The organism is Acinetobacter rudis (assembly GCF_000829675.1).
Taxonomy (GTDB): Bacteria; Pseudomonadota; Gammaproteobacteria; order Pseudomonadales; family Moraxellaceae; genus Acinetobacter; species Acinetobacter rudis.
This window is the reverse complement of record NZ_BBRX01000011.1, coordinates 1-41,924: the sequence shown is the minus strand read 5'-3', so window position 1 is coordinate 41,924 and position 41,924 is coordinate 1. Positions and strand designations below refer to the sequence as shown.

Sequence of the window (41,924 nt, the reverse complement as noted above, 5' to 3'; positions counted from 1 at the left end):
TTTGATGAGTGGTTTACAAAAGGCTGCGGACGAAGTTGGTTTGGCTGTAAAAACTGAACAAGCGGGTGGTTTATTCGGTTTGTACTTTACCGATCAAACTGAGATCAGTAGTTTTGACCATATCTTGAAATGTAATGTTGATCAATTCCGTCAGTTCTTCCATGGTATGTTACAACGCGGAATAAACTTTGCACCTTCCGCTTTTGAGGCTGGTTTTATCTCAATTGCACACAGTGATGAAGATATTGATTTTACGATTCAAGCTGCTCAGGAAGTTTTTGCTGAAATCAAGGCTCAAGCTTAAATTCTATATTTGAATTAAATAGCTTGCCTCTAGTATAGAAAGATGAAAACCGACTTTAACTAAGGTCGGTTTTTTTTATATGACAAGATCGGAAATTATTACTAAAAATAACTAAAAAAATATTAAGCAATACAGAGAGTTTTATGCATAATAAATTTATCTTTAGTTGAATGGTGTTATTCATTAAATGGACCCCTCGTCTGTTAAAAAATTAAAATATTGTATTTTTTTTACTCGCACATCTAGGAGTAAAAAATAATGGAGTTTCTACTAGATCCAAGCATTTGGATTGCTTTACTTACCCTAATCGTACTAGAAATAGTTTTAGGTATAGATAATCTAGTTTTTATTGCCATCTTGGCAGATAAATTACCACCAGAGCAGCGTGATAAAGCGCGTGTGATTGGTCTTTCCCTCGCATTAATTATGCGCTTGGGCTTATTATTTGCTATTTCTTGGTTAGTCACATTGACTAAGCCTTTGATTACTCTTTTTGATTGGACATTCTCTGGGCGTGATTTAATTTTGCTCTTGGGTGGTTTATTCCTCTTATATAAATCCGTCAGTGAGTTGCACGAACGAATAGAAGGTGTACCTGAAGTAAAGGTCACCAGTAATGCAGCATATGCTGGTTTTAGTGCCGTTGTTTTACAGATTGTCATATTGGATGCAGTTTTCTCTTTAGATTCCGTGATCACTGCAATTGGTATGGTAGACAATATCTATGTAATGATGGTGGCTATGGTTGTGGCTATGGCAATGATGTTATTGGCTTCAAAACCATTAACTGAGTTCGTTAATCGTCATCCGACAGTGGTTATTTTGTGTTTAAGTTTCCTATTATTAATCGGAGTAAGCTTAATCGCAGAAGGTTTTGGTTTCCATATTCCTAAGGGGTATATCTACTCAGGTATTGGTGTTGCGATCTTGATTGAAGCATTTAACCAATTTACACACCGCAATGCGACGAAACATGCTGCAAAAATTCCAATTCGTCACCGTACGGCTGCATCTATATTTAAACTTATGGGTGGCAATGTAGAAACAGTGAGCGACTTTGCGCAACATCAGGAGGCACAACAAACCTTTGCTGATGAAGAACGTTATATGATTGGTGGGGTATTAACTTTAGCTGAGCGATCTGTTGCGACAATTATGACGCCACGTAATCAGATCTCATGGGTAGATATTCAAGATAGTCCAGCTGAAATTCGTGAACAGATTTTATCTGTGCCGCATAGCTTATTCCCAGTATGTCGCGGGAGTTTAGATAAGGTATTAGCGGTAGTTCGTGCTAAAGAATTGTTGGCAGTATTAGACAACGAACAACAGTTACACGATTTAATTAAACAGCAGCGTCCAATTTATATATTCGAAAAAATGAAAGTTATCGATGCGATTAATACCTTGCGTAATTCTAAAGGTTCATTGGTATTGGTGACTGATGAATTTAGTATGATTCAAGGTTTGATTACGCCGCTTGATGTATTTGAAGCAATTGCTGGTGAATTCCCAGATGCAGATGAACAACTTGATTTAGAAAAAATTGACGAAAAAACTTGGAAAGCATCAGGCATGCTTGATCTGTATCAACTCGAATTAGCTCTTGGGTTAGATGTTGTGACTGAGGATACTGACTATACAAGTGTATCAGGGTTGATTTTGGATAAATGTCAGGGGATAGTCAGTGTTGGATCACGTTTAAGCTATCAAGGAATTGACTTTGAGGTGACTGAACTTGAAGGCACTCGAATTACCACGGTGATGATCCATGTACTTTAAGACCGATGATTTGATCAGTTCATGGGTTGAATTTATTTAAACTGATCTTAAGTTCATTGTGTTGGCCCTGCAAAGTTTAGAGATGATCTAGAATTTTGCGGGGCTTTTTACTTCAGCTGACTAAGATTTTTAATTTGCTGAGGTAGGATTTTTTGATTCTACACCAGTAGCTTGGCTACTCTTATAAATACAGAGCAAAGCCAAAATTAAACACATGCTGGCCACAGCATGACGCCATGAAAATTCGATGACGGTATTGTTAAGCCAACCCTGTTGATCAATCATTAAACTCATCACTAATTGTCCAAAAATAACAGCAACTGTAGCTGTTGCCACACCGACACGTTGTACAGCAAAGGCCATAATCAGGATATAAGGTACACCAAGAAAGGCACCTATTAATTGCCATTTGGGCACAGTCATTAAATTTTCAGTATGAATCGGTTCTAAAAAGATAACCAATAATGTGGTTATTAATGCACCTAATGCAAAAGTTAGAAATGCGGTGCGCAATACGCCTACCGACTGACTTAAGCGAGCATTGATCGCTGCTTGTATACTCAGTAATGCACCAGCACACACAGCTAAGAACAACATTAATATCACCATGCTGATACTCCTAAATTAAACTCATTGCACAGACAATCAGGATTAAAGCCATCATACGAAAACGATCTATAGGGCGTTTTTGTACTGCAAACCAAGCAAAGTGATCAATCAATATACTTTGTGCAATCTGACCAGCCAGTACACCAAGCATGGTTAAGGCGACCCCAATGACAGGCGTAGCTAGCGTAAGTACAACTACATAGATAGGTCCAAGTACGCCACCAAGTAACTCCCATGCAGGGCGAGTACTGTAAGAAACCACTTGACGAGGTGCGAAAAACAACATGAGTAAGCAAGTTAATATTGCGCCAATACCAAAGATGCTGAGTGTCGCCCAAAGATCACCAACACGTTGACCGAGTGGGCCTAAAATTCCTGCTTCGACAGACAGCCCCATGCCTGCAAGCACAATTAGACTGATAATAATAATTTGCATGATCAGATTTCATTGGAAATAATTGCGCAGTATAGCGTTGTGCCTGATCAAGAAAACCGACTAATATGCAAATAGACTTTTGCGGATATTGCACAAATGGAACAGTTAAAGAACATCAATGGTTATGCTTTAATGATTTTTAGCTTAGTCTATGAGCATAAAAGTTTTTCTATTGTTGCAAGGCTGCAGCATGTTGCACCTTCAACCATTTCTAGGGTGATTTCACAGTTAGAACAGAGTCTTAACTGTCAATTGTTTCATCGCAATACACGTGCTGTGATTGCTACTGAACATGCTGAGATGTTGATAGATTACGCTCGTAATATTAGCCAAAATTTAACAGATATTTTTGATCAAATCGGTGAGCAGCGCTGTGAAATTCAAGGTCGAGTACGGCTTAATGCACCTGTATTATTTGGTCAATTACATATTGTACCTTGGCTTGCTGAGCTCAATGCACGTTTTCCTAAATTGGTATTTGAGCTGATCCTTACAGATGAGTTTATTGACCCTTTTAAATCTTCAACAGATATTATCTTTGGGATGAATCATCTACCTGATTCAAATTTCCATGCAAGAGTATTTCATCAAGTTCAATATTATTTATTGGCTAGCCCTCAATATTTAAAACAACACGCTACGATAAACAGTCCTGTCGATTTAATTGATCATCAATGTTTGGTCTATCAAGGTGTGTATGGCCCAAATAAATGGTATTTCAAGACCAATGAACAATTAACAGCTACGGCCATATCAGCAACGTTGACTTCAAATAATGCTGCAGCTCTAACAACTGCTGCAAAGCAGGGCATGGGTTTGGTTTTGTTTCCAGATTGGTTGGTTTATGAAGAGATCCAAGCAGGGACATTGATCCCATTGTTAAGTGAATATCAAGGCACTATTTATACAGAACCTCAATTTATTTCGGTGATTTATCCACATACGAAAAAAATGCCCACTAAAGTTCGCACAGTCATCGATTTTTTTATTGAGAAATTTGGTTGTCCTGCTTACTGGCAGTGCGATTGATTCAGAGCACTACGAATCAGGTAGTTACTGCATTGTTAAATGACTTCAGCAAATAGTGCCATTATCTGATGCTTTAAATAATGGATTCTCGGATTGTCATTGAGATCTTTTAACCAAAATAAATCAAGATTCATGGTTGGAAAATCAAAGGGTGCAGGAAAGACATTCACAGTATCTGCGACTTGCAAGTGCATGAGTACATGTCTTGGGATGGTTAATACGGCGTTGGATTGCTGAGCAAGTATTTGTAGTGCTGTTGAGTAATGTTGGCATCTTAAAAAAATCTGTCTTGGGAGTTGCTCGCGTTTTAAATAGATATCTTCGATTAATACACCACTACGTCGTGATGAAACCCCAATATGTTGCAGTTTTAAATAAAGATCTTTATCCATTGTTGTTTGTTGGCTACACACAACAAATTGGTCTTGAACCAGCGTTTGCGTCATGATTTTATCACCGAGGTTTTGTTCAACATCAATAAAAAAATCAATCTGTTGAGCACTGAGATCTGCAAGTACATTTTTACGATTGAGTTTAATACTCACGAACTGTACTTGGCTATTCAGTTGCTTAAAGTGTTGAACAATTTTAGGGAAGACGATGGGTTCAACTTCATCATGTACGGCGATTTTAAGGTTATGTAACATATCCGCAGCAAATTGCATTTGAGGACGGCTAATGGCTTGAATTTGTAATAGTGCATGTTGAATGCTGGGGTAGACCTGTTCTGAAAATGCTGTAGGCCGCATTTTATGACCACTACGAACAAACAGTTCATCTTTTAAATGGTTCCTCAATCGTTGTAGAGCATGACTTGCAGCTGATTGACTAATACACAGTATATGCGCCGCTTTAGAGATACTTTGTTGTTCAAAAATCGCGATAAAGAGCGGATATAAATTAATATCGATACCATGAAATTGGCTTAAATCTAGGATGTCTAAGGCAGTATTTTGATTATGAATGTTGTGCATAGTTGTGTATGGGATTAAATCATTTAATTCATAATATATTTTAGGTTATGTTGATGTACAGCACTTCATCTGACTTTAGGGATATTGCAGTATGTTTGAATTATCTGCACGCGCACAAGACTTCATTCAGCGTAGCCAAGCCTTTATAGAACAAGAAATAGAACCGATTGAGGCCGAATTTTGGCAGCAAGTTCGAGAGCTTAATGTAGGTGGTGATTGGACCACTTGGCAGTGGCCTGCGCAATTAGAAGTTTTAAAAACCAAAGCTAAGACCGCCGGACTTTGGAATATGTTTTTACCTGATTCCGAATTGGGAGCGGGTTTAACTGTACAAGAGTATGCACATATTGCTGAAATCTCAGGGCGTAGTTTAATTGCACCCACGGTCTTTAACTGTAACGCACCTGATAGTGGCAATATGGAAGTCCTGTGGCGCTATGGTTCAGAGCAACAAAAACAACAATGGTTACAGCCTTTACTGGATGGAAAAATTCGCTCCGTATTTTGTATGACTGAACCCGCAGTTGCATCAAGTGATGCCACCAATATGCAAGCAACAGCGATAGTCGAAGGCAATGAAATTATACTCAATGGTCGTAAATGGTGGTCATCGGGTTTAGGTGATCCAAATGCGAAAATCGCGATTTTTATGGCTCATACACCCGATGCAAGTAAAGATCGCCATCATCAACATTCTATGGTTTTGGTTGCTTTAGATAGTCCAGGAGTGACGATTGAAAGAATGTTACCAGTATTTGGTGACTATGATGCTCCTCACGGTCATGGTGAAGTGAACTTTGAAAATGTGCGTGTACCACTAGAAAATTTTATTGGTGGTGCAGGGCAAGGGTTTGAAATTGCTCAAGGTCGTTTAGGACCAGGACGAATTCACCACTGTATGCGATGTATTGGTGCTGCTGAAAAAGCATTAGAGCTAATGATCGATCGGGGTATGCAGCGCCGTGCTTTTGGTACTGAAATTTTAAAACTCGGTGGTAACTTAGAACGTGTGGCAGAAGCCCGTGTTGCTATAGATCAAGCACGACTGTTGACCTTATATGCGGCCAATAAAATGGACCGTTTGGGCAATATGGCTGCTTTAACTGAGATTTCTGCAATCAAAGTCGTTGCACCGAGTGTGTTGCAAAAAGTGGTAGATATGGCAATTCAGATCTTTGGTGGAGCTGGTGTTTCTCATGACAGCATGCTGACTGGATTTTTTGCTCAAGCACGTTCATTGCGTTTAGCAGATGGTCCTGATGAAGTACATAAGGCGATGATTGCTAAACTTGAATTAAAAAAACGTGGCTATAGTAGCCGAACAAAATAAAACAGGTGCAGTTTCGTGGTGTTGAAGTATTTATTTTATTCATGATGCATCACGTGATAGATCAATAGCTTTAAGGATAATAAAGATGTCAGTGATTGATGTGGGCGGGCAAGTTAAAGCAGGTGAAGCACTCGATATTCAAGCAGTGGAACACTGGTTAAAGTCCCAAGGTGTAACCTTAATTGGTGATGTGGAGCTGACCCAATATTCTGGTGGTGCGTCGAATTGGACATATCGTTTGAAATATCAGAATCAGGATTTGATTTTGCGTCGTCCACCACAAGGGACTAAAGCTAAATCAGCACACGATATGCAGCGTGAATATGAAGTGCAAAATAATCTTGCGGCATATTATCCAGTATTACCAAAGATGGTGGCGCTGTGTCAGGATCAAAGTGTGATTGGTTGCGACTTCTATGTGATGCAGCGCATAGAAGGGGTGATTCCACGGGCTAATTTACCAGCAGAATTGACCTTAACTGAGGACGATATCCAGCATTTGTGCATCAATGTTATTGATAAACTCATTGAATTACATCAAGTGCCTTATCAGTCAACAGCATTGGCTCAGTTGGGTAAAGGAGAAGGGTATTGTCGTCGTCAAGTCGAAGGCTGGGACCAACGTTATGCTAAGGCATATACTGAAAATGTGCCTTCATTTAAGTATATACGTGAGTGGTTACTACAAAACATTCCAGAAGATTCAACCAGCTGCGTGATTCATAATGACTGGCGTTTTGACAATGTTATTTTAGATCCCAATGAGCCGACAAAGGTTATTGGTGTACTAGACTGGGAAATGGCAACCATAGGTGATCCATTAATGGATTTGGGTGCTGCTTTAGCGTATTGGGTTGAAGCAACGGATAGTCCATTATTTAAGGCAACACGTCGTCAACCCACTCATTTAAAAGGCATGCTGACCCGAAAACAAGTTGTTGATTATTATTTAGAGAAGACGGGTTTAAAACCTGAAAACTGGGTGTTTTATGAAGTGTTTGGGGTATTTCGTCTAGCTGTTATTGCACAGCAGATTTACTATCGCTATTACCACAAACAAACTCAAAATCCAGCATTTAAAGATTTCTGGATTGTGATTCATGCTTTGCATATTCGGGCATTGCAGTTGTTGGCGACTCAGCAGCCAATAGCACAGCAGTTGATCGAACAGTATCAGCCTCAACTTGAGGAAATCTTAGCAAAATGACCACGATCTATTTGATTCGTCATGCTCAGGCAAGTTTCGGGCAGGCCAATTATGATCAGCTCTCTACAACTGGGCAATTACAAGCCAAAGTACTTGGGCATTATTTGGGCCATATACTTAAACAGCAGCCTTATGTTGTTACAGGGACAATGCAGCGTCACCGTGATACAGCTCACTTGGCATTGCAACAATGTTTTACTGAAACAAGTGTGCAAAGTCATAGCGGTTGGAATGAGTTTGATCATACTGAAATTTTGAAACAGTATGCGGCTGCATGTGGACAAACTCAGCAACTTAAGCTTGCTGTTGCACAGGCCCAAACCGATAAAAAACAATTCATGCAATTGTTTAAATCGGCTGTCTTACACTGGATGTCTGCAACAAATGATCTTCATTACACTGAATCATGGTCTGCTTTTCAGCAGCGAGTCCAATGTGCTCTAGATGATTTGTTGATCAGTATTCAACAGCATCAAGCCAAGGAAGTTATCGTTTTTAGCTCAGGTGGTGTGATTGCTACCTTACTTGGGCAGATATTAGCGTTAAATCAATCGAAAATTTTTCAGCTCAACAGCACTTTGGCCAATGTCAGTATTAGTAGCGTACATTTGCCATCTCATTCACTTGCATTGAGCAATGCCAATCTATTGAGTGTAAACGAGCATCATTATTTAAAGGCAGCGAATTGCTTTAGTTTAGCGTTGCCACCTGAACTGAACACCGCAGCAAATACGTTATTGACTTGGGTATAGCTGATCGAGTTGATTGCATAGATCAACCGAAGTCAGGATTGAAATAATCTGCAAGGTGATGAGTAGATCATCCTTGTGATTTAAAGCAAAGCATTTTGAAGGAAAGCATGATGACAAAAACAATTTTAATTACAGGTGCAAGTTCTGGACTCGGTGCAGGCATGGCACGAGAGTTTGCTCGTCTAGGGTATAATTTGGCAATTTGTGCACGACGTCTAGAGCGCCTAGATCAACTCAAGCAACAGTTAGAAAGCGAGTTTTCGGTCAAAGTTACCACTCAGGTATTAGACGTGACAGACTATGATCAAGTATTCGCAGTATTCAAAGCTTTTCAACAACAGTGCGGTACTATCGATCGTATTATTGTCAATGCTGGAATTGGAGAAGGTCGCCGTATTGGTAAAGGACATTTTGAGATTAACCGAGCAACTGCTGAAACCAATTTTATTTCAGCATTGGCACAATGTGAGGCTGCTGTTGAGATTTTTCGTGCGCAAAATCATGGCCATTTAGTTATGATTTCCTCAATGAGTGCAATGCGTGGTTTACCAAAGCATCTGTCCACTTATGCTGCGAGTAAAGCTGCTGTTGCCCACTTGGCTGAAGGTATTCGCGCAGATCTATTGAATACACCGATTAAAGTTTCAACCATCTTCCCAGGTTATATTCGGACTGAACTTAATGAGGGCGCGAAAAAGCTGCCCTTTGAGATAGATGAAAAAACTGGAGCACGTTTACTGGTTAAAGCGATAGAAAAAGAGCCTGTTAAAGCTTATGTACCACAATGGCCATGGCAACCTTTGGGACTTGCAATGAAGATTTTACCGCTCAGTATTGTCAACAAATTAGGTTAGACATCAAATCAACAGTCCTTAAGGGCTGTTGATTTTATTTAAAGATTGAGTGAAGTGCCTAGCCTATGGTGCTTTCACTAATTACAAGTATAAAGTTAAAAATTTTCCATTGTATTTTAGTCTCAAGCTTTTTATTATTGCTCGCCCAAAGTCTACGTTACTTGGAATCGAGTTTTGAATAATTTTCTAACAGATCACCTCATTCATCGTGATGATGCATTTATGCTGATTCATAAACCTGCTGGTCTGTTGACTGTGCCTGGAAAAACCCCAGATTTACAAGATTGTTTGATCAATCGATTACTTGAACTAGAACCACGCACATTATTGATTCATCGTTTGGATCGAGATACGTCAGGTCTTTTGGTTTTTGCTTTAAATAAAGACGCGCAAAAAAATATTTCTCGTCAATTTCAAGAGCGTCAAACCGATAAGACTTATCAAGCATTAGTCGCAGGTCGACTAGAGGGTGAGGGGACTGTAGATATACCTGTGGTATATGATCCAACTCGCCCACCGTTACATCAGGTTGATCCCAATGAGAAAAAGCCTGCACTAACACATTGGAAAGTACAACAGCATGAACAGATCGATGGTCATGACGTGACACGAGTCATATTGACACCGATTACTGGTCGTTCACACCAACTGCGTGTGCATATGCAATATCTAGGGCATCCTATTGTTGGGGATACTTTATATGCAACAACTGAGCAACAACAACTCATGCCAAGATTGTGTTTACATGCACAACAATTGAGTTTTTATCATCCTATTACAGGACAAAGGCTTCAATACTTATGTGAAGTCCCATTTTAAGTTAAAAAAGTCTAAACACTCATCGAATATACTGACTATTGTATGTGCTTTATGTCAAAATACATCGTTGCAAGACACTTAGATTGCTCATTTTTGGCTGGATCAATAGATTTCGCAAGTTGGGTTGTTTGATTGTCCTTATTTAAAGAATTAAAGGTGGAAAAATTGCATCAATTTGCTATTGGTCAACGTTGGTTATCAGACACGGAAACAGAGCTCGGCTTGGGTGTACTTATTGATGTTGACGAGCGGTCGATCAGTATCTTATTTCCTAAAAGTGATGAGACACGAGTCTATGCGCGAAACACAGCGCCATTGTCACGTATTGTGTTCAATATCAATGATGAAGTACACGATCAAGAAGGTAATGCTTGGTTAGTCGAATCTCTAGACGATGTTAGAGGTGTGATTCGCTATAACGTTGTTCGCACCAATGAAAACGGTGAAAAAATCCAAAAAGCGTTAAATGAAACGCGTATTGGTGCACAGATTCAATTGTCAAAGCCTTTAGAGCGTATTTTGGCAAGCCAAATTGATTATAAAGAATGGTATGACTTACGTATTGAAGCGTTGCAAATGCAAGCCAATATGCAAAGCAGCCCTTTACGTGGTTTGATTGGTTCACGTGTTGGACTCATTCCACACCAACTATATATCGCACATGAAGTGGGTAAGCGGTTTGCGCCACGTGTCTTACTTGCCGATGAGGTGGGATTAGGTAAAACCATTGAAGCGGGTTTGATTATCCATCAACAGCTTAAAACAGGTCGTGCTGAACGTATTTTGGTATTAGTACCAGATTCATTACAGTATCAATGGATGATTGAAATGCGTCGTCGTTTCAATTTGAAGTTTTCTATCTTTGATTTGACCCGTACGGCTTCGATCAAAGAACATGATCCTGAGCTAAATCCTTTCTTAACTGAACAATGCATTATTGCTAGTGTCGATTTGATGATCGATCATGATGACTTACGTGAACAAGCTGTTGAAGCTGGATTCGATGTCCTCGTGGTAGATGAAGCACACCATTTGATGTGGAGTGAAGAAGAAGGCGCAAATGATCGTTATGATTTAGTTGAAGAATTAGCTGAAAGCATTCCGGGTGTACTGTTATTGACTGCAACCCCAGAACAACTTGGTGTTGAAAGTCATTTTGCACGTTTACGTTTACTTGACCCACAACGTTTTAGTAGCCTAGAAGTCTTCTTGGATGAAGAACAACAGTATCAACATACAGCCAAAATTGCTGAAGTGTTGATGTCTGATGCAGCATTACAAGACGAGCATTTAGCAACGATTGAGCAACTCTTAGGTCATGCGATTCAAGATGAGCCAGAACAACGTTATCGCGCTATTCATGAGCTACTCGATCGTCATGGTACTGGACGTATTTTATTCCGTAATACTCGTGAAGCGATTCAGGGTTTCCCTGGGCGTGATTGCCAGCCAGTTGCGTTAGTTGCACCAGAACAATGGTCAATGGACGGTAAATTACGTGAACAAATGTGGCCTGAGGAAGCACAACTTGACGGTACATGGATGGAATACGATCCACGTGTTACATGGTTGATGGAAGCTTTACGTAAGGATCTGAAACATAAAAAAGTATTGTTGATTGCACGTAGTGGTCCAGTGGTTGAAGCATTGGAAAATGCGCTGCGTCTACATGCGGGTATACGTACAGCGATGTTCCATGAGGGCATGAGCTTATTGGAGCGTGACCAAGCAGCGGCTTACTTTGCAGAAGATTCTTATGGTGCACAGATCTTACTTTGTTCTGAAATTGGTTCAGAAGGACGTAATTTCCAATTTGCTTCAGATCTAATTTTATTTGACTTACCTGCTAACCCTGATGTGCTTGAACAACGTATTGGTCGTTTAGACCGTATTGGTCAAGAAAATCGTATTCAGATTCATGTGCCTTATTTGATCGGTACTGCGCAGGAGCGTATGTTCCGTTGGTATAACGAAGCACTGAATATTTTTGGGAATATTTCACCTACAGCACAAACTCTACAAGAAAACTTTATTGTTGAACTTAAAGACTGCTTATTGGCAGATTTAGGTCAACAGTTTGAAGATTTGTTAGAAGCAGTAAGTGTTCAACGTGAAGCCTTAGAAACTGAGTTACAAGAAGGCCGAGATCGTTTGCTTGAGTACAACTCTTGTCGACCTGTCGTGGCTGACAAGATTGTGACAGCGCTCGAAGACTACGATGACAATAGTCATTTACCTATGTTTATGAAGCGTTTTATGGCTTCAACCAATATTGATTTTGATGAGCAAAGTAACGGTACGGTGATTATTAAACCGACCGATCAGATGCAAGTTCAAGGTTTGGATATTGATGAAGAAGGCATGACGGTTACTTTCTATCGTGATCAAGCTTTAATTCGTGAAGATGCACAGTATTTAACCTTGGAACATCCGTTTACTGAAAGTGTGGTTGAGATGATCCAAACTCAATCATTTGGTAGTACTAACGTTGCTTTGTTAAAAACCAATGCGTTGAAACCAGGAACGATCTTACTTGAAGTGTGGTTTAAGGTTGATGTCGTTGCTCCAAAGGCATTGAACTTACCTGAAAGCCTACCTAAGCAGTTGATTCGTGTATTGCTTAGCGAAAATGGCCAAGATCTTTCTTTGAAAATTGATCCTGAAATCATTAAACCTTATTTACATCATCTAGATGGCAATAGCGGTCGTCAAGTGGTGAAAGCGCGCCGTGAAGTGATTGAACAACGTTATGCACAATCACTTGAAATTGCTCGTGGTTCTTTACCAGAAATGAAGCAGCAAGCGAAAACGTTCTTTGCGAAGAAATGGCAATATGAGATTGATCGTTTAACTTATTTAAAACAGTTCAATCCAAGTATTCGTCAAGATGAGATTCAAGGTCTTGAGAAGTTGCAAAAAGAAGGTCTTGAGTTACTTGATGGTTTGGCAGTTACACCAGAAGCCATTCGTGTGATCGTGGTCGTTAAGCCTTAAGCTGCTTAACTCATCACGGATATAAAAATGCCTGACTTGTTATATACAATGTCAGGCATTTTTTGGGCTTTTACTGACGTCAATAACAAGTTTAGATCAGCTTCGCCTCTTTCAGTTCTAATTTGATATATGCATAAAACACAGGCGCTGCAATTAAACCGGTGAAGCCAAAGATAGATTCACAAATTAGCATTGCAAGCAGGACTTCCCATGATTTTGCATGAATTTTACCACCAATAATTTTGGCATTAATAAAGTATTCAAGCTTGTGAATAAAAATCAGGTAACCCAAAGACATCGCAGCAACTGCCATAGAAATGGTCAATCCTGAAAGGGTGATTAAGGTATTGGTAATCAAGTTACCGATAATAGGAATCAGACCAAAGATAAACGTTAAAATGGTCAAGGTCTTAGCAAAGGGTAGGTGGACATCAAAGATCGGTAAGAACGCGTGAACATACAGCATAAATAACAAGGTATTAATTGCTGAGATCTTAACTTGAGCAAAGACTACGTTCTTAAAAGATGTTGATAGGTTACGTATACGTTGGATTAGGGCATGCTTAAATACTGGTTGATCATGCGCGTGATGTAAGCGATTAAGAGAGACTAAAATACCGACCACCATACCAATAATCATGGTAGCAAAACTATGCATTAGCTCTGTACCTGTATGTTTTAGTGTGGTGATATTCTCTTTCATCAGATTGAAAAAAGTATCTTTAATTTCAGTTAAGGTATAAGGAATAAAACTTGGAATATACTGCACAATTTCTTGTTGTAGACCTTGTAATGCAATATCCATTTTTTGCCCAATAACTTCACGATTAGGACCTTGTAAATCATGAATCACAAAACTCATCAAGCTACTGATGGCTAAACCCAGAAAAGTCACCACCACTATACTTAAAATAATGCTAATACTCAGTCGCGCACGTTGCCCATCAATATATTTTTCTAAGTATGTACCTAAACTATCGATTATTTCATAGATCACAAAACCTGCAAAAAAGCAGGCCAGTAAATGCATGGGTATAAGTAAGATCAAAAATATAGCCATGAGGAGGTAACTGGCAAAGATACTGTATTGATCGATACGAGAAATAGACATTTTGATCCCAATGGGCTGAGGTTAAAGCGTGAGCAAAAAATTGTTATGGTGCCTACTATACATGTTTATGTACGAGATTCGCCATATGTGTTTGAAATCAAAAAAAGCCAATTTGTAAATTTACACATTGGCTTTTAAAGTGGTGCAAATAAATATCTTATTTTTACTGAATTTTCGATTGATCGATATGGCGAGCGCCTTCTAAGATCATACGAATCATAATCATGGTCTGCTCAGCAACTTCTTTACGTGTTTGTTTTGGCATATCAATCACTTTGGCACCCATATTGAAGACCAATTGTGTGATGGCCTTAGCCACAATATCAGGATGAGAAAGATGACTGTTATTGAGCTTTTCTAAGCGAATAAGGTCTTCATTGAGTTCTTGTTCAAAGTAGATGAGTTGTCGTTCAACAGCTTGTTTATATGATGTTGAGCCTGTATAGCCCTCACGGAGCAATAAGCTAAGATTACCTTCATCTTTATCTAGTTGTTGGATAAAGACTTCAACTGAACTTCGAATAATACTGTTTTGTTTACTCGCCTGAATACGTGCTTGCTGTAAAATACGACGTAATACGATACCTGAACGATCAATCAGTTCAATAGCAAGTTCATCAATATCACGAAAGTGACGATAAAAGCTATTTGGTGCAATACCTGCTTCGCGTGCCACTTCTCTTAAACTCAGTGAGGAGATACTTTTTTGTGGACCAATCAGATTGAGCGCAGCTTGGAATAACTCATCTTTGGTGATCGTCGCTTTACGCCCCACAGGACGAGTAACAGCCTTCTCTTGAAGCATTTCAGCATCAAGTTTCGTTACAGGAACAGTGAGTTGCGCGGATTTAGGGTTCATAAAAGAATGCAATTTAAACGACTTCGCTATTATAGCCATGGAAGTAGGGCTTGTGAAACGAATAGATACAAAACACTTGTATATACGAATATATATACAAGTGTATAGTAAACTAAATTTTGCTTCGGACCCTCGGTTATGCAAACCTCGATAAGTCAAATAAAATCTAAAATGCCAGTACTAAACAGTGTGTTAGATACGGATATGGCAAACTTTTGGTTGCAGCGTTTTAATGCAATCTGGTCTGTAGACCAAGCGCTAGGTCGTGTTGTGGCAATTGATCAAAGCGTTGCTTCAATGAGTAGTTTAAAAATTAAAGTCAATCGTCACTTTCAATTTGGTCAAGCTGGACAACACCATCCTGTTATTGTTGAGATCGCAGGATCTCGCTATGAGCGAAGCTACAGTTTGACCCAGATAGATGCGCAGCACGTATTACTCAGTGTCAAAAAAGTGACTGAAGGTATTGTCAGTAGCTATTTAAATGAAAAAATTGAAGTTGGTGATGTGCTTGAGTTTGGTCAGCCATACGGTGATATGTGCTTAACCAATCAGTGTAAAGAATTGCTTTTATTTGCAGCAGGTAGTGGTATTACACCGATGTACAGTCTGATTACCCAGTGGCTTATTGATGGGGCATCATATCCAGTACAGTTGTTTTATTGGGTAAAAAAACATGAAGACGCTGCGTTTAAGAGTTATCTAGAACAATTACAACAGCAGCATGCCAACTTTAAAGTTCATCTTTTTTATACCCAAGAACCGCAGGCTGATTCTCGTTTAAATGAATCACACCTACAAGGGTTAAGTTCACTTGAACAAAGTCATGTTTATGCTTGTGGCCCAGCTGCTTTTGTTGCTCAAGCAGAGCAATTACTTGCATCTGCTGAAGTATTTAAGAGCGAGGCATTTAGTTTAAATCTTGAACCTTCTGAAACAACAGGTACGGTTCAGGTGACTTTAAGCAAGTCTAATACGACTGTGACCATTCCCAAAGGGCAATCGATCTTAGTCGGTTTAGAACAACAAAATTTAAAACCCACACATGGGTGCCGCATGGGCATTTGTAATAAATGCGTATGTCAAAAAGTTCAAGGATCGAGTCGAAATTTGGTCAATGGAAGTACCAATCATGAACCACGTAATGCACTGAAAATTTGCGTGAATACTGCTGAAACTGACCTTGTAATCGATCTATAAGCGAGCCAATTTATGAATATGCCAGTGAAATTGCAATACTTTAAGAACCCGAAAAACCGTGAGTTAACCCAGTCTGAACTTGACCAATTGGCAGCAGAGTTAGATGCGATTCGCCAAGAGGTATTAGATGATATTGGTGAAAAAGATGCTAAATATATCAAACGTGTCTATGCATCGATTCGTTATAGCAGTATTTTAGGTCGTGCTTGCCTCTTTGCAGGTTGGTTCCCTCCTGCATGGTTGTTGGGTACAGGATTACTCGGTTTTGCCAAGATCATGGAAAACATGGAACTTGGACATAACGTAATGCACGGTCAATATGACTGGATGAATGATCCTCGTTTTAATGGCAGTGATTACGAATGGGATACCGTGGGGACTTCGGATAACTGGCGCCAGACGCATAATTTCAAACATCACACCTATACCAACATTAAGGGTATGGATGATGATATTGGCTATGGTTTACTTCGTTTATTTCCAGAACAACGCTGGAAACCTGGTTATCTCTTACAACCAATTTATAGTATTCCGTTTTGCTTGTTATTTCAGTGGGGCGTAGCGATACAAAACCTAGAAATTGGTAAGTTACTGATTGGTAAAAAAACTAAAAAACAACTTTATCAAGATTGGAAGCCAGTTCAGAAAAAAGCAGCAACGCAAATGTTTAGGGATTATGTGTTTTTTCCACTCATTGCAGGCCCTGCGGCAGCACCCGTATTTTTGGGCAATTTAGCGGCAAATGGTATTCGTAATGTTTGGACATTTAGTATCATTTTCTGTGGTCACTTTACCAAGGATGTTGAAGTCTTTCCAAAATCAGTGATGCAGGAAGAGAGTCGTGGTCATTGGTATATGCGTCAGATTCGCGGTTCTTCGAATTTAACAGGCTCTGAAGCATTCCATATTTTGACAGGTCACTTAAGCCACCAAATTGAGCATCATTTATTTCCTGATATTCCTGCACGTCGCTATCGTCAAATGGCACCGAAGGTCGAAGCAGTATGTAAGAAATTTGGTTTAAACTACAACAATGCCAGCTTGTTTAAACAATATGGACAAGTATTAGGTCGTATTGCGAAATACGCTTTTCCATTTAAAAAGTAAGAACGATTTTTCTTTATTGATAAAAAAACCAAGCATATTGAGCTTGGTTTTTTTCTATTTTAAAAATGAAGCTTATTTAAATTGGATACTACCATTCGCACTGACAGTGATTTTACTTTCACCTGCTTCAACATTTTGCTGTGCAATACTGTCAGATTCGCTAAATTTTCCAGCTGCTGCGCGCATCATCATTGGTTGAGGGTAGTTACTATTACGTGTATTGATATTGAGATTAACTAAGTTATATCCTGCTTTATTCCATGCTTGGCTTAAAGTTTGTGCACGTTGTTGGAAATTCTTAGAAGCTTCAACCATTAACTCGCTTTCAACTTTATTACGCTGTACATCTGAAACAGTAAAGTTAATTGATTCTGTTTGGAAGTTCTGTTGTAGCTCACTAATAAGTTGGCTGGTTGCTTTAAAATCGGTACTTTCTAGACGAATATTGGCACGAGAACGCCATTCTTTGAGTTTACGGTTGTCATTATCATAAATTGGATAGGTGTTTTGACTATCTGTTTTGATTTTAACTTGAGGATACTTTTTCGCAAGCTGAGTTGCTTGGTTCATGAGTTGATTAATTTCATTCGCTAATACAGCAGGTTGTTTATTACTTTTCTCTATAAATAATACTGCGAGCATTTCGTCATTGACCACGTCACGTGTCGCTTCGGCTTGAACCGAAACAATATTGTAGTTGATGTCATTGGTGCTGTTGGCATGACTGATACTACTGAATGTACCAGCAACAAGTAAACTAGATAAGATGAGCTGACGCATACAATTCCCCAAGAAATGAGTGAGTGGTTTGATGGATTTAATGTTAATTACATGGTTTAACGGATATTAAGCGCTGAAAAATGATATGCTGTGAAAGTATTGTGGTAAGTTTGTAGACAAATGATATAAATTTGAAAACTTCCCTCAATATTTAATAAGTATATCAACTGCTTATCTTATACATTTGTGATGTAGGCAGAGTAAAGAAAAAACTTATTGAGTTACGAAAGTTACTGTGTTTTTCTTTGCCTTGTCACATAGTATGATGATAATTCAAAATTAACTGAAGTTAGTGTTTTTTCCAATCGTCTAATGCGTGATATCAACAGTCTAGCTGTTTCTTTTTTGGGAAAAAGCTGTATTATCGCGCTCCTAGTTTGGATTATCTAAAAACATCACTAAACTAGTTAAAAAAGCACCGAGTCAAAGGACCACAAGTCACCCGACTTATTTCTATCAACCCATATCAGAGATGGTAATTCGATATGAGCGTTACTTCTGTAAATCCTGCCACCAATAACACTAACGAATATTATTTGACTCGCCAAAGTCAAATGGAATCAAATGTTCGTAGTTATCCACGTAAATTACCGTTAGCGATAGCGAAAGCACATGGTTGCTGGGTTACCGATGTTGAGGGTACAACGTACCTCGATTGTTTAGCTGGGGCGGGAACATTGGCATTAGGCCATAATCATCCCGCGGTCATTCAAAGTATTCAAGACACAATCGCAAGCGGTTTGCCTTTGCATACTCTGGATTTAACAACACCTTTGAAAGATGCCTTTACTGAGGCGTTATTATCTTATTTACCGGGCGGTCAAGCAGAATACTGCTTACAGTTCTGTGGTCCATCTGGCGCTGATGCGACAGAGGCTGCAATTAAACTTGCTAAAACCTATACAGGTCGTGGTACCGTAATCAGTTTCTCTGGTGGTTATCACGGCATGACGCATGGCTCTTTAGCAATGACAGGTAATTTGAGTGCTAAAAATGCTGTCAATAACCTGATGCCAGGTGTGCAATTTATGCCTTATCCTCACGAATACCGTTGCCCATTGGGCCTTGGTGGTGAAGCAGGTGTTGATGCATTAACTTATTATTTCGAACAATTTATTGAAGACGTTGAAAGCGGTGTAACCAAACCTGCTGCCGTGATTCTTGAAGCTATTCAAGGTGAAGGTGGTGTAGTTACTGCACCGACGAAGTGGTTGAAAAAAATTCGTGAAGTGACTGAAAAACATAATATTATGTTGATCTTGGACGAAGTCCAAGCAGGCTTTGCACGTTCAGGCAAAATGTTTGCTTTTGAACACGCAGGAATTGAACCTGATGTTGTGGTGATGTCTAAAGCAGTAGGGGGGAGTTTACCACTTGCTGTTCTAGGTATTAAACGTAAATTTGATGCATGGCAACCTGCTGGCCACACGGGAACTTTCCGTGGTAACCAATTGGCTATGGGAACTGGACTTGCGACTTTGCAAACCATCAAAGCCGAAGGTTTAGCGCAAAATGCTCAGGAACGTGGTGATTTTCTACAAGCGGAGTTGAAGAAACTTGCAGTTGAATTCCCATGTATTGGTCATGTTCGTGGTCGAGGTTTGATGATCGGCGTTGAAATCGTTGATGAGCGTCAAGCTGCAAACCATATTGGCGCTTATCCTGCTGATTCTCAACTTGCTGCTGCAATTCAAACAGCTTGTTTTGATAACAAACTACTCTTAGAAAAAGGTGGTCGTAACGGTACTGTAATTCGTTTACTTTGCCCATTGATTATCAATCAAGAAGAGTGTGTTGAAGTAATTGCTCGTTTTAAACAAGCATTAGCACAAGCACTTGTTGCAGTTCGAGGCGCGTAATATGGTGGATTTTGCTCAACATCGTCAGGCTTTATTATGCAACGATGCTCAATCTATTGCAGATTATGAGCAAGCGATGACTGCAGCGGTTAAATCCGTTGCAGACTGGTTGCAAAATGACAAAATGTATACTGGCGGTAGTATTAAGCAATTACGTGAAGTTATTGCATTTCAACCGAGTAAACAGGGGATCGGGATTCAACAGTCGCTTGAGCGTATGGTTGAACTCTTTCTCAATAAAAGCCTAAAAGTACATCATCCTCATTCTTTAGCGCATTTGCACTGCCCAACAATGGTTGCCAGTCAAATTGCTGAGGTTTTGATTAATGCTACGAACCAATCTATGGACTCTTGGGATCAAAGCCCAGCGGGTTCATTGATGGAAGTACAATTGATTGACTGGCTTCGTCAAAAAGTTGGCTATGGTTCGGGACAAGCTGGAGTATTCACTTCTGGTGGTACACAGTCTAACTTGATGGGTGTCTTGTTGGCACGTGACGCTTGTATCGCTAAGCATTGGCAAGATGAAGATGGTCAAGCTTGGTCAGCACAGCGTTTAGGTATTCCTGCTGAAGCTTTGCAAAAAGTTAAAGTGATTTGTTCTGAAAATGCACATTTTTCAGTACAAAAGAATATGGCCATGATGGGGATGGGTTTCCAATCTGTTGTGACTGTACCCACAAATGAATTTGCACAAATGGATGTGGACGCCTTGGAAAAAACCATGGCGCATCTACAGGCTGAAGGCAAAATCGTGGCATGTGTCGTCGCAACAGCGGGTACGACCGATGCTGGTGCAATCGATCCATTACAGCGTATTCGTAAAATCACGGATCAGTATGGTGCTTGGATGCATATTGATGCTGCTTGGGGCGGTGCGTTGATTTTATCAAACAATTACCGTTCGATGCTGGCTGGACTTGAGTTGTCTGACTCTGTCACTTTAGATTTCCATAAACACTATTTCCAAAGCATTTCTTGTGGTGCATTCTTGTTAAAAGATGAAGCAAATTACCGCTTTATGCACTATGAGGCGGAGTATTTAAACTCTGCTTATGATGAAGAACATGGTGTACCAAACTTGGTCTCTAAGTCTTTACAAACAACGCGTCGTTTTGATGCATTGAAATTGTGGATGACAGTGGAAGCCCTCGGTGAAGAGCTTTATGGTTCAATGATTGACCATGGTGTAGATTTAACACGTGATGTTGCAGATTACATCAAGGCGAGCAATGGTTTAGAGTTGTTGGTTGAACCTCAATTTGCCTCAGTACTGTTCCGTGTTGTGCCTGAAGGTTATCCTGTTGAGTTACTCGATACACTGAACCAAAACGTTGCAGATGAGTTATTTGCGCGTGGTGAAGCCAATATTGGTGTAACTAAGGTTGGACAAGTGCAGTCATTGAAAATGACGACCTTAAGTCCAGTTGCAACATTAGATAACGTGAAAGCTTTGCTTGATTTAGTTCTTACAGAAGCTGAACGTATTAAAGGTCCAATTGAACAAGGTAACTATACGCCTGCAATTGCTTGATAAATGTATGTTCCGTACTGAAGTAAACTAAAAGTTTATTTCATTGAAAACTGGGCTAAAGATTTAGCCCAGTTTTTTTATTGCTTAAATAATTTATCCAATGGAGCGTAAAACCTTACCGTTCAGGGTGAGGATATAAGCGACTGGCGCAAGCCATACGATATATTTTGTCGCTCAGTGTAGCATATACCATAAGTCATAAGGCTTTTAGCCTATTAAACTGCTATAGTTTAGACATGAAAACACTCAAGTTACGTATTAAAGACAAACATTGCAAGATGCTAGATCAACTCGCATCAGAGGTTAATTTTGTCTGGAACTATGTGAATGATTTGTGCTTCAAACATCTTAAACGTACAGGGCATTTTTTTAGCGCCTACGATGTTAATGAATATACTTCGGGTACATCAAAATTCTGTAATTTGCATAGCCAAACTATTCAAGCAATTACAGAAGAATTGGTTACACGTAGAAAGCAATTTAAAAAAGCCAAACTTAAATGGCGTGTGAGTAACAAGAAATCGGCTAGACGTTCACTTGGTTGGATACCATTTAAAAAAGTTGCTGTGAAATATGCCGATGGCTATGTTCAATATGGCAAGTGTCAATTCAAAGTATGGGATAGCTATGGGCTATCAAAATATACTGTAAAGACTGGCTCATTCGTTGAGGATAGCCGTGGTCGTTGGTATGTTTGCCTTGTTGTGGACTCGCCAGAGCAAGAACAGTCCAAGGCAAAGCAATCTATAGGTATTGATCTCGGCTTAAAAGATGTGGCGACTTGTTCCGATGGTACGGTCATTTCTAATCCTAAATTCTATCGAAAATATGAACAGCAACTAGGAATTGCTCAACGAGCAAGGAATAAAAAGCGTGTACGTGCATTACACGCCAAGATTGCAAACTGTCGAAAAGATTACTTGCATAAAGCAAGCACGATGCTTGTTAAGAATAATGCACTGATTGTCGTTGGTAATTTAAGTGCTGCCCAACTGGTAAAAACAAAAATGGCCAAGTCTGTTTTGGATACTGGTTTTTCGGCACTCAAAACAATGCTCAAGTATAAATGCGAGAACGCAGGAGTATTGTTTGAAGAAGTCAATGAATCCTATACCACCCAAACTTGTTCGTACTGTAAGATCATATCAAGCAGTAGTCCGAAAGGTAGATTAGGTCTTGGAATAAGAGCATGGCAGTGCATCTTGCGCAGCAGTGCTGCTCAGGTACATTCCATGATCGGGATATAAATTCCGCACTAAACATACTTGCGCTCGGACATGAGCGTCTCGTAGGAGGAATCACCCCCGTTTAGGGGGGGGTGAGGATGTCAACGTTCATAGCGCGATATTGATTTTAACTTCTTAAATTCAATATCTTGAAATACATAATGTTAAATGATTGTTGTGTGATGGTGATGGTTTTTGAGCTTAGCCACAAAGTAGTTCTGTTCTTTAATCTTTTTAAGCACAATATAAGACTTTACATGGCCTATAAAATGATAAGAAAGCAGTTGTTCGGTCACAAACTGCGAGAGTTGTTCAAGATTTTCTGCCACAACTTTTAAAATAAAGTCTGCATCACCGCTAATTGAAAAAGCATCTTGAATATGATCTTCAGTTTCAATGAGATCTTGAAACGCTTGCTGTGACTTGGCTTCATGTGTGCGTAAATTAATATGGATCATGGCAGTCACCTCCAAACCAAGGGCTTGTTGGTGAATGCGTGCAGCATATCCTAAGATCACACCTTTTTGTTCTAACACCTGTCGTCTTCTCGAACACTGTGAGGCAGATAGACCAATTAAATCTCCAACTTCTTGATTGGTCAGTCGTCCATTCTTTTGTAATGCCTGAATGATTTGCCAGTCGAACTTATCCATTGCATCAAATCCTTTTATGATACACAAATCTTGTAATTTTATTGAAATGCGTTTCCATTATGCACGAAATTGAGTTCGCAGATGAAATATTATTTTTCTATACACACTAAATGGCTTTAAAGGAAATAGAGCGATGTTTATAGAAATTGGTGATTTTTTAAATCTTCGTTTAAAACAAATGGGTATTCAACATCTCTTTGGGGTCCCAGGTGATTTTAATCTTTCTTATTTAGAACAAGTTGAAGCTGATCCACAGCTTGAATTTATTGGTAATTGTAATGAGCTCAATGCTGCCTATGCAGCAGATGGTTATGCGCGTATCAATGGTTTTTCTGCACTAGCAACCACTTATGGTGTTGGTGATTTGAGTGCAATCAATGGCATAGCTGGTGCTTATGCAGAAAATGTTGCTTTAGTTCATATTTCAGGTATTCCTCCACTGCATGCAGTGCAAAAAGGAACTCTACTTCATCATACCTTGGTGGATGGTAACTATGACAACATCATGAATTGCATGAAAGAGTTTACTGTTGCACAAACACGTTTAACCCCTGCAAATGCCGCATTTGAAATTGATCGTGTACTGCGTCAATGCTTCCTTGATCGTCGTCCTGTACATATTCAACTCGCATCTGACATCACACACATCAAAATTGAAGTTTCAGATCGTCCACTTGACTTAAGTTACCCAACAGTTGAACCTGAGCTGTTGCAAGAAGCTGTGTCTAAATTATGTGACGTTATAAGTCGTGCACAGAGCCCAGCCTTGTTGGTTGATCAAGAGGCATCTGTATTTGGTGTAACGTCTTTGCTTGAGGACTTATCACAAAAGTGTTCTATGGCTTATGCCAACATGTCAACTGCGAAAAATGTGATGGATGAAGGTGCGCCACTTTATCTGGGCACCTATGCAGGTGGAGCAAGCCAAGCGCATGTACTTAGTCGAATTGAACAATCGGATTGTTTAATCGGAGTGGGGGTTCGTTTTAGTGATGTCGGAACAGCAGTATTTAGCCATCAAATTAAACCACAGCACTATATTGAAATTAGACCTTATTCATTGAATATTTTTGGACAAGACTTCCCAGGGATTGAGATTGGTCAATTGTTGCTTGAACTCAACAAAAAAATAACACCTCGTAAGCTTTCAACTCCTATTCTACAAAATCAACCTAAAACAGTTGAAGTCCTAGCGCAGCAAAAACTGAGTCAGGAGATTCTTTGGCGTCATATACAAGGTTTCTTTAAGGACGATGATGTCATTATTGGTGAGGTCGGTACTTCTAACTCAGCACTTTCTGGTTTGAAGTTACCTGCAACAGCGCAATATATTGCACAACCTCTATGGGGTTCGATTGGTTATACCTTACCTGCGTTATTGGGAAGTTTGTTGGCAGCACCAGATCGTCGTCAGATTCTCTTTATTGGTGATGGTTCATTTCAGCTGACTGTACAAGAGCTTTCTACCATTATCCGTCATGAGCTTAAACCAATTATTTTCCTACTTAACAATGGCGGCTATACCATCGAACGATTGATCATGGGAGAGAATGCAGTCTATAACGATATTCAGAATTGGAAATATACTGAAATTGCCAATGTCTTTAATGGCAATAAAAACTACAACAGTCATATTGTTGAAACAGCAGAGCACTTGCAACAGGTGTTGGCAAGTCTGGATCAAAACGATGGTATGTGTTTTATCGAGTTAAAACTTCCAGCGATGGATGCACCAAGCAGTTTGAAAAAATTTGCCTCAGTGATTGCGCGTTTTGATTATGGCGATCGTGGCTTTAGCATTTTAAAACAACGAGCCAAAGCGGTGTTATGTGAAAAAGCCCTGAGCAACTAGCAAGAATAACAAAGATCTGGATTTTGATTGATAAATTGATCAGCGTACAAATGACAATTTAAAATTTATTTTGATCTTCGAATCGGATACAAAAAAAGTGTACAGGAAATGACACATGTTGGAGATTAAAAAATGGATATAAATACACATGAGCTAAAACAAGGATTATCCAATCGGCATATACAGTTGATTGCATTAGGTGGTGCGATCGGGACGGGTTTATTTCTAGGTCTTTCACATACCATTAAGTTGGCAGGGCCTTCTGTATTATTGGGTTATGCAATCGCCGGTTTCATTGCTTTTTTAATTATGCGCCATTTAGGTGAAATGGTGGTTGAAGAACCTGTGAGCGGTTCTTTTAGTTATTTTGCCAATAAATACTGGGGCAAAATGGCAGGCTTTATGTCAGGTTGGAACTATTGGGTGCTTTATGTTTTGGTCAGTATGGCAGAGCTCAGTGCTATTGGAACTTTTGTACAATTTTGGTGGCCAGAGATTCCAACTTGGATCACCGTATTATTTTTCTTTATTGTGATTAATGGCATCAATTTGATCAATGTCAGATTTTTTGGAGAATCTGAGTTCATATTTTCCTGCATTAAAATTGTGGCAATTTTAAGTATGATTGGTTTTGGTGCTTACTTGCTTCTTACAGGTTCCGCAGGACCGCAAGCGGGTATTGCAAATTTATGGCAACACGGTGGCTTTTTCCCAAATGGTATGCATGGCTTTATTATGGCGCTGGCTGTCATTATGTTTGCTTTTGGTGGACTAGAGCTGATCGGCATAACAGCAGCAGAAACGAAAAAACCAGAAACTACGATTCCCAAAGCAGTGAATCAAATTGTGTATCGGATTTTGATTTTTTATATTGGTGCGATTGGGATTTTACTTTGTCTTTACCCATGGAACATGGTTGCAGAGGGGGGAAGTCCTTTTGTTCTGATTTTCCAGTCACTTGATAACAATGGTGTTGCCAATGTACTGAACTTTGTTGTATTGATTGCTGCGATTTCAGTTTATAACAGCTGTATTTATTGCAACAGTCGAATGTTACATGGGCTGGCTGAACAGGGCAATGCGCCCGCCGTATTGAAAAAAATTAATGCTCGTGGGATCCCTGTAGCTGCTGCGGTCGTTTCAGCTTCGATCTCAGGGCTTTGTGTGGTGGTCAATTACTTTATGCCAGAAGAAGCCTTTGGGTTTTTTATGATGTTGGTGATTACCGCATTAGTGATTAACTGGCTGATGATTTCGATTACGCATTTGAAGTTTACTAAAGCAATGCGTTTGAAAATGCAGAAAACCAAATTTAAAAGTATTTTGAGTCCGTGGAGTAACTATTTAACGATTAGCTTTGTTTGTTTTATCTTAATCATCATGGCAATGACCCCTGATATGCGCGTAGCTGTCATGCTTGGGCCAGTGTGGTTGGGTATTTTAGCCGTGATCTATCTTTTAAAATATCGTAAAAAAGTTTTGGTTTTATCTGATGTGAAGTCTCATCTTTAAATAAGAGCATCTCACGATGTTTAATTAAACTTTATTTAGCTATTCACTCAGCTTTCGGGCTGAGTTTTTTGTTGTCAATAAAATGTAATATATAGGATGGATTTGTATAAAAATAACTTTTTAGTCTGTTAAATTATTGTACTCATAATTTGTAGATCATATTTAATGTGTTTGACGGTACACAGATTTTTTCAATCTAGTGTCTAAAATGAATTTTTAACAATTATGCATTACTATGAAATGTTAAAAATATATTGATTTTAAGATTTTGAAATACAACAATTAAATAATAATTTTTCTCTAAATTTTGGATATGAAAAGTTATATATACAAAAAATTAAATGTAAGCTTTGTACAAATCATTAAAGCGTCATGTAACTGTCACCTAATTGTCATAATTTAAAATCAAAATGCAGTTAATTCAAGTACACCGCTGCATAGTTAAATCGGTGCTACGACAAGATGAGCAGCTAACCTATTTATTAAGAGAGAAAAAATGCGCTTAAATCATATCGCACTTGCTATTGCTGTTACTGGTGCAACTTTAGCTACAGCAGCTAATGCAGCTCGTGAAACGATTCAAATTGCAGGTTCTTCAACTGTACTTCCATATGCCAGTATTGTTGCTGAGGAATTTGGCAATACTTTCCCACAATTTAAAGCGCCTGTAGTAGGTTCTGGCGGTAGTTCTGCTGGTCTTAAGCAGTTCTGTGCTGGTGTGGGTGACAATACAATTGATATTGCTAACGCATCTCGTAAAATTAAAGATACTGAAATCGCTGCATGTAAAAAAGCAGGCGTAAACACAATTTTAGAAGTTAAAGCAGGTTACGATGGTATCGTATTTGCTTCTAATGCAAGTAAAGCAGCTTACAAACTTCGTCCACAACACGTGTTTGCAGCAATGGCAGCTGAATTGCCATCAAATGGTAAATTAGTTCCAAACCCATATACACGTTGGAATCAAATCGACAGTTCACTACCGAATGAACCAATCACTTTAGTTGTACCTGCTTCTAACCACGGTACACGTGAAGTATTCCAAGAAAAAATGATTGAATCTGGTTGTGAATCTTATGCCTACTTCAAGGCACTTGATAAAGATGCTCAAAAGAAAGCATGTTCTAACTTCCGTAAAGACGGTCGTGTCATTGAAATTGCTGGCGACTACACTGAAACATTGGCACGCTTAAAAACTTCTCCAAGTGCAGTGGGTGTATTTGGTCTAGGTTTCTATGAGCAAAACCGTGACAAACTACGCGTAGCAGCAGTAAATAACGTGATTCCTTCAGAACAAACAATCTTAAACGGTTCTTATCCTGTTTCACGTCCTTTATACTTCTATGTTAAAGGTGAGCACTTGAAATCAATCAAAGGCTTACAAGAATATACTGAATTCTTCCTCAGCAAAAAAGTTTCAGGAAAAGGTTCTAAGTTAGACAGAGCAGGTTTAATCTCTATGTCTGACGCAGAGCGTGCTAAGGTGCTTGCTGCATTTAAAGCAGGTCAAGGCGTTAAGTAATTCAAAACATATAGGGCTGATGATTGGGAACGATCATCAGCCTTTTGTGCTAAGTCAGGTTTTTTCAGCAAAAGAAAGAACACTGTGGAGAATACATGAATCTGCTACTTATTGGTGTGTTATTAGCTCTTGTGGCAATTGCATATCAAATTGGACTCAGAAAGAGCCGAAACATTGCTGGTAAAGAGAGTAATTCGGCAACACTGCATTCACGTCCAGGATATTATGGTGCTTTGGTCGCGCTTTGGTGTGGTATTCCAGCCTTCTTAATTTTGATTGTTTGGAATATTGTAGAGCCAAATATTTTAAAACACTTGGTTCTGAATCACGTGCCTGCATCAATAGTGAATGCAACAGATCCAGCTGGCATTCAAGTGATGGTGGAGCGAATCAAAGCGATTGCTTCAGGTTTTGGCGTGAGCGATCAAGCAGCAGCCTATGAAATTGCCGCTGCAGCAGAACTCAAAAAATTCCAGTCTGTAGGTGCTTTTGCGAAAATCGCAGTTGTGGTGTGTAGTGCGTTACTGGGTTTACTTTGGGCAAGAAAGAAAATTGCTCAGCAGTATCGTGCACGTAATCATGTTGAACGTATTATTAATATCTCCTTAGCACTGTGTTCTGGTGTTGCAATTTTAACGACTGTGGGCATTGTCATGTCCATGTTCAGTGAAGCTTTACGTTTCTTTCACTTCGTCAGCCCATTAGAGTTCTTCTTGGGTACACAGTGGAACCCTGGCTTTAGTACTTCAGGAAGTGCTGAGGGTAGTTATGGTTTATTACCATTACTTTGGGGGACGTTAATGGTTAGTATCATTGCCTTACTGGTTGCTGTACCTGTAGGTTTGATGATCGCAATTTATTTAGCAGAGTATGCGTCTCCACGTTTACGTGCATGGGCAAAACCAGCCATTGAAATTTTGGCAGGTATTCCAACCATCGTATATGGTGTATTTGCCCTCATGTTTATTGGGCCTGTATTTAAAGCAGCAGGCGATCTAGTTGGCATTAATATCAATGCAACCAGTGCACTGACAGCAGGCTTTGTGATGGGAATTATGATTATTCCTTTTGTATCCTCACTTTCAGATGACATCATTACTCAAGTACCTCGTTCGCTACGGGATGGTTCTTTAGGACTTGGTGCAACCAAATCAGAAACAATTCGCCGTGTGGTGATGCCAGCTGCATTACCAGGGGTAATCGGTGCATTCTTGTTAGCAGCTTCGCGAGCTATTGGTGAAACCATGATCGTGGTATTGGCAGCAGGTAATAGTCCATTGCTACATATCAATCCACTTGAAGCAGTGTCGACAGTTACAGTAACGATCGTCAATCAATTGACGGGTGATACAGACTTTGCAAGTCCGCAAGCATTAGTGGCATTTGCTTTAGGTTTAACACTGTTTGTCATTACCTTGGGCCTTAATATTGTTGCGCTTTATATCGTGCGTAAATACCGTGAGCAATACGAATGAGTACATCAAATACATCTCCTGCGGATCAAAATGTATTTGATCCTCGCGTTGCTGCCGAGTTACGCGAAAAACGTAAAGCAAAAATTGAAAAATCGTTGGCCAAACGTCATCGTAAAGAAAAGACCTTCCGTATCTTTGGTTTCTCAGCAGTGGTGCTTGGTCTAGCATTTGTCGCTATATTATTTAGTAGTATTTTATACAAAGGCTTACCAGCATTTTGGCAAGCCAGTATGACGGTTCCAGTTTATTTTGATCCAAAAATTATTGATGCAGGTGCAGCACCTGTACAAAATAAAAATGAAACTCCAGCACAGTTTAATGAGCGTTATATCGCTTGGCAGACCGAAATGGGTATGGTTGATTGGGATGCAATCATTGTGAATGCAATGATTGCCAAAGATCCTGCATTAACCAAAGATCGCGATGAACTGAACACGATTTATACCAGCTCTGAAGCCTACCGTGTTCGAGACATGGTATTTAAAGATCCTGCATTAATTGGTAAAACAGTAGATATTAAGTTACTGGCTGATGCGAATATTGATGTATGGTTAGCTGGCAATATCGATAGAAGTTTGCCTGATGAACAACAGCAATTGAGTCCAGAAGTACGTAAAGTCGCAGATCAGATGTATGCTGATGGTGTACTGGAACGTACTTTTAATACACAGCTATTTACCAATCCAGACTCACGCAGTTCACCTGCAACTGCAGGTTTAGCGGGTGCATTCATGGGCTCATTGTTCATGATGTTGATCGTGATATTTATCTCTATCCCGATTGGTGTTGCGAGTGCGGTTTACCTTGAAGAGTTTGCGAAGAAAAATTGGCTGACAGATGTTATCGAAGTAAACATTAACAACTTAGCTGCTGTACCTTCGATTGTGTTTGGTTTGCTGGGCGCTGCAATCTTTATTGGTTGGATGCACTTGCCAATTTCAGCACCATTGGTAGGTGGTTTGGTCTTAAGCTTAATGACTTTACCGACAGTGATTATTACAACTCGCGCATCTTTAAAAGCTGTACCTCCTTCAATACGCCAAGCAGCATTAGGTTTAGGTGCTTCACGAGTACAAACCATTTTCCATCATGTTCTACCATTGGCTTTACCAGGTATTTTAACAGGTGCGATTATTGGTGTTGCACAAGCGCTCGGTGAAACTGCACCTTTACTGTTAATTGGCATGAGCGCATTCGTTGCGAATGTACCTGTCTCACCAGTAGATCAAGCGACAGCATTGCCAGTTCAGGTTTTCTTATGGCAAGGCAATGAACTACGTAACTTCTTTGAAGGTCGTACCGCAGCAGCTATTATTGTATTGTTAGGTTTAATGATTGTTTTAAACAGCTTTGCAATTTGGCTACGTAAAAAGTTTGAAGTGCGTTGGTAATAAGGGCACAAGCATATGAGTACTACAGAAATTAAGAATTCCTTAGAACAGGATAAAACCGTGAATCAGAAACAAACAACTTCAACAGAGTTTGAACAAAAACAGCAGAGCACTTCTTTTGTGTCGCAGTTTGAATCAAGCAAACCAACTAAAAAAGAAAAAAGCTCTACTGTAAAAATTAGTGCTGAAGATGTACATGTTTATTATGGTGAATCTGAAGCTATTAAAGGTATTGACTTAAAAGTTTATGAAAATGAAGTAATTGCTTTTATTGGTCCATCAGGTTGTGGTAAGTCGACTTTCCTACGTACCTTAAACCGTATGAATGACACGATTGATATTTGTCGTGTAACAGGTAAGGTCACGTTGGATAATCAAGATATTTATGATCCTAATTTGGATGTGGTGTTACTACGTGCTCAAGTTGGGATGGTCTTCCAAAAACCCAACCCTTTTCCAAAGTCGATTTTTGAGAACGTGGCTTATGGCCCAAAATTACATGGTTTAGCACGCGATAAATATGACCTTGAAGAAATTGTTGAAAACAGTTTACGTAAAGCAGGTTTATGGGAAGAAGTTAAAGATCGCCTAAATCAACCTGGTACAGGTTTATCTGGTGGTCAGCAACAACGTCTATGTATTGCACGTACCATTGCGGTCAGCCCTGAAGTGATCTTGATGGATGAGCCTTGTTCTGCGCTCGATCCTATTGCGACAGCAAAAGTTGAAGAACTGATTTCAGAATTATCTACGCAATATACTATTGCGATTGTTACTCACTCGATGCAACAGGCTGCACGTGTTTCTGACCGTACTGCTTATTTCCATTTGGGTGATTTGATCGAAGTAAACTCAACTGAAAAAGTATTTACTCAACCAGATCATCAATTAACTGAAGCCTATATTACAGGCCGTTTTGGTTAATGATGCGTTCATCGGAAAAAGAGCCTTTTGAGGCTCTTTTTTTATGCACTTTATGTAATTTAATGAAATCACTGTTGAAATTCTTTGGGATTAACCTAATCTAAGAACAATAACGATACGCATACGAGTAAATACAATATATGTTATTTCATCTACCTAAACTTCCAGCTGAAGTTCGTATCAGCCATTTGAATGCGCGTGTCAATGAACAGCGTAAAAAAGTGGCTCAAGCGACAGCAACAAAATTTGAAATGTTGCAACTTGCTCAGCAAATGTCTAAAGAAACACGCTTACGTAAAAAGAACAATCAAAAAGTTTTTGTAATTGATTTCAAAGGAGACATGCAGGCTTCTGCGGTTGAAAATTTACGTGAAGAAGTAACTTTAGTTCTGGCTACTGCTAAAGCGGGGCGTGATCGTGTTGTACTTCGTTTAGAAAGTCCAGGTGGCATGGTACATGGTTATGGTCTAGCTGCTGCACAGCTCGTTCGTTTGCGAGATGCAGGTTTTCATCTGACCATTTGTGTTGATAAAGTCGCCGCTAGTGGTGGTTATATGATGGCGTGTATTGCGAGTGAAATATACGCTGCACCATTCGCAGTTTTAGGTTCGATTGGTGTTGTTGCACAAGTACCGAATTTCAACCGTTTACTCAAAGAACATCATGTTGATTTTGAACTTTACACAGCAGGTCAGTATAAACGTACAGTGACCATGTTTGGTGAAAATACAGCTGAAGGCAAAGAGAAGTTTGAAGAGGAATTGCAGCAAACTCATGTTTTATTTAAACACTTTGTCGAAAAATATCGTCCACAGCTTAATGTTGAGAAAGTTGCTACAGGTGAGCACTGGTATGGCGAAGATAGCCTGAAATTAAACTTGGTAGATAAATTACAAACCTCTGATGAATACTTACTGGGGCTATTGCCTCAACACGATGTGTATTTGATTCAAACACGACGTAAACCAAGCTTAGGTGAGAAGCTTGGACTGCAAGCAGCGCAAGTGGTTGATCAAATTATCCCGACTGTGGTTGATAAAATGTTTGAACAACTGGCGAAAGCCAATCAGTCTTTAACTCAACTTCGCGATCCTAAGTTATAAGTTTAGCTGTGTTGATTTCAATGCTAAAAGCGCATCAATGAGATGCGCTTTTTTCTATTTAACTTTTTGTCTAAAGGTGTATATAGCGCTCGCAATTAATGCACCAACAGTTGCAACAAGCATATCTTGATGTGCATCCCAAATATCACCTTGTTGACCGTTATATTTTTCAGCCTCTTCAGGTGAAAGACTAAGAGCTAACCACCATTCGATCCATTCATAAAACAAACTGGATGCCATGACGAATTGCACCACTAAAAACAAACGCTTATTGGCTGTGGTTTCAGGGAAAAGTAATTGAAAAATGCGTAGAAAAAAAGGAAAGAGCAGGAGACCATAGCAAAAATGTACTAATCGATCATACATATTGCGGCTCCAACCCATATAGCTATTGAGCTCGAAGCCAAAATACTGCTTAAACCATTCATCATAGGGTACATAGGAATAAAGATAATGCGCCGCAATGACATGGATCAATAAAAACAGCAAATAACTGCAAAAACTTAAAAAGCTTAAGCCATATTTTTTTTGTACAAAGACCAAGGCAATCAGCATAAGTGCAGTGCCGACTTGGTGAAGAAGATAAGATTCAAATTCAAGAGGTTGAATACTGGCAATCACAATTGCTATGCCTAAAAGCAGAAAAGCCAGATAATGCTTTAAGTTAAATTGAAAAAATATCATGTGTTATAACGAATTATTTATTGAATTATATTGTAGCTGATTTTTATTAAATCGATTTCATAAAAATAAAAAGCAAAACAAAAAGAAATCCATGTTTAAGTATAAGTGCATATAACCCACTGATTTAATTGATGAGTACTCCAAAAAAGAATGCTTTATTGGGTAGGGTGATCTAATCAAACCTATGGTGGTCGAGACAATAGTTGCTTTTGGAGTATTGCTAACTTAATTTTTTTATATCACCCAACTAAATGAACTGGTTGATCAAACAGTACATATTAAAAAGCGATCAACAGAATTTAGCTATTGATCGCTGATTTACTTTAAATCTATTTTAACAATTTAAAGCTTAGATTTTTGCAATGAGTGCTTTGATTTGCAGCGCTTGTTCTTCAGCATTCCCTGTATAGGTTGCTGGTGTCATTGTTGCTAAACGTGCACGGTCCGCATCTGGAACGCCTTGAAGTTCAGAACCATTGACAAAATCAACCATCATATCGCGAGTCATTGCTTGACCACGAGTTAATGCTTTTAATTTTTCATATGGTTTTTCAATGTTATAACGACGCATAACAGTTTGAATTGGCTCAGCAAGTACTTCTTGAGCTTGGTTTAAGTCTTCAAGTAAGTTATTTGCATTTAGTTCAAGTTTACCAATGCCTTTTAAGCAAGCATCAAAAGCAATTAAGCTTTGCGCAAAGCCTACGCCCATATTACGCAGTACTGTTGAATCAGTAAGGTCACGTTGCCAACGAGAAACAGGAAGTTTTTCACCTAAATGGCCAAGGATCGCATTGGCAATACCTAAGTTACCTTCAGAGTTTTCAAAATCAATTGGGTTAACTTTATGTGGCATAGTCGATGAACCAACTTCACCTTCTTTAAGCTTTTGTTTGAAGTAACCTAGAGAGATATAGCCCCAAACATCACGGTTAAAGTCGATTAAAATCGTGTTAAAACGACGTAGAGCATCAAAAAGCTCAGCCATGTAGTCATGTGGTTCGATTTGAGTTGTATATGGGTTGAACTGTAAGCCCAAAGACTCTACAAAAGCTTCTGCATGTGCAGCCCAATCTACATTTGGGTAAGCAGAAAGGTGAGCGTTGTAGTTACCTACTGCACCATTGATTTTTCCAAGTAATTCAACTTGTTTAAATTGTTTGATTTGGCGAGCTAAACGATAAGCAACGTTCGCCATTTCTTTACCTAACGTTGTAGGACTTGCTGTTTGACCATGTGTACGAGACAGCATTGCTTGTGCTGCATGTTTTTCAGCCAAGTTAACAATCGCATCAATAATACTTTGCATGCTTTCAACGAGAACTTCACGACCATTTTTAAGCATGAGGGCGTGAGACAAGTTATTGATGTCTTCAGAAGTACAAGCGAAATGGATAAATTCGCCAGTAGTGTCTAATTCAGCAATACCAGCAGTTTTTTCTTTGAGGAAATACTCAACAGCTTTCACGTCATGGTTTGTTGTACGCTCAATTTCTTTGATGCGGTTAGCATCATCTTCAGAAAACTCAGCAACAATACGATCTAGGGCAGCATGAGTTTCTGCGCTAAACTGCGGAACTTCAATAATTTCCGCATGATTGGACAAAGCTTGTAACCAACGCACCTCGACGGTAACGCGCGCATGGATGAGACCGAACTCAGAAAGGAAAGGGCGTAATGCATCACATTTGCTGGCATAACGACCATCAAGTGGAGATAGTGCGGTTAAAGCATTCATATCGGTGTCCTAAACTATGCTATGAAACATATAAATAATTGCTTTGTGCAAATCAAATAGCTTGATACTGCATTTGGGCAAGTTCTCGAATATCTTGCAGTAATTTACGTTTACTAAATACCATATTCCACGAACTACCACCGAGTTGGCGCCATAGATGCGCCATTTGTAAGCCGGTAAAAAGTGAGGCGCGAATACGGTTGGTATGTGCGGGATCTTTAAAAGCTTCAGCATGTCCACGAACCATGATCCGTGGATTAATTTGTCCTGCTGTATCGACATAGGTCTGAGCAAGATTGGCTAAGATGCTTGGGTGTGTATAGTTGTTATCGAAAAATGATAATTGCTTTAAAATCTTTTGCTGAGATGCTTCAATAATTTTGACGAACTCAGGTTTGCTATAAACTTTCTTTTCTAAACTCAGTAAAGCCATGGCATAAGACATAGGCAATTTAACGGTATGACGTTTAGGCAAAGGAATTGGCGATTTTGGCGTTGTACTAAACGGTTGGTTGATGCTACTTTCCAGTGTTTTTAAACCGAGCGATATATCTGTCAGTTGATTAAAAAAATCTAAAGTCTGACAACTACAGTTAGCAGTTGGTCGGACATTTAGACTTGCTTTTAATAATTGTTCAAAATAGTAATTGCCACTCTCACCAATACTTTGTCGTCCATTGAGTGCTGTCATATGCGTGAGCTGTGTTGCTTGGAACACAGCAGCTAAAGCGAGAGCACGGTTCTGTCGATTGTTTAGTAATTGATGTTGCTGAAAAGGTAACTCAACCATGTCGAATTTCCGTTATATAAAATGGGGTTTAGGCGCATTGGTATGATGAATCACACCACCACCTAAACAAACTTCATCTAAATAAAATACGACACTCTGTCCAGGTGTCACGGCACGTTGTGATTGATCAAATACTACATGTACCGCATTTTCATGTGCGGGATCTGCATACACTGTACAAGCTTGATCTGGTTGACGGTAACGGGTTTTGGCAGTGCAGCGTAAACCTGAGCTTGGGATATCCATTTCACCAGCTACCCAGTCAATGTTTTCGCTCCATAATTCACTACTGTGCATGAGCGGATGCTCATGGCCTTGACCTACAACTAATTGATTCGATGCAATGTCTTTGTGTAATACAAACCATGCACCTTCTTCAGCACCTTTCATGCCACCTAAACCGATCCCACCACGTTGGCCGAGCGTATAGTACATGAGACCGTGGTGATCACCAACGTGTTTACCATCGTCCAATACGATTTTTCCTGGTTGTGCTGGCAAATATTGCTTTAAGAAATCGTTAAAACGACGTTCACCAATAAAACAAATACCTGTTGAGTCTTTCTTTTTGGCTGTTGCTAAGTCAAGTTGCTCCGCAATTTTACGTACTTCAGGTTTTTCAATTTCGCCTACAGGGAATAAAGTTTTATTAATTTCACGACCATGAACGGCATGAAGGAAATAAGTTTGATCTTTATTTTGATCATGGCCACGCAGTAACGGTGCATAGGCTTCGCCGCGACTATTAACTTGAGTTGCACCACGGCGCGCATAATGACCTGTGGCAATAAAGTCTGCACCTAGAGTAATCGCATGATCTAAGAATGCACGGAATTTAATTTCTTTATTACATAAAATATCTGGGTTAGGTGTGCGTCCAGCAGCGTATTCAGCCAAGAAGTGCTCAAATACACGATCCCAATACTCCATTGCAAAATTGGCTGTGTGTAGTTTGATGCCAATTTTATCGCATACGGCTTGGGCATCAGCTAAATCTTGCATGGCAGTGCAATATTCCGTTCCATCATCTTCTTCCCAGTTCTTCATGAACAGGCCTTCAACTTGATAACCTTGTTGAAGTAATAATGCTGCAGAAACAGAAGAATCTACACCACCTGACATACCGACGATGACACGTTGTTGCATAGGATTAAGCATCCTGTATTAAGTTAAAAGGAACATTTTGATGCTCATAAATGAGCGAAAGAGGATAGCGTTGACCGCTTAAAGCATCTTGAATGGCTTTGGTGACCAATGGGCTACGTGCACGTGCCGAAGCTTGTAATTCATCCAGACTCATCCACACTGCCGCAACTATTCCATCATCAAGCTGCGCTTGGGGAAAATGCTCGACCACTTCGCCTAAAAAACAGAAACGATAATAGGTGCGGTCTGGAAACATGGGCGGGGTATAACTATAAATACCTAACAAAGCACTAATACTGACTTGATAACCAGTTTCTTCCATGGTTTCACGTTGTGCTGCTTCAATTAGACTTTCTGCACGCTCAACATGTCCAGCAGGTTGGTTAAACACAAGGTGACTGAGCCCCTTTGTCGATTCTTCAACCATCAAAAACTTGCCGTTTTGCTCAACGACTGTTGCAACTGTTACATGTGGCATCCATTGCGTCATAAAAAAAGCACCATGGGATAAAAAACGTATTTTACGAAATTTATGCCCATGATGCTATGTTTAGACAACAATTGATGATGATTTCTAAAGAAAATTAAAATAAATTGCTAAAAAACAGTTTGATATGATCAATTATGCGTGAGAAGAAGCCAGCTTCTTCAACAGCATTGAGCGCTACAAGCGGTTTTTCTGCAATGACTTTACCATCTAGAGTGGTGATCAGCTTACCTACAACCTGACCTTGTTTAAGTGGGGCATCAAGATTTGGCTGTACCGAAACTTGTGTTTTAATCTCATTTGCCTGACCTTTAGGCATCGTGACATTAAAGTTTTCAAGTAAACCTACTTGTACTTCATCTTCAGTACCGAACCAAACTTTAGATGTCGCCAAAACTTTTTTAGCTGGATGTACTGCAATAGTTTCGTAGTTTGAATAGCCCCAAGATAAAAGTTCACGAGTTTGAGTTGCACGTGATTGAATATCTGGCGCACCAAAAATAACAGAGATTAAACGCATTGGGCCACGTTTAGCTGAAGTGGTTAAACAAAATCCAGCTTCATTGGTATGGCCTGTTTTTAAACCATCTACACTTGGGTCAGTATAGAGTAGTGCGTTACGGTTACCTTGCTTAATACCATTAAAGGTAAATTCTTTTTCAGAATAAATAGGGTAGTATTTAGAACTGTCATGAATAATATGCTGTGCTAATACAGCCATATCTTTAGCTGTGGAATAGTGTCCTTCAGCTGGCATACCTGTTGAGTTGACAAAGTTGGTGTTCACCATACCAATTCGTTTGGCTTCTTGATTCATGCTATAAGCAAAAGAACCTTCGTTACCTGAAATGTGTTCTGCCATCGCTTTAGACGAGTCATTACCTGATTGAATGATAATGCCGCGTAACATCTCTAGGACAGTTGCTGTACCATTCAACGGAACATACATACATGACTCAGTACTACTTCCTTTACACCAAGCAGATTCGTTCATACGAACCTTTTCGCCTTCCGTAAGTTCTCCTTTCAATAGTTTTTGTTCAATGATGTAGCTTGTCATCATTTTAGTCATTGATGCTGGTGCCAATTTCTCATTTTCATTTTTGGCAGCCAGAACTTGGCCCGTTTCAAAATCCATTAAAATATATGATTTATTGTTCAATTCTGGTGGATTTGAGAGGACTGTTGCAGCATAGCTAAAGCTAGGAATCAGCATGATTGCTGCAATGGCGCTTTTATGAATCATTCTCGGTATTTCCAATTTACTTTATATTGAGATGGTATAGCTATTCTAGGTCAAAGCAACGCTAACCGCTACGAAAAGTAACGGTAGATTGCGCACAGAATGTAACGATACTACTTGTACGGTTGGTAGTTGACAACATCTTGGCAAATTTCAAGATTGGCTTGGTCTCCAGCCTTTTTAGCATCATCTCGAGCTTGTTTTAGTACAGCTTTAAAATGGCTTTGCTGACTAAGATTACTTAAATAGTCGGCAGGTTTTTTCTCTTGTGGTAAGTAGTCCTTTAACAGGTTGTTATAGCCCTTTTCAAAGCCAGGTTGTTTTTTTAATAAAGGTGGGCAAATTTCAGAAAGTACATAAATTGCAGCGAGTTCTTCAGGAGTAACATTTTGCTGAGTCACTTCAATATTTTCATGTGCTTGCTCTGCATTATTATCAGCTGCAAAACTATTCGAGCTAATTAAACTTGAACTTGAAATAACCAGTGCAAGCAATATTTTTGAGATTCGAGTGGTTGTAGTGAATATAGACATAATAAATCGATGCTCAACTTAACTAAATGATTTGTTTAGGTTAAACAAGTTTAATCTAAACGAAATGGATGAAATGTATTGATGATGTAGGTTTTAACAGGAATGTTCAATCAACCCGTGCTATTTATATGCAAAATATAATAAAAAGTTAATTTTTTGATTAATATAAGTTTAGAGTAATTAAAAATTAAGCAAGATGCTTTTTTATTCATCATTTATTTGTTATCCCCATAAATCGAGTATACCCTTGCTGTTTCATTCTCATATCAATGTATTTACCTGCGGGTTTAATCGAGATGAGAGCGTGATAGTTTATGGATTTAAATATTAAAATGGAGCATGCAGTGAATATATTAGTGGCGAATGATGACGGTGTATTCGCACCGGGCATACAAGCTTTGGCTAAAGCACTAAAACCATTAGGGCGAGTCGTGGTGGTTGCTCCTGAAAGTGAGCGCAGTGGTTATTCGAGTGCATTAACTTTAGACCGCCCTTTACGTCCAGTACAAGTTGCACAAGATGTGTGGGCAGTGAACGGCACACCAGCAGATTGTGTTTATTTATCAATGAATGGCATGTTCGATTTTGAATTCGATTTGGTGGTTAGTGGCATTAATAGTGGTGCCAATTTAGGGGATGATGTTTTGTATTCTGGAACGGTCGGCGCGGCATTTGAAGGGCGTTTGATGAAACATCCAGCGATCGCTGTATCTTTGGCTGGTCCGAATGTACGTTCACATGAACATGTCGAAGATTATGCACAGGCTGCACAATGGGTTCATGATTTTATTGTACAAGGGTTACCTGAATTACCAGCACGACATATATTAAACATCAATATACCCGATGTAGCTGATATTCAGGGCATGTTATATACCTATCAGGGACGTCGCACGCAATCAAAACCAATTACGAGTCAAGTTGATCCGCGAGGTCGTCAAGTTTTTTGGATTGGTTTGGCGGGTGAAGCTGTGGCAGATCCTGTGAAGCAAGCTGCAAATATTCAATCTGATTTTTTTGCGATTGCCAATAAGTATGTCAGTATTACACCTATTCAGATGGATGCGACTAACTATACCTTGTTAAATAGTCTTGTAGACTAAGTATCAATTTAAGGTGTAAAGCAGTCAGCACGTGCAAAGTTTGTCGCATGGGATAACTAGCAAAAACTTGTGTTATAGCTTTGTGAACATAGCGTGTAAAGCCGATTAATAGGCTGTAATTTTGCTAACTTATACATAATGTTAAATTTATTAATCAATTAGAGAGAGGAAGCCCATGCTTTTGGCACGATTACAATTTATGCGTGGATTGCCTAAGTTTTGGACAAATAGTGTATTAATTTCAGGTGCAATCCTAACCACCTTTGCTTTAAGTGGTTGTGCATCCAAGCCACAATATACAGCGACCAATCGTTATGCTGCTGCACCTGATCGATACGTTGTGCGTTCTGGTGATACTCTAAGTGCAATTTCTGCGCGTTATGGGTTGGACTATATTAAAGTCGCCCAAATGAACGATATTTCTGAACCATATCGAATTTATGTCGGTCAAACACTGCGCTTAAAGGGGAGTGCACGAAATGACCGTACTACAACAACGCAAGCATTAAATACCAATACAGGGCAAATTCAAAGACAGGCTGTGACTGTACCGAATACTGTACCTTCAACTACGATTACCACAGCACCGAACAATAGCTCAGCTATTCGTTGGTTACGTCCAACTGCTGGCCCAGTGATTGAAAACTTTAATGCCGCAAAAGATATTAAAGGTATTCGTTATAGCGGTAATGTCGGTGATCCAGTGTATGCAGCAGCTGATGGGCAAGTGGTTTATGCTGCTGACGGTTTACCTGAATATGGTCGCTTGGTGTTGATTAAACATAATGGTGGCTACATCAGTGCTTATGCGCATAACAGTAAATTACTTGTAAAAAGTGGTGATAATGTTACGGCAGGCAAGAAAATTGCTGAAATGGGGTCAAGTGGTGCAACTCGTGTCATGTTGGAATTTCAGATTCGTTTAGATGGAAAACCAACAGATCCGGTAAATTTATTGCCAAGTAATTAATTATATTTTACGCAAAACATAAATTTCTCCGT

At 39.4% G+C, this 41,924-nt stretch carries 35 protein-coding genes and 2 pseudogenes; 23 read left to right on the top strand and 14 right to left on the bottom strand.

Features of this window, described 5'->3' with window-relative positions; translation table 11 throughout:
• Both Aru01_RS18315 and Aru01_RS02270 read left to right on the top strand, forming a co-directional pair.
• Window positions 1-304 (top strand): annotated as a pseudogene (locus Aru01_RS18315) (aspartate aminotransferase family protein); the annotation flags it as partial.
• Between the two features lie 258 nt (window positions 305-562).
• Window positions 563-2,086, top strand: a complete 1,524-nt coding sequence (locus Aru01_RS02270; protein ID WP_016655537.1) for a TerC family protein — start codon at window positions 563-565, stop codon at window positions 2,084-2,086.
• A gap of 129 nt (window positions 2,087-2,215) precedes the next feature.
• On the opposite strand, the gene Aru01_RS02265 is transcribed toward Aru01_RS02270, so the two are convergent.
• Together Aru01_RS02265 and Aru01_RS02260 are read right to left on the bottom strand one after the other, a co-directional pair.
• On the bottom strand, window positions 2,216-2,695 hold the full coding sequence (locus Aru01_RS02265) for a DMT family transporter (RefSeq protein WP_016655538.1): 480 nt from the start codon (window positions 2,693-2,695) through the stop codon (window positions 2,216-2,218).
• Window positions 2,696-2,705: 10 nt separating this feature from the next.
• Window positions 2,706-3,131, bottom strand: coding sequence for a DMT family transporter (locus tag Aru01_RS02260; protein ID WP_016655539.1), 426 nt, complete (start codon window positions 3,129-3,131; stop codon window positions 2,706-2,708).
• Window positions 3,132-3,227: 96 nt separating this feature from the next.
• On the opposite strand from Aru01_RS02260, the gene Aru01_RS02255 reads away from it, so the two are divergent.
• Window positions 3,228-4,160, top strand: a complete 933-nt coding sequence (locus Aru01_RS02255; protein WP_016655540.1) for a LysR family transcriptional regulator — start codon at window positions 3,228-3,230, stop codon at window positions 4,158-4,160.
• 35 nt (window positions 4,161-4,195) lie between these two features.
• Here Aru01_RS02255 and Aru01_RS02250 read toward each other — a convergent pair whose 3' ends face one another.
• Window positions 4,196-5,134 carry a LysR family transcriptional regulator gene (locus Aru01_RS02250; protein ID WP_016655541.1) on the bottom strand — a complete coding sequence of 313 codons (939 nt, stop codon included), beginning with the start codon at window positions 5,132-5,134 and terminating at the stop codon, window positions 4,196-4,198.
• Window positions 5,135-5,225: 91 nt separating this feature from the next.
• On the opposite strand from Aru01_RS02250, the gene Aru01_RS02245 reads away from it, so the two are divergent.
• The 6 genes from Aru01_RS02245 (at window position 5,226) to rapA (ending at window position 13,090) form a co-directional block, all read left to right on the top strand.
• A complete protein-coding gene (locus Aru01_RS02245) occupies window positions 5,226-6,464 on the top strand; it encodes an acyl-CoA dehydrogenase family protein (RefSeq protein ID WP_016655542.1) in 1,239 nt (412 codons plus the stop codon).
• 85 nt (window positions 6,465-6,549) lie between these two features.
• Window positions 6,550-7,671 (top strand): phosphotransferase family protein, encoded by a 1,122-nt coding sequence (locus Aru01_RS02240; RefSeq protein ID WP_016655543.1) that lies wholly within the window; start codon window positions 6,550-6,552, stop codon window positions 7,669-7,671.
• Complete coding sequence (locus Aru01_RS02235) at window positions 7,668-8,423, top strand: histidine phosphatase family protein (protein WP_016655544.1); 756 nt, start codon at window positions 7,668-7,670, stop codon at window positions 8,421-8,423. Before Aru01_RS02240 ends, Aru01_RS02235 begins: the two co-directional genes overlap by 4 nt.
• A gap of 110 nt (window positions 8,424-8,533) precedes the next feature.
• A complete protein-coding gene (locus Aru01_RS02230; protein ID WP_016655545.1) occupies window positions 8,534-9,277 on the top strand; it encodes an SDR family oxidoreductase in 744 nt (247 codons plus the stop codon).
• Window positions 9,278-9,499: 222 nt separating this feature from the next.
• A complete protein-coding gene (locus Aru01_RS02225) occupies window positions 9,500-10,096 on the top strand; it encodes an RluA family pseudouridine synthase (protein WP_155757950.1) in 597 nt (198 codons plus the stop codon).
• 156 nt (window positions 10,097-10,252) lie between these two features.
• On the top strand, window positions 10,253-13,090 hold the full coding sequence (gene rapA / locus Aru01_RS02220) for an RNA polymerase-associated protein RapA (RefSeq protein WP_040331092.1): 2,838 nt from the start codon (window positions 10,253-10,255) through the stop codon (window positions 13,088-13,090).
• Between the two features lie 91 nt (window positions 13,091-13,181).
• Here the strand turns inward: rapA and Aru01_RS02215 are convergent, their stop codons facing one another.
• Together Aru01_RS02215 and fabR are read right to left on the bottom strand one after the other, a co-directional pair.
• Window positions 13,182-14,201 carry an AI-2E family transporter gene (locus Aru01_RS02215; RefSeq protein WP_016655548.1) on the bottom strand — a complete coding sequence of 340 codons (1,020 nt, stop codon included), beginning with the start codon at window positions 14,199-14,201 and terminating at the stop codon, window positions 13,182-13,184.
• Between the two features lie 163 nt (window positions 14,202-14,364).
• Window positions 14,365-15,006 carry an HTH-type transcriptional repressor FabR gene (fabR, locus tag Aru01_RS02210; protein WP_228128735.1) on the bottom strand — a complete coding sequence of 214 codons (642 nt, stop codon included), beginning with the start codon at window positions 15,004-15,006 and terminating at the stop codon, window positions 14,365-14,367.
• A gap of 192 nt (window positions 15,007-15,198) precedes the next feature.
• Here fabR and Aru01_RS02205 point away from each other — a divergent pair, with 192 nt between their 5' ends.
• Together Aru01_RS02205 and Aru01_RS02200 are read left to right on the top strand one after the other, a co-directional pair.
• Complete coding sequence (locus tag Aru01_RS02205; RefSeq protein ID WP_016655550.1) at window positions 15,199-16,260, top strand: ferredoxin reductase; 1,062 nt, start codon at window positions 15,199-15,201, stop codon at window positions 16,258-16,260.
• A gap of 12 nt (window positions 16,261-16,272) precedes the next feature.
• Window positions 16,273-17,367 carry a fatty acid desaturase family protein gene (locus Aru01_RS02200; protein ID WP_016655551.1) on the top strand — a complete coding sequence of 365 codons (1,095 nt, stop codon included), beginning with the start codon at window positions 16,273-16,275 and terminating at the stop codon, window positions 17,365-17,367.
• Between the two features lie 72 nt (window positions 17,368-17,439).
• On the opposite strand, the gene Aru01_RS02195 is transcribed toward Aru01_RS02200, so the two are convergent.
• A complete protein-coding gene (locus Aru01_RS02195; RefSeq protein ID WP_016655552.1) occupies window positions 17,440-18,147 on the bottom strand; it encodes an SIMPL domain-containing protein in 708 nt (235 codons plus the stop codon).
• Between the two features lie 485 nt (window positions 18,148-18,632).
• Here Aru01_RS02195 and Aru01_RS02190 point away from each other — a divergent pair, with 485 nt between their 5' ends.
• From Aru01_RS02190 to Aru01_RS02180, 3 genes and pseudogenes are all read left to right on the top strand, one after another.
• Window positions 18,633-20,006, top strand: a complete 1,374-nt coding sequence (locus Aru01_RS02190; protein WP_016655553.1) for a diaminobutyrate--2-oxoglutarate transaminase — start codon at window positions 18,633-18,635, stop codon at window positions 20,004-20,006.
• Between the two features lies 1 nt (window position 20,007).
• Entirely contained in the window at window positions 20,008-21,540 is a 1,533-nt protein-coding gene (locus Aru01_RS02185) for a pyridoxal phosphate-dependent decarboxylase family protein (RefSeq protein WP_016655554.1), read from the top strand.
• Between the two features lie 236 nt (window positions 21,541-21,776).
• Window positions 21,777-22,852, top strand: a pseudogene (locus tag Aru01_RS02180) (RNA-guided endonuclease InsQ/TnpB family protein).
• A gap of 78 nt (window positions 22,853-22,930) precedes the next feature.
• Here the strand turns inward: Aru01_RS02180 and Aru01_RS02175 are convergent.
• On the bottom strand, window positions 22,931-23,419 hold the full coding sequence (locus tag Aru01_RS02175; protein WP_016655556.1) for an Lrp/AsnC family transcriptional regulator: 489 nt from the start codon (window positions 23,417-23,419) through the stop codon (window positions 22,931-22,933).
• Window positions 23,420-23,552: 133 nt separating this feature from the next.
• Here Aru01_RS02175 and Aru01_RS02170 point away from each other — a divergent pair, with 133 nt between their 5' ends.
• The 7 genes from Aru01_RS02170 (at window position 23,553) to sohB (ending at window position 33,198) form a co-directional block, all read left to right on the top strand.
• Window positions 23,553-25,271, top strand: a complete 1,719-nt coding sequence (locus Aru01_RS02170) for an alpha-keto acid decarboxylase family protein (protein WP_016655557.1) — start codon at window positions 23,553-23,555, stop codon at window positions 25,269-25,271.
• Window positions 25,272-25,403: 132 nt separating this feature from the next.
• Complete coding sequence (locus tag Aru01_RS02165; protein WP_016655558.1) at window positions 25,404-26,783, top strand: amino acid permease; 1,380 nt, start codon at window positions 25,404-25,406, stop codon at window positions 26,781-26,783.
• Window positions 26,784-27,279: 496 nt separating this feature from the next.
• Window positions 27,280-28,305 carry a substrate-binding domain-containing protein gene (locus Aru01_RS02160; RefSeq protein WP_016655559.1) on the top strand — a complete coding sequence of 342 codons (1,026 nt, stop codon included), beginning with the start codon at window positions 27,280-27,282 and terminating at the stop codon, window positions 28,303-28,305.
• A 95-nt stretch (window positions 28,306-28,400) separates the two neighbouring features.
• On the top strand, window positions 28,401-29,780 hold the full coding sequence (pstC, locus tag Aru01_RS02155) for a phosphate ABC transporter permease subunit PstC (protein WP_016655560.1): 1,380 nt from the start codon (window positions 28,401-28,403) through the stop codon (window positions 29,778-29,780).
• Window positions 29,777-31,171: a phosphate ABC transporter permease PstA gene (pstA, locus tag Aru01_RS02150; protein ID WP_016655561.1), complete on the top strand. Its 1,395-nt coding sequence runs from the start codon at window positions 29,777-29,779 to the stop codon at window positions 31,169-31,171. The genes pstC and pstA overlap by 4 nt, the downstream gene beginning before the upstream one ends.
• Window positions 31,172-31,186: 15 nt before the next feature.
• The gene (gene pstB, locus Aru01_RS02145; protein ID WP_016655562.1) at window positions 31,187-32,095 is read left to right on the top strand and encodes a phosphate ABC transporter ATP-binding protein PstB; all 909 of its coding nucleotides are present in this window, start codon (window positions 31,187-31,189) and stop codon (window positions 32,093-32,095) included.
• Window positions 32,096-32,235: 140 nt separating this feature from the next.
• On the top strand, window positions 32,236-33,198 hold the full coding sequence (gene sohB / locus Aru01_RS02140; RefSeq protein WP_016655563.1) for a protease SohB: 963 nt from the start codon (window positions 32,236-32,238) through the stop codon (window positions 33,196-33,198).
• A 54-nt stretch (window positions 33,199-33,252) separates the two neighbouring features.
• Here sohB and Aru01_RS02135 read toward each other — a convergent pair whose 3' ends face one another.
• The 7 genes from Aru01_RS02135 to Aru01_RS02105 form a co-directional block, all read right to left on the bottom strand.
• Window positions 33,253-33,882 carry a DUF2238 domain-containing protein gene (locus tag Aru01_RS02135; protein WP_016655564.1) on the bottom strand — a complete coding sequence of 210 codons (630 nt, stop codon included), beginning with the start codon at window positions 33,880-33,882 and terminating at the stop codon, window positions 33,253-33,255.
• A 349-nt stretch (window positions 33,883-34,231) separates the two neighbouring features.
• Window positions 34,232-35,620: an adenylosuccinate lyase gene (gene purB / locus Aru01_RS02130; protein ID WP_016655565.1), complete on the bottom strand. Its 1,389-nt coding sequence runs from the start codon at window positions 35,618-35,620 to the stop codon at window positions 34,232-34,234.
• Between the two features lie 52 nt (window positions 35,621-35,672).
• Window positions 35,673-36,410: a high frequency lysogenization protein HflD gene (hflD, locus tag Aru01_RS02125; protein WP_016655566.1), complete on the bottom strand. Its 738-nt coding sequence runs from the start codon at window positions 36,408-36,410 to the stop codon at window positions 35,673-35,675.
• A 12-nt stretch (window positions 36,411-36,422) separates the two neighbouring features.
• Entirely contained in the window at window positions 36,423-37,556 is a 1,134-nt protein-coding gene (gene mnmA / locus Aru01_RS02120; RefSeq protein ID WP_016655567.1) for a tRNA 2-thiouridine(34) synthase MnmA, read from the bottom strand.
• 4 nt (window positions 37,557-37,560) lie between these two features.
• The gene (locus Aru01_RS02115; RefSeq protein WP_016655568.1) at window positions 37,561-38,046 is read right to left on the bottom strand and encodes an NUDIX hydrolase; all 486 of its coding nucleotides are present in this window, start codon (window positions 38,044-38,046) and stop codon (window positions 37,561-37,563) included.
• Between the two features lie 94 nt (window positions 38,047-38,140).
• Window positions 38,141-39,289, bottom strand: a complete 1,149-nt coding sequence (dacC, locus tag Aru01_RS02110; protein WP_016655569.1) for a D-alanyl-D-alanine carboxypeptidase PBP5/6 — start codon at window positions 39,287-39,289, stop codon at window positions 38,141-38,143.
• A gap of 110 nt (window positions 39,290-39,399) precedes the next feature.
• Complete coding sequence (locus Aru01_RS02105; RefSeq protein WP_016655570.1) at window positions 39,400-39,819, bottom strand: MCR_0457 family protein; 420 nt, start codon at window positions 39,817-39,819, stop codon at window positions 39,400-39,402.
• A 344-nt stretch (window positions 39,820-40,163) separates the two neighbouring features.
• Here Aru01_RS02105 and surE point away from each other — a divergent pair, with 344 nt between their 5' ends.
• Window positions 40,164-40,922, top strand: a complete 759-nt coding sequence (gene surE, locus Aru01_RS02100) for a 5'/3'-nucleotidase SurE (protein WP_040331143.1) — start codon at window positions 40,164-40,166, stop codon at window positions 40,920-40,922.
• A 175-nt stretch (window positions 40,923-41,097) separates the two neighbouring features.
• A complete protein-coding gene (locus Aru01_RS02095) occupies window positions 41,098-41,892 on the top strand; it encodes a peptidoglycan DD-metalloendopeptidase family protein (protein ID WP_016655572.1) in 795 nt (264 codons plus the stop codon).
• Window positions 41,893-41,924 lie beyond the last annotated feature (32 nt).

Excerpts from the sequence above, each read along its gene's own strand:
- Aru01_RS02115 (WP_016655568.1), bottom strand. The coding sequence starts at position 38,046 with ATGACGCAATGGATGCCACATGTAACAGTTGCAACAGTCGTTGAGCAA.
- Aru01_RS02260 (WP_016655539.1), bottom strand. The coding sequence starts at position 3,131 with ATGCAAATTATTATTATCAGTCTAATTGTGCTTGCAGGCATGGGGCTG.
- Aru01_RS02235 (WP_016655544.1), top strand. The coding sequence starts at position 7,668 with ATGACCACGATCTATTTGATTCGTCATGCTCAGGCAAGTTTCGGGCAG.
- Aru01_RS02240 (WP_016655543.1), top strand. The coding sequence starts at position 6,550 with ATGTCAGTGATTGATGTGGGCGGGCAAGTTAAAGCAGGTGAAGCACTC.
- Aru01_RS02190 (WP_016655553.1), top strand. The coding sequence starts at position 18,633 with ATGAGCGTTACTTCTGTAAATCCTGCCACCAATAACACTAACGAATAT.
- dacC (WP_016655569.1), bottom strand. The coding sequence starts at position 39,289 with ATGATTCATAAAAGCGCCATTGCAGCAATCATGCTGATTCCTAGCTTT.
- Aru01_RS02250 (WP_016655541.1), bottom strand. The coding sequence starts at position 5,134 with ATGCACAACATTCATAATCAAAATACTGCCTTAGACATCCTAGATTTA.
- Aru01_RS02270 (WP_016655537.1), top strand. The coding sequence starts at position 563 with ATGGAGTTTCTACTAGATCCAAGCATTTGGATTGCTTTACTTACCCTA.
- pstB (WP_016655562.1), top strand. The coding sequence starts at position 31,187 with ATGAGTACTACAGAAATTAAGAATTCCTTAGAACAGGATAAAACCGTG.
- Aru01_RS02185 (WP_016655554.1), top strand. The coding sequence starts at position 20,008 with ATGGTGGATTTTGCTCAACATCGTCAGGCTTTATTATGCAACGATGCT.
- Aru01_RS02165 (WP_016655558.1), top strand. The coding sequence starts at position 25,404 with ATGGATATAAATACACATGAGCTAAAACAAGGATTATCCAATCGGCAT.
- Aru01_RS02215 (WP_016655548.1), bottom strand. The coding sequence starts at position 14,201 with ATGTCTATTTCTCGTATCGATCAATACAGTATCTTTGCCAGTTACCTC.
- Aru01_RS02230 (WP_016655545.1), top strand. The coding sequence starts at position 8,534 with ATGACAAAAACAATTTTAATTACAGGTGCAAGTTCTGGACTCGGTGCA.
- sohB (WP_016655563.1), top strand. The coding sequence starts at position 32,236 with ATGTTATTTCATCTACCTAAACTTCCAGCTGAAGTTCGTATCAGCCAT.
- Aru01_RS02200 (WP_016655551.1), top strand. The coding sequence starts at position 16,273 with ATGAATATGCCAGTGAAATTGCAATACTTTAAGAACCCGAAAAACCGT.
- fabR (WP_228128735.1), bottom strand. The coding sequence starts at position 15,006 with ATGCTTCAAGAGAAGGCTGTTACTCGTCCTGTGGGGCGTAAAGCGACG.
- Aru01_RS02135 (WP_016655564.1), bottom strand. The coding sequence starts at position 33,882 with ATGATATTTTTTCAATTTAACTTAAAGCATTATCTGGCTTTTCTGCTT.
- Aru01_RS02095 (WP_016655572.1), top strand. The coding sequence starts at position 41,098 with ATGCTTTTGGCACGATTACAATTTATGCGTGGATTGCCTAAGTTTTGG.
- mnmA (WP_016655567.1), bottom strand. The coding sequence starts at position 37,556 with ATGCAACAACGTGTCATCGTCGGTATGTCAGGTGGTGTAGATTCTTCT.
- Aru01_RS02225 (WP_155757950.1), top strand. The coding sequence starts at position 9,500 with ATGCTGATTCATAAACCTGCTGGTCTGTTGACTGTGCCTGGAAAAACC.
- pstC (WP_016655560.1), top strand. The coding sequence starts at position 28,401 with ATGAATCTGCTACTTATTGGTGTGTTATTAGCTCTTGTGGCAATTGCA.
- Aru01_RS02205 (WP_016655550.1), top strand. The coding sequence starts at position 15,199 with ATGCAAACCTCGATAAGTCAAATAAAATCTAAAATGCCAGTACTAAAC.
- hflD (WP_016655566.1), bottom strand. The coding sequence starts at position 36,410 with ATGGTTGAGTTACCTTTTCAGCAACATCAATTACTAAACAATCGACAG.
- Aru01_RS02160 (WP_016655559.1), top strand. The coding sequence starts at position 27,280 with ATGCGCTTAAATCATATCGCACTTGCTATTGCTGTTACTGGTGCAACT.
- Aru01_RS02245 (WP_016655542.1), top strand. The coding sequence starts at position 5,226 with ATGTTTGAATTATCTGCACGCGCACAAGACTTCATTCAGCGTAGCCAA.
- purB (WP_016655565.1), bottom strand. The coding sequence starts at position 35,620 with ATGAATGCTTTAACCGCACTATCTCCACTTGATGGTCGTTATGCCAGC.
- pstA (WP_016655561.1), top strand. The coding sequence starts at position 29,777 with ATGAGTACATCAAATACATCTCCTGCGGATCAAAATGTATTTGATCCT.
- Aru01_RS02195 (WP_016655552.1), bottom strand. The coding sequence starts at position 18,147 with ATGCGTCAGCTCATCTTATCTAGTTTACTTGTTGCTGGTACATTCAGT.
- Aru01_RS02175 (WP_016655556.1), bottom strand. The coding sequence starts at position 23,419 with ATGGATAAGTTCGACTGGCAAATCATTCAGGCATTACAAAAGAATGGA.
- Aru01_RS02105 (WP_016655570.1), bottom strand. The coding sequence starts at position 39,819 with ATGTCTATATTCACTACAACCACTCGAATCTCAAAAATATTGCTTGCA.
- Aru01_RS02170 (WP_016655557.1), top strand. The coding sequence starts at position 23,553 with ATGTTTATAGAAATTGGTGATTTTTTAAATCTTCGTTTAAAACAAATG.
- Aru01_RS02255 (WP_016655540.1), top strand. The coding sequence starts at position 3,228 with ATGGAACAGTTAAAGAACATCAATGGTTATGCTTTAATGATTTTTAGC.
- Aru01_RS02265 (WP_016655538.1), bottom strand. The coding sequence starts at position 2,695 with ATGGTGATATTAATGTTGTTCTTAGCTGTGTGTGCTGGTGCATTACTG.